The organism is Marinomonas balearica (genome assembly GCF_004362145.1).
GTDB lineage: Bacteria > Pseudomonadota > Gammaproteobacteria > Pseudomonadales > Marinomonadaceae > Marinomonas > Marinomonas balearica.
In genome coordinates, this window is record NZ_SNXC01000014.1 from 288,358 (window position 1) to 330,930 (window position 42,573).

Below are 42,573 nucleotides of genomic sequence, written 5' to 3' on the forward strand. Positions count from 1 at the left end.
GAATTTTGCGGAAAGTGTGTTTATCGATACTGCGAAATTAGATTGGAAGTGTAGTCCAATGGCTGGGGTCGAGCGCAAGCCTCTTGCTAGAGAGTCGGCAGAGCGTGGACATGCGACCAGCATTGTTCGTTATGCCCCGAAATCTTTTTTCAGACCCCACCCTCACCCTCTTGGTGAGGAGATCCTCGTTTTATCTGGCGTGTTTAGTGATGAAATGGGGGAGTTTCCTGCGGGAACTTATTTCCGTAATCCTCCAGGAACCAGTCACGCACCGCACAGTGACCCTGGGTGTGTTTTATTAGTTAAGTTGCATCAGTTTAAAGAAAGTGATCTCAATCAAATGCAGGTGTCGGTTAAGGCAATAAAAGATCCCAAGTGGAAAGGCGTACAGTGCCTTTACGAATTTGAATCAGAAAGCGTGTGCGTGTGTTCACTTGAGGCTGGCGATCGTTATTCTCCGTTCGCGGATGACTTTGATGTTGCTGAGATCTTTATTATTGACGGACATTGCGAATATGATAATGTGCCGCTAACAAAGCACAGTTGGCTTCGTACCCCCTGTTTTGATCACCGTACTTTTCGAACGACGACGTCCGTTATTTTTTGGATAAAACAGGGACACTTTTCTTCAAATACAGCGAGTAAATAATGACCCAAAAGTACATTATTGAGACACAGTCTCATAATTGTTTACCCATAGTGGGCAGTGAAGAACTATTTCCCATCAATCGCGTTTATTGTGTTGGGCGAAATTATGCGGAACATGCTCGGGAAATGGGGGACGATCCAGATCGGGATCCACCATTCTTTTTTTGCAAAGACAGAACTTGTGTATTTCCTGTACCTTTCTTAGAGGTTGGAAAGCTGCCTTATCCGTCTTCAACAGAACAGTTAGAGTATGAGGTGGAGTTAGTAGTTGCACTTAAATCTGGAGGTGTGAATTTAACTTTTGAACAAGCTGCGCAGTCGATATTAGGGTATGCGGTGGGGCTTGATATGACTCGTCGAGATTTACAAACAAATGCTAAGAAGAAAGGGCGTCCTTGGGAAGAAGGAAAATCATTTGATTTCAGTGCGCCAATCTCTCCGATTCAATTAAAAGACAATTTTTTGCTCAAAGAAAATGAGCGAATAAGTTTAAAAGTGAATGGGGAACTTAAACAGTTAAGTTCGCTGAACCACCTTACTTGGTCGATTGTTGAAGTGATCGTTAAGTTATCAGAGAGCTTCGCTTTAAAACCAGGTGATTTGATTATGACGGGCACGCCAGAAAACGTGGGATCCGTCAGTATTGGTGATCAAATGACCGCTAGTGTGGACGGTTTAGGAGAAATTTCTTTAATCGTGAGTTAGCTCACTTGATAAGATTGTTGAAGCGCTCAAATTCTGATTCCAGCCTTTGGGCGTTATTTAAGTCTAAATTTTGTTTTAGTAGATGCACGATAACTTCTGCTGTACATAATCCTCCATCAAGCTGGTTGCGCCGGCGTTTAAATTGGCTTTTCTCTCCTTCAATCGCATGGTGCCTGAAGTTCTGTAGGTATGGAGAATGGTTATACATTTTTTTTGCTTGCTGCCATGTCCCATCTAAAATCACAATATCAGTGTACTCAGCCAGTAAAACTGTTTTTTCTTCGTCGCAAATTACGGATTGGTTAGGATAAATTAATAAGGTTGTCTCCACTAATAAGTCAGTGATTTTTGAAGACGGTGACTTTCGCTCCCATAAAATTTGCTCGCAACAATGATCAAGAATTAAAGCAGACAGATTTCCTGTGCTGTTTTCTTTTTTAAACTCTTCAGAGTGGGTAAGCAGCCAAAATTTCATAATAATTAGAGTGTCTTTAATCGTTTATTTAAGTAAGTTAATTTCCTTTGAGGAATATCTTATATGTCATTGTGTCCTCAATTTTGACAATATTAACATATTATTCAGTTACGTTTTTTTACAAACTAGCTTGATATATGCTTTTAATTTTATTTTTAAGGGCATATTATCGAGTCGTTGCTGTTCAAAATTGGATCATTTTCAATTTGCAATAATCAAAAAAAAGGATAAGCGAACTAGGATATATGCTTGGTTCGCTCAGAATAAAACGCTGCTTAATATGAGTAGTTAAAAGATATAAGAGGTTGGTATGTCAGGTCAGTTAGTTTCCGGTATCGTTAAATGGTTTAACGATGAGAAAGGATTTGGTTTCATCGAGCGCGAAGGCGGTCCAGACGTTTTTGTTCATTTCCGAGCAATTAACGGTACCGGTCGACGTTCTCTGCAAGAAGGTCAGAAAGTGACTTTCGAAGTGACTCAAGGTCAGAAAGGTCCACAAGCAGAAAACGTGACAATCGTTTAATAGTTCTCTATTGTGAAAAAACCACGCCTAGCGTGGTTTTTTTATGTCTAATATATTGAAATTTTCTTATGACCTTACCTATTTTGTATTCCTTCCGCCGCTGCCCCTATGCAATACGAGCGCGATATACCCTATTGATGTTAGATGTTTCGGTTCAATTAAGGGAAGTGGTTCTAAAAGATAAACCGCAAGCGTTGCTTGAGCTGGGCGGCCGTACAACAGTGCCACAAATGATGTGTCACGATGGAGAACGCCTAGAAGAAAGTATGGATATTATTCAGTATGCTCTTCGGCAAACAAATAGAAGTGATTTGGAGTTGCTCTGGCCGACGTCGCCACTCAAACGCACGAAAATAAAGACGTGGGTGCGCTATAACGATGGTTGGTTTAAGTATTGGTTAGACCGCTACAAATATGCTGACCGTTATGACGAATCGGAAGAGTTCTATCGTAAGAAAGCGGAAGCTTTCATTAAGCGACTTGAAATGCGTCTTTGTCACCAAGCTTTTATATTGTCGAGCGATGCGCCAACGATTGCCGATATTTGTGTTTTTCCTTTTGTGAGGCAGTTTGTAGGCGTTAATCTGAAATGGTTTCAGGACAGTGACTATGTAAATGTGAGGCGCTGGCTGAATGGATTCTTAGAGTGTCGAGAGTTCGAGCAGACGATGACGAAATTTGAAAAATGGACGCCTGAGCAAGAGGTGGTTGTTTTTCCTGCACAGGCGTAGTTATTGCCTTACTTTTTACTTGAAAGGTAAATTACCTGACATGTAATGTTCGATCAATCGATGATTCCAAGGCTTACCCAGTACAAGAAATCTGGATCTGCGTCTTTGGGTAGTTCAAAGGGGATGAACTTCCCATCGCTATCGACATATTGAGAATCTGGATAATTTTTCTTCAATACCGCTAAATTTGTCTGTCCTAACTCATATTGTTCCATATTTAAATAGGCTTGAATGGTAACGGCAATGGCTTCTTCGACGGACATTGAGCTAGGGTAATATTGAATAACCTCTTGAGCACGACGCAGCGCCGAAATCGATGCGTGACGTTTGAAGTAATAATGCGCAACTTGGAGCTCGTGATCTGCGACCGTATTGCGCAGGTAAATCATTCTCGCTTTTGCGTCTACTGCATAAGGGCTGGCTGGAAAACGAGCTAACAGCTCAGCAAATTCGCCAAATGCTTTTTCAAACTCATGGGCATCTCGCTCAGCTGGGTTTAAGTCTAAATAGCGGCCGAAAAATGTTTCTGCACCTTTGTAGGTTGATAGCCCTCGCATGTAGTAGGCGTAATCAAGTGCATCCGAATCTAGGTGATTATGAATAAAGCGCTTCGCTGTGGCGTGAGAGGCGATATAGTCGCCACTTTCATATTGAGCGTAAATCAAGTCCAACTCCGCTCGGGTACTGTAATCTCCGAACGGGTAGCGAGAAGTCAGATCTTTAAGGTGCTTTACTGCTGTTGCAGGGAGGCCACTATCGAGCGCTTCTTGCGCTTTGTCATAATATTCTCGCTCAGGTAAATCTGGTTCTCTCACTGTTTGATTAGAACAAGCACTTAAAACTGAGTAAAAAGTGACGATTACCAACATTCGTGGCAACGTACGAAGAAATCCCATGTATAATCACTACCTTAGTTAATAACTCTGCCATCTTACGAGATATCTCGTAGGGCAAGTTGTTTAGAATCCACGATTTTCGTATCACGACAATCGAAACATTGAATGAAAGTAATATTGTATGGCAGAGCGCATAGTAAAAGAAGCCCAAGTGACGTTTGAATCTTCCGGTCAACGCTTTGACCAGATTGCGACGGAATTGTTCCAAGATTTTTCCCGGTCCAGAATCCAAGCATGGATAAAAGAGGGAACACTGCTGGTAGACGGAAAAAAATGTAAAGCGAAAGAGAAGTTGTTTGGTGGTGAAACGATTTCGTTGGATGTCGCATTAGAAGAACAGGAAGATCACGAAGCTCAGGAGATGGCTCTTGATATTGTATATGAAGACGAACATATCTTAGTGGTGAACAAGCCTGCCGGTTTGGTAGTGCACCCTGCTGTTGGTCACCGTGATGGCACATTATTGAATGCAATTCTTCATCATGCTCCTGAAACAGCTCATGTTCCTCGTGCTGGTATTGTGCACCGGTTAGATAAAGAAACGACAGGCTTGATGGTTGTTGCCAAAACATTGCAAGCGCAAACTGATTTAGTTGCTCAGCTGCAGGAACGCAGTATGGGGCGCGAATATGAGGCCATTACTATTGGTGTAATGACGGGTGGCGGTATGGTTGATGAGCCTATAGGGCGTCACCCGACTAATCGTCAAAAAATGGCGGTTGAGCCCATCCATGGTAAAGAAGCGGTTACTCACTATCGGTTATTGAAACGCTTTAAGAACCATACGCACATTAGATTGAAATTAGAAACGGGCAGAACACACCAGATTCGTGTGCATATGGCGCATGTTCAGTACCCTCTTTTAGGGGATCCTCAATATTCAGGGCGATTGAAAATGCCTAAAGCGTGTGGCGAAGAGCTACAAACGGTGCTGCGTAATTTTCGCCGTCAGTCTTTACATGCAAAACGCCTTGAATTGAATCATCCATTTACCGGTGACTGGATGCAGTGGGAGGTTGATTTGCCAGATGATATGGCCGAACTTCTTGAGGCATTGGATCGCGATATGTTGGCATCCGGCAGTAAAGATTCAGAGTATTTCTAAACAATAGAATCTTTTAATAAGGGCGGCGAAAGCGGCCCTTATTTGTATCTAACAACCTCAAAAGCGTAATTAAATTAATAAGAGTTGATGATATGAATACTCAAATTGAAGTAGTCGAAGTCAATTGGTCGGGGCCTAAAAATGTTCGTGCGTTTACAACGACTAGGCGGGGCGGCGTCAGTTGTCCACCCTATAAAGGTCTGAATTTAGGTGCTCATGTAGGTGATGATCTTGGTTTGGTTAATCAAAATCGTAGTGAGCTGTTATCACAGTTGCAGATGCCGGATACTCTTATTTGGTTAAACCAAACACACAGCACTCAAGTCGCTTATTTGCCAGCGAAAGTTTACAGTGAGTCCGATGCGGCCTTTACTTCTTCACCAAATCAAATATGTGCTGTTTTGACGGCGGATTGTTTGCCCGTTGTTTTTACTAATCGCTCGGGAACACAGGTCGCTGTTGCTCATGCTGGGTGGCGTGGATTATGTAACGGGGTATTAGAAGAAACGGTTTCACAGTTTAAAAAAGACGATCCTGTCATCGCTTGGCTTGGGCCTGCAATTGGTCCAGAAGCTTTTGAAGTGGGCGAAGAGGTTAGAGCAGCATTTATCGAAAAAATGACTTCGGCTGAAGGTGCATTTAAGGCCTCCAAAAATACCGGTAAATGGCTGGGAAATTTATATGAGTTAGCTAGGCAAAGGCTTCAAGCTTGCGGTGTTTTTGAAATATATGGAGGAGATCATTGCACCTTCACAGAAGAAGATCAGTTTTATTCCTATAGGCGTGATGGGGTAACGGGTCGAATGGCTACGCTGGTTTGGTTCGAGCCTTCCTCAGACTTATCTTAAATTTTCCATAAATTCGTAGGTGTTGAATATACTGTGTGGAGAAAATAAGCCTGTCAAAAAAATGACACTCCGATATTGAAAAACATTTTGTCACACCTATTAAGTAATTAAACACACAGCTTACTACAGAATATTAGCTATTTAGCTTGGAGGTCACGCATGCGAATTGATCGACTTACTAGCAAGTTGCAACTTGCATTATCAGATGCGCAGTCCGTCGCGCTCGGTCAAGATCACGGTTATATTGAATCCGTCCATTTACTGGTTGCAATGCTGGATCAGCAGGGCGGAAGTACCAGACCCATTTTGCAGCAGTCTGGTGTGCAGGTGAATAAGTTTCGAGAGACGCTTGATGGTATCTTGTCTCGTCAGCCTGTTGTTAATGATCACGATGGCAATGTTCAAATGTCACCCGAGCTTGGGCGGCTACTGAATCTTGCCGATAAAGAAGCGCAAAAACGAAAAGACCAGTTTATTTCGTCAGAGTTGATCTTGCTGGCAATGTTTAGTGGTAAAGATGACTTGGCTAAGGCGCTTAAGGCGACAGGCGTTACCAAAGAGGACATTGCCGCTACGATAGATCAAGTCCGTGGTGGGGATTCCGTTAATGACCCAAATGCCGAAGAAAGTCGTCAAGCGCTGGATAAATTTACGGTTGATTTAACGGAGCGAGCGTCTGAAGGCCGCTTGGATCCGGTCATCGGTCGTGACGATGAAATTCGCCGCACCATTCAGGTGTTGCAAAGACGGCGCAAAAATAATCCAGTATTAATTGGTGAGCCCGGAGTAGGTAAGACGGCTATTGTAGAGGGGCTGGCTCAGCGGATCATAAATGGCGAAGTTCCGGAAGGTTTGAAGAACAAGCGGGTTTTGTCATTGGATATGGGGGCTCTGATTGCAGGTGCAAAGTATCGAGGTGAATTTGAAGAGCGTCTTAAAGCGGTATTGAATGAATTGGCTAAACAAGAAGGTCAAATAATCTTGTTTATCGATGAAATTCACACCATGGTGGGGGCGGGCAAAAGCGAAGGCTCAATGGATGCAGGAAACATGCTTAAACCTGCTCTGGCTCGAGGTGAGTTGCATTGTGTTGGCGCGACGACGCTTGATGAATATCGTCAATTCATTGAAAAAGACGCTGCACTTGAGCGTCGCTTTCAAAAGGTATTGGTGGAGGAACCAACGGTTCTTGATTCAATTGCGATATTGCGAGGTCTTAAGGAGCGTTACGAAGTTCATCATGGTGTGGACATTACTGACGCAGCCATAATTTCAGCCGCTAAACTATCTCATCGCTATATTACGGATCGTCAGTTGCCAGATAAAGCGATTGACTTAATTGATGAAGCGGCAAGTCGCATACGTATGGAGATGGATTCGAAGCCTGAGAATATGGATCGCTTAGAGCGGCGTCTTATTCAATTAAAAATTGAAAAAGAAGCTCTGAAAAAAGAAACAGATAGAGCGTCCAAGCAACGCTTAAAAGAGCTGGAAAGTGAAATAGAGCGTCTGCAAAAGGAATATTCAGATCTGGAAGAAATCTGGAATGCAGAGAAGGCTCAAGTTCAAGGTGCGCAGAAACTAAAAGAAGAGCTAGAGCAGGTCCGCCAAGAAATGGAGGAAGCTCGTCGTCAGGGAAATTTGGCTAAAATGTCTGAACTTCAGTATGGGGTTATTCCCATGCTCGAAGCGGAAATAGACAAAGCAACCTTGGCAGAAGAAAGTGAGCAAGAGGCTCAGTTGCTAAAAAGCCGAGTGACTGAAGAAGAGATAGCAACTGTTGTATCTCGCTGGACGGGAATTCCGGTCGATAAAATGTTAGAAGGTGAGCGAGAAAAACTGCTGCGAATGGAAGAGGCGTTGCATGAATCCGTTATTGGTCAAGAGGAAGCAGTAAATGCAGTTTCAAATGCTGTGAGGCGCTCTCGTTCAGGCCTGGCTGACCCAAATCGTCCGAATGGATCATTTTTGTTCTTGGGGCCAACTGGGGTTGGTAAAACGGAGCTTTGTAAGTCTCTTGCGAAATTTCTATTTGATACTGAACATGCAATGGTGCGTGTGGACATGTCTGAGTTTATGGAGAAACATTCTGTTGCTCGTCTTATAGGTGCTCCTCCAGGTTATGTTGGATATGAAGAAGGTGGTTATCTAACGGAAGCTGTTAGAAGAAGGCCTTATTCAGTGTTGTTGCTGGATGAAATTGAAAAAGCGCACCCCGATGTATTTAATATTCTTTTGCAAGTCTTGGATGATGGTCGTCTAACGGATGGTCAAGGTCGCACGGTTGATTTTAGAAACACGGTGATTGTAATGACGTCAAATTTAGGCTCTGATTTAATTCAAGAGTATCAATCTGATGATCAATACGAAGAAATAAAGTCAAAAGTTCTAGATGTTGTCGGAATGCACTTTAGACCAGAGTTTATTAACCGAATTGATGAAACCGTGGTCTTCCACCCACTTAGAAAGGCCCAAATTGCAGGCATTGCTAAGATCCAGCTTTCTCATTTAAATGATCGTCTAACGGAAATGGGGATGACATTGAGTTTAACTGATGAGGCAATGTCTCAATTAGCAGAAGTCGGATACGACCCAATCTATGGTGCTCGACCTTTGAAAAGAGCAATCCAGCAGTGGATAGAAAATCCTCTTGCAAATAAATTGTTGTCCGGAGCATTTGTGAGCGGGGATTGTATTCAGGTGGGTACAAAAGGCGGTGACATGTCGTTTAATAAAGTTGAATAGTGCGGAATAAGACGATCGGTATACAGCTTTAACAATAGTAGGCCTTATGCATTTCGGTGTGTAAGGTCGTTTTTTTGCCTTAATTTTACGCACATAAAAGTGATTTGAGGTGTTAAGTAGAGACGGTGTTTTGTTTAGGTGAGTGGTTAGAGGATAGAACGGGTTGCAGATATTTGAACAAAATCTACACCCCGTTTTTATTTTAATCTAAGTAATAACGATTTTTAGAAATCTACAAATGCACCGATAAATGCACCGTCAAACTCTGTTTTAACGTCAATGCTGCCTTCGTCAATGGTGAAGTGTGCTTGACGATAGCCTGCTTCGATACCAACAAAGAACGGTGATTCATATTTCACCTTGTAAGTCATGTCCGTAATGCTCGAATCGCCGATTGAAAGTGTTTTAAGCTCACCGCCAAACTTTACAGGAAGGCCAGGGATGGCAACATAAGCAGAAACGTATCCCGAAGGCAGTACTATGCTCTCTTCAGCCGTAGAAGAGCCTGTAGAAGCGTTTACATCCATGTTGCGGAAAGAGATGCCTGCATCTAGGTCTAACCATAGAAGGCCGTCTAGAAATTCATAATACAAAGTGTAGTCTGTTGCATCCACTTTGATTTGAGTGCCTGAAGATTTCGTTTCTAGACTGCTGCCTTGAAGTCGTACATTTGGAATAAGTGGAATAGGGTGTTCGAATGCGATACCAAAGTAGCCAGTGTCTTCTCCGGATAGATCTTTGTTTGCAGAAGAGCCGCTGATGCTTCCGTCAAACGTAGCATCTGGCATGAAGTAGCCAGCTTCCGCTGTTAGTCCGATGACATCTGCTTGAGCAGCGGTGCCAGCAAGAAGAAGTGATGATGCGATTAGAGCTCGTCTCATAGTATTGTTTCCATCATTGTGTTTGTTTGCCTATGGCTATTATAGAAGTTTCATTGTGAACTTCTAGAGACAAGTTGAAATATGATGGTAGAAATAGATGGCTGGGGTGGCAGGATTCGAACCTACGCATGACGGGATCAAAACCCGTTGCCTTACCGCTTGGCTACACCCCAATAGTGTGATCTTATATTTAAGTGGTGGCTATGACTAGATTCGAACTAGTGACCCCATCATTATGAGTGATGTGCTCTAACCAACTGAGCTACATAGCCTAAATAAGATATTGATGGCTGGGGTGGCAGGATTCGAACCTACGCATGACGGGATCAAAACCCGTTGCCTTACCGCTTGGCTACACCCCAACTTATCAAAAAGTTGGTGGCTATGACTAGATTCGAACTAGTGACCCCATCATTATGAGTGATGTGCTCTAACCAACTGAGCTACATAGCCTTTGTCTGTGGCTGGGGTGGCAGGATTCGAACCTACGCATGACGGGATCAAAACCCGTTGCCTTACCGCTTGGCTACACCCCAACAGACATACAGAAACGTTTTTCGTAATTGCTTACTGCGTCTCTGTGGCGCGATATTATTCATATAACCCGTTGTAGGGTCAAGTCTTTTTCCAAACTATTTTTCAATTAATATTAATTATTTTAAAAATGATTAATTAGTGATCGAAAAGTGTTTAAAAAAGCCCTATTGAGAGTATCGCTTCACCTCAATAGGGCTTAGTGCATAAATAGAACGATTAACTGTTAGGTTAAACGTTGAAGCGGAAATGCATTACATCGCCGTCTTTTACTATGTAATCTTTACCTTCTAGACGCCATTTGCCTGCGTCTTTGGCGCCATTTTCACCTTTGTATTGGATGAAATCGTCATATCCAACTACTTCTGCGCGAATGAAGCCTTTTTCAAAGTCGGTGTGAATCACTCCAGCTGATTGTGGAGCTGTTGCGCCTTGTTTGACTGTCCATGCGCGTACTTCTTTAACGCCTGCCGTAAAATACGTTTGCAGGCCTAGCAGTTCGTAGCCAGCACGGATTACACGGTCAAGGCCGGGTTCTGTCATTCCCATCTCATCCAAGAAGTCCTGCATCTCTTCAGTATCGAGCTCAGAGATCTCTGCTTCAAGTTGATTGCAGATAGGAACAACCATAGCGCCTTCTGAAGCTGCAATTTCTTTAACGACATCCAAGTGCGGATTGTCTTCAAAACCGTCTTCTGAGACGTTTGCAATGTACATGGTCGGTTTTGTAGTCAGTAGATGCAGTTGTTTTACTTCTTTAGCTTGATCGTCTGTCAATGCCATTGTGCGAACTGGCTTGCCGTCTTCAAGGTGCAGCTTAATCGATTCTAAGAATGCCTTTTGTGCAATAGCGTCTTTGTTTCCGCTTTTGGCTGTTTTGGCTGTTCTTTGAATTTGTTTGTCAATCGATTCTAGATCGGCAAAAATCAACTCAAGGTTGATTACCTCGATGTCTGCTTTTGGGTTTACATGATTGGAAACATGAATCACGTTATCGTCTTCAAAGCATCGCACAACGTGTGCAATTGCGTCGGTTTCGCGAATATTAGCGAGAAATTTATTACCTAAACCTTCGCCTTTTGAGGCACCTTCAACCAAGCCAGCAATATCAACAAATTCCATTGTTGTTGCGAGCACTCGCTCTGGTTTAACGATGTCTGCTAATGCATCTAGCCTTGGGTCTGGCATTGCAACAACACCAGCGTTCGGTTCAATGGTGCAAAAAGGGAAGTTCTCTGCACCGATGCCTGCTTTGGTGAGAGCGTTAAAAAGAGTTGATTTGCCGACATTTGGTAAGCCGACGATACCGCAGTTAAAGCCCATAATCGTTCCTGAAACTGTGTTGCTGTAAGTTTATGCTTTTAAATTAAGCTTTGAAGCTGTGTAGATGATTCATTGCGTTGTTAAGATCGCCACGAACTATGTCGTTACAATAGCGCAATGACTCGTCGATCGTTTTTTCAATTTTATCGTATTCTTCGGAAGGTGCTTTTTTAAGCACATATCCAGCGACTTGGCTTGCATGTCCTGGATGGCCAATACCCAAGCGCAAACGGCCAAAGTCTCTATTATTTCCTAATTTAGAAATAATGTCTTTTAAACCGTTGTGACCACCGTGACCACCGCCTTTTTTTAATTTTACTGTGCCAGGGGGGATGTCAAGTTCATCGTGGATTACAAGTACTTGTTCGGGAGGGATCTTATAGAATTGGCAAACGGCTTGAACCGATTTGCCGCTTAAATTCATATAGGTCGTGGGAATGAGGAGGTAACATTCTTCACCACCTATATAAGCTTTAGCAAATTCGCCATAGAATTTTTTTTCTGAGCGAAGAGAGCACTGACTCTGACGAGCCAGTGCTTCTATCCATTGTGCGCCAGCATTGTGACGAGTGTTTTCGTATTCGGAGCCTGGGTTTCCAAGGCCAACCAGTAATTTAAAACCTGCCACAATACCGCCTACAATGGTTATTAACGCTTAGCTTTGCCGATACGAGCGATTGGCTGGTTGTGATCTCCACCTTTAAGAAGAGCAACCAATTCTACGCCTTCAGGTAGTTGAGCGTCAGACAAATGGAAGATTTGACCTAGCTGACCATCGATAGCATCAATGATTAGTGCAGCAGGCAGATCTTTTGGAAGACAACGTACTTCTGCAAGTTTCGCTTCAACAGAAAGGCGACCACCTTGAGATTTAACACCTTCACTTTTCTCAGCATTTACAAACTGAAGTGGGATGCGAGTAGTGATAGTCTTGTTTTCTGCAATGCGAAGTAGGTCAACGTGCATTACATCGCCAGTAGATGGGTGACGTTGTAGAGACTTAACCAAAACTTTTTGAGCAGCTCCGTCAACAGAAACTTCAATAACGCTTGTTAGAAAAGCAACGTCAGAAACGGCTTTAACTAGTTCGTTGTTCTTGAAAGTAACAGATTGAGCGTCAGCTTCGCCACCGTAGATTACAGCAGGAACTAGACCTTGTTTACGAAGGCGGCGGCTCGCACCTTTACCTTCTTCTGTACGTGCAGCTGCTTCAATAATGAAAGACATAATGTTTATCCTAATAAAATATTTATGAGTGCCCAGAACTGCGACCGGTTCCGAGCGTTGTTGTTTGATTTAGGCCCCAAACATGGCACTGATTGACTCTTCGTTGCATACGCGACGAACAGCTTCAGCCAAAATGTCAGACATCGACAGTTGGCGAATTTGTTTGCAATTTTGTGCTGCTGGCGTCAGAGGGATGGTATCTGCTACCACTAACTCATCAAGCACAGAATTGCTAATATTCTCTATGGCTTTGCCTGAAAGTACTGGGTGAGTACAGTATGCAAGCACTTTTTCAGCGCCGTGTTCTTTCAGGGCTTTTGCAGCAGCGCAAAGCGTACCGCCAGTGTCACACATGTCGTCAATAAGAACGCATGTTTTTCCCTCGACATCGCCAATCAAATGCATAATTTGAGCTTCGTTTGCACGAGGTCGGCGTTTATCAATAATGGCAAGGTCGGCATCATCAAGCATTTTTGCAAATGCACGCGCTCGAACAACACCGCCGACATCCGGTGAAACAACCGTAATGTTTTCGTGCCCTTGACGTTGTAGGTCATCAAGCAATAATGGTGTTGCGTATACGTTATCAACAGGGATATCAAAGAACCCCTGAATTTGATCTGCATGTAAATCGACCGTTAACACTCGGTTAATGCCGACTGCTGAGATCATATCAGCCACGACTTTTGCGGTAATAGGCACGCGGGCCGATCTTACTCGTCGATCTTGACGAGCGTAGCCAAAGTAGGGAATTACAGCGGTAACACGCGTTGCCGAAGCTCGACGTAATGCATCCGCCATTACGATGAGTTCCATTAAATTATCGTTACTTGGAGCGCAGGTAGACTGTATAATGAAAACGTCTTTACCACGAACATTTTCATTGATCTCGACCGTAATTTCTCCATCACTGAATTTACCAACGGTAGCGTTACCGATAGGCAGCCCAAGGCGGCGAACCACCCTACGAGCGAGTTCAGGGTTTGCATTACCGGTAAAAACCATCAACTTGGACACTGTATATAACCTTTGTACTTTGGCGATAAAATAGACTGGCTAAGCGGCTTGAAATATAGCGAGATATGATTAGGTAATGAACCGATAGTATGTATCTGGTTTACTTAATCTGCTATCGAGCCGCGGGCTCTTTTGCTTTTAATCCACTGGTTGAGTGCTAAGTGAGTAGGTGAAACGTTACAACCTTGGCAAATCCAGAATTGCCACTTCTTAGGTATAGACGCACTCACTCGCTTAGCGTCTTCTATATTGTCGTAGGCAATAAATAAACAAGCACCTGTTCCAGTGAGTTTTACATCACCGTAGTTTTGGAGCCAACGAAATGCTTCGTCAACCTCAGGATTGTGCTTTTTTACCACTTCTAAACAGTCGTTTTTCCCGCCCAGCTTTAAAGCGTGCGCTATTCTGATGGGAGGGGTGTCTCTTGTCAAATATTTATCGGTAAAAATTTGACCAGTTGAGACATGACAATTGGGTTTCACCAGTAGGTAAAATGGTGCTTTGGGCTCAACAGGTGTAAGTAATTCACCTATCCCTTGCGCGAATGCTGCATGGCCTCTTACGAATACAGGAACATCGGCTCCTAAGTCGCGGCCAAGGTCGGCAAGTTGGTCGATGGACAGATTGCAATTCCATAATTGATTTAGGGCCAGTAAGGTGGTGGCTGCGTTGGAGCTGCCTCCGCCAATTCCACCGCCCATAGGTAAACGCTTAGTGAGCGCTATATGCACGCCTATTTGTTCACTGGTAAACGGCCAAAGCGACTGAGCTGCTTTGTAAATTAAGTTTTCTTCGAGAGAAACGCCTTCGATGGCAGGTTCAATAGTTATACTGCGCTCCTGCTTCGTGTTGAAACTTAATTCATCACAAATGTCGATAAATTGAAACAGCGTTTGCAGTTCGTGGTAACCGTCTTCTCGCTGTCCTGTAATATGTAAGAACAGATTGAGTTTTGCGGGCGAAGGAAGGCTAATTGAATGGTCTGTCATTGTGTTTAATCTGCTTACTGAATGGTCCAGCTTGTAATAATTAAATTCACGCGGTAAGGCGGCTTTGTTACTTGTATTTTGCGAGGAAGCTCTAAGTTGTTTACATCAACGTAGCTGGAGTAGGTTACTTCCCAGCCGTCTTGTCTTATTACTTTAGGTTTTGCTAGGTTATCTGGCTGGTTTTCAATACGGGCTTCACTATACGGGTAGGGAAGACCTCTTATCCAATACTTTACCTGCGCAACAGGAAAGCGCCAGCCTAATTGTTCGAATAAAAGTCGTTCAGCATTAGTGCCTGTTACCGTTTCTTCGCTGTTTTTTAACGTGACAACGCCATCTGTGCTTTTGCTTAACTCGGTCGACCCTTGGCCAAATGGACCTACGATATTTAGCTGAAACTCTTCGTTGGTGTGATGCCAACTAAAGTTGCCAGATATCGCATCGTCTTTGGTTCTTATGCCGACTCGCCCTTGTGTGTCCCATGCTGAAATGTCTGACGCATCTGCAAATTGTTTTTCCACCTTATGAGAAGGGGTGGAACAGGCAGACAAAAGAGCGCTGATGGCAATTACTGCTAGTCTGTTTTTCATGAGTTAGTTTGAAAACTCCATTATCAATTCTGGATTAAGTCTTTCTATGGTTTCCATTAAAACCGGATATTGAGGGGTGACTTGGTAAGCTTCTCGCCAAACGTCGTTCGCGAGTGATTGGTGGCCTTGATGCCAAAGTGTTTCACCGTAATGCGCGCCAATTTCCGCATCTTTTAATATCCCCCATGCTTTTTGAAGATAGAAGGTCGCTTGATCAATATCGTGCCTTAAAAATAGAACCCACCCGAGGCTGTCTATAATTGCTGGGTCTGTATCATCAAGGTTGTAGGCTTGTTCTATGTAGCTTTGAGCGCGTTCTAGTTCGTCAGAATTTACCAAGATTGTATAGCCGAGCGCATTAAGGTATTGAGGTTTATTAGGGTGATTTAATACAAGGGTTTCGAGCTCTGCTACAGCACCTTTCCATTGATTTAAGGATTCAAGCAATATTGCTTTTTTATATCGTACGGCATCAGCGTTTGGGTGATTTTTAAGAACGCTGTTGATCAACTCCAGTGAAAGATCAGGTCTTTTATAGTGTTCGTGTAAGTTGGCAATTGATATTGTTTCTTCTTGCCATTTTTCGTCACTTAGGCGTTCGATAGCAAGAGGGTTAATTTCTTGCTCACGATTTAAGAAATACAATAGTTGTATTATTTGTTGTGTTGCATTCCATGCAAGTGGCCCATCCACTGTCTTGAGGATTTCAAAAGCGGCTTGTGGGTCGCCAGTTTTATTCAATGCTTCCGCTGTTAAAAGCTTGGATTGGTCGCGAAAGCTGTATTGTTGTTCGGGCAAGTGGGTTAATACTGTCAATGCAGTTTGATAGTGCTGATATTCTATTAACTTTCCGGCAAAAGTTAGTCCCAGTTGCGTTCGATCAAAGCTTGAAAGATCTGCATTGTTGTAAAGCTCTGATGCGTTGCTGAGCTGGTTGTCTGCTACTAATAATTCAATAACAGGGATCAATAAGTGCTTGCTGTTAGGGAAATCATTCAACCCTGTTAAAAGTGTCGTGATCGCGTCATTGGTTTTACCCAGCTGATTTTGCGAATATCCTAATATGACAAAGAGGGACTTACACTCTTCTTTAGGCGCTTCATCAAATAAGCTATTAATGATCGTCTCTTCTACTGTTTTATAGTCTCCAGCGAAGAAATCTAGCCTGTTGTTACCCAGTTTTAGATATATATTGGACAGTAATTCCTTGGGAAGTTCGTTGAATGTTTGTCGAACTGTTTCTAGAGTGTCTACTTCGCGAGAATGTTGGTCCAAGTAACTGGGGAAAAAACGCAACGACACATTATGTTTAATTGCATGCATAATAAGTTGTGCTGCTTGTTTGTATCGACCGCTAGCGAAGTACAGTTGAAGTTGCAGAGGGTAAGGCTCTTCAGCTGAAGGAGCGATTGATATCCACAAGTTCGTGCTTTCTTCAATATATGCTGGGTTTTGACTGACGATAGCGATGTTTGTGACCCGTTTTGCCATCTTCTCGCTTTTTTCGTGCTTCAGTATTTTTACAAATTTTCCATACGCCGCACCAGGACCGTCTCTCTGAAGTAAAAATTCCGCTTCAAGGAGTTCTGTTAGATTCTCTTGGGAAATATGCGTGTGGCTCTCGCTTGTAAATTCTATTGCTTGATGATCTTTAAGGTTCTGCTCTGTATCAGAGGTCGTTTCAGGGTTGATTGCACAAGCACCCAGCCACAGCGGAATAGACAAGGCCCATCCTATTTTTAATTTGTGTGAGCTAAGACGTGAAAATGCCTTCCTTAAAAGACTGCTTTGGTCAGCATTTATCATAGTTATTCCAGTAAATCGTTCCATAACCGCATATGTTAGCTTCGTCATTGTGTCATGTCAGTGACAAAATTGTCTAAAGAGTAAAAAGGCGTCATTAATATTTATTGACTCCATGGGGTGCGAAATTCGTGTATTTATACGTATAATACGTGCTCTTTGTGAAAGGTGTTAGAGGTGTCCATTAATATAAATGGAAACCATTTGCGATAAGGTATAGAAACCCGCAAAAATTCAACATCTTCTGGTTATGATCTCGTTTGAAGAGAAGAGTTCCTGAATGCCTCTAATTACTGTGGGAGTAAACCACAAGACAGCACCAGTTGCTATTCGTGAGAAGGTTGCATTTGCTCCCGAAAAAATGATGGAGGCATTGTTCTCTCTTACTTCCGAGCAAATCGCTAATGAGGCAGTGATCGTTTCAACATGCAATCGTACCGAGTTGTATTGTACTGTCAGTGATGCCGCTAAGCTGGAAAAAATCGTTGAATGGTTAAGTCTGTACCATGATATCGACTACGACCATCTACGCAAATATTGCTACAGCTATATTGAAGACGAAAGCATCCGCCACATTATGCGTGTAGCATCAGGCTTAGATTCTTTGATTTTAGGTGAACCTCAAATTTTGGGGCAAGTGAAGTCTGCCTTTGCGGTCTCTGAAGAAGGTCAGTATGTAAGTAGTGATTTACGCTCTCTGTTCCAAAAAACATTTTCTGTTGCCAAGCAAGTTAGAACGGATACTGCAATCGGTGAAAACCCAGTATCGATAGCCTTTGCTGCTGTTAGCCTTGCTCAGCGAATATTTGCGGATATTCGTCAAAGCACGGCATTGCTTGTGGGGGCTGGTCAGACTATCGAGTTGGTTGCTCGGCATTTAAAAGAAGCTGGAATCAAGCGAATCATTGTGGCCAATCGTACTTTAGCCAGAGCTGAAACTTTAGCGAATGAATTGGATGCAGAAGCCATTCTTTTGGGGGATTTACACGACTTTTTACCTCATGCAGATATTGTGATTTCATCTACCGCGAGCCAGCTGCCCATTATTGGTAAGGGCATGGTCGAAAAGGCTACACAAAAACGTCGTCACAACCCAATGTTGTTGGTAGATATTGCTGTGCCGCGTGATATCGAACCAGAAGTTGAAGAAGTAAAAGATGCCTATTTGTATACCGTTGATGATCTGCATTCAGTCATTGATGAAAATATAAAAGCACGAGAAGACGCCGCTAAAACCGCAGAAAATATTGTTGAATCTGGTGTTCAATCGTATCGAAGAGCGTTGGAATCACGTAAGGTTTCCGACTTGATTGTTGAATACCGGGCAAATTCGGAGCAAATTAAAAAAGCAGAGCTTGAAAAAGCACTGAAGAATTTGCAGTCCGGTCAAACTGCTGAGCAAGTTGTTACTAAGCTTGCTCACAGCCTAATGAATAAACTAATTCATGCTCCCACTCTGTATCTTAGAGAAGCGGGAGCTCAAGCTGACGATAATGGGCTGGATGTTGCTTCGTCGGTACTTGGTTTGCTAGATGCAAAAGAAAATGATTCTGGCAGCAATGACAAAAAAATATAACGAAGAAAAAGACAGCAAAGAATGAAAGAATCGATAAAGTTAAAGCTAGAAAGTTTGGCAGAACGGTACGAAGAGCTGGCTGCGCTTTTGAGCGAAGCAGATGTGATCATGGATCAAAACTTATTCCGCAATTATTCAAAGGAATACGCTGAATTAGAGCCTGTTGTAAAGTGCTTTGAAGAGTACCAGCTGGTGCTGGAAAACATTGAAGAAGCACAACTTATGCTTACAGACTCAGATCCTGATATTAAAGATATGGGGCAAGAAGAACTGAAATCTGGCAACGAACAAAAGGACGTGTTGCTATTAGACTTACAGAAGCTGCTGTTACCCAAAGATCCGAATGATTCTAAAAACGTCTTTCTTGAAATACGAGCAGGAACCGGTGGCGATGAAGCCTCTATTTTCTCAGGCGACCTCTTTAGAATGTACTCTCGTTATGCAGAGACACAACGATGGAAGGTTGAAGTTGTTAGTGCAAATGAGGGCGAACACGGAGGTTACAAAGAGGTTATTGCACGGATTGTCGGTGAAGGCGCTTACTCAAAATTGAAGTTTGAATCCGGTGCACATCGAGTTCAACGAGTTCCCGCAACAGAGTCTCAAGGCCGAATTCATACATCCGCATGTACTGTTGCAGTGATGCCAGAAATGGATGAAGTTTCAGATATTGATATAAACAAGGCGGATTTACGCGTCGATACATTCCGAGCATCGGGCGCGGGTGGTCAGCACGTAAACAAAACTGATTCTGCAATTCGTATCGTGCATTTACCGACAGGGGTTGTTGTAGAGTGTCAGGATGAGCGCTCACAACATAAAAACCGTGCGAAAGCGATGGCTTTACTTGCTTCTCGATTAAAAGCGGCTGAAGAAGATAAGGCTGCGGCGGAGCAATCTGAAACACGTCGCTCATTGGTCGGAAGTGGCGACCGTTCTGACCGCATCCGTACCTATAATTACCCTCAAGGGCGTGTTACTGATCACCGCATTAATTTGACCTTGTACAAATTGGATGAAATCGTAGGTGGAGATTTAGATGTGCTAGTTGGGCCGCTTGTGAACGAACATCAGGCTGATCAGTTGGCAACTCTTGGTGGAGAAGGTTAATCTTTCATGAGGATTGATCAATGTTTAAGAGAGGCGCAGCAGCGCCTCTCTTCCGTTAGTGATACTGAAAAACTGGATACTGAGCTTTTGTTGGCTCATTGTCTGACCGTAACTCGAACCTATTTGTTTACCTGGTCTGATAAAGAAGTAGATGAATCGAACTTGTCTCGATTTGATGCGATGCTTGAGCGAAGAATAAGCGGCGAACCGATAGCTTATATTCTCGGAAAACAAGACTTTTGGAGTTTAGAGCTTGAAGTTGCGCCTTCAACTTTGATCCCTCGGCCGGATACCGAGCGCTTAGTCGAAGTCGCACTCGACTTGATGGCTGTCGTGCAAGTGCCTCGGATATTGGATTTAGGAACAGGTACGGGAGCAATAGCACTTGCGCTGGCTAAAGAGCGACAAGATGCAGTTGTTACGGGAGCCGATTATGTCGAAGATGCGGTTAATCTTGCGAAGTGCAATGCTGCTAACAACGAATTGGATGTGCATTTTCTTCAAAGTGATTGGTTTTCTGATATACCGTTGAGCGAGCAATACCATCTAATTGTATCTAACCCACCTTATATAGACCCTAATGATAAGCACCTGTCAGAAGGTGATGTTCGCTTTGAGCCAGAATCCGCTTTAATTGCTGATGACGAAGGGATGGGTGACATTCATCGTATACTGGACGAAGCGCCTAAGTTTTTGTGTGGACAAGGTTGGCTAGTCTTCGAACATGGTTACGATCAAGGAGAAAAAGTACGAGATGCTTTTGCCTTACGTGGATTCGAATCGATCAAAACCTTCATAGATTACGGTGGAAATGATCGTGTCACGATAGGACAGAAGGGGAGTTAATCGCCTTCTGTCTATATTCGCTCAACTTACTTTTTTGCAGGCTGATCTTTTTCTAGACGGATAAATACCGGAGTGGTCTCGGTGGAGCGCGCTTCGTCATATTGATAGCCTTGATAATCAAATGCTTTTAATTCGCCCAATGTGGTTGCTTTGCTGTCCAGCAAATAGCGAACCATCATGCCTCTTGCTTTCTTTGCATAAAAACTGATGACTTTAAACTGACCATTTTTTTCATCAAGAAAATTTGGGGTGATGATCTGCTTAGAAATTTTCTTGGTATTTACGGCCTTGAAATATTCATTTGAGGCGAGGTTTACCAGCAGTTCTCCCTCTTCTAACTCCTGTTCCAGAGTATTAGCGATTTTGTCTCCCCAAAATTGATATAAATTATCGCCATTTGGGTTGCCTAGTCGTGTCCCCATCTCTAGGCGATACGCTTGCATTTTATCCAAAGGTTTTAATAATCCATACAGGCCGCTGAGTATGCGTAAACTCTTTTGTGCTGTTTCAATATTGTCTTCAGTGAAGCTATATGCATCTAAGCCAGTGTAGACATCGCCCATAAATGTGAAAACTGCGGGACGGCTGTTCGTGTCTGTGTGGTTGATATCCCAGTCGTGATAGCGCTCGACGTTCAATGTCGCCAATTTGTCGCTTAGTTTCATCAATCCTGCAATGTCAGAGGGCGAATATGGCTTTATGGTGGTGATCAGGGTTTGAGCATCGTCCAAAAAAAGAGGAGTTGTTACTTTGCTTGTGGGTAGCGTGCTCTCTAAATCCAATGTTTTTGCGGGAGATATCAAATATTTCATGTTACAGCCTAATTTCAATGATTGCGTTTTATTGTGATTATCCATAGAGTGTTGATAGATATCTAGCGAATAGAGCGATAGAGATTTTTTATGGAAAATAACTTGATTCAATTTCCTCTAAACACTAAGTCCACTGAACAGCTTAAGATGGATTCTGACACCAGCTCGACAGCACAAACTGAACTGGAAGAGTTAAGAGGAGCATTTGATGATGCTCGCAAGGAGTGGCCCTTGGAATTTAGAGAGTTTCCAGAGACAAACCGCATCATTCCGGCTAAGCTGGCATCGTCAAAAGTCGCTCGCTCTTAAATTGCAAATTTGAATTCTTATTTGCACCCCATTTGTTAATTCTTTCATTTTGATAGTAGTAGATCTGTTTGATGATCGCTTTATTGGTTAAACATTCTCTCCCTTTTATGTTTGTCGCCGCATTAGCAGGCTTTTTGTTACCGGCAGTGTCTGCATTTATTTTTCCATATTTGCCGTATGTGCTTTTTACATTGATGTTGCTTACTTTACTCAGTATGCCGCCTAACGATGTTTTACGTTGCTTGGCGACTCCTCGAGTGTGGAATTACAGCCTTGTTCATGGCGCAGGGTTTATGATGCTGTTGCTTGTACTGAACGCTTGTATTTCGATAGATCAAAATCTTATGTTAGCGATGGTCGCCGTGGCTGCGACAGGGTCTTTATTTGCGACACCTGCGATTGTCAGGGCACTAGGTTTTGATGCCATTGAAGCAATGGCGATGACAATTGCAACGACCTTGTTACTGCCTGTGTTCATCATACTGACGATTTATCTATTTCCTACTCCGGATTCTGCGTTGGATATGAAAGCATACGGCGAGAGACTTTTTGTGTTTATATTAAGTCCATTAATGTTGTCTTATTTGTTGCGAAGGCTAGTTGCCGCTGAGCTTTTAAGTTTCCTGTTAAACAAAGTCTCAAAATACACAATTTTATTGGTGTTTGCTTTTCCCTTTGGTCTGATAGGGTATTTCCGCACGTTATGGGACAGTACTCCTATGTTAGCCTATCAATATCTTTTGATTGCATTTGCATTAAGTGCGCTTTTCTTTGTGGTTGCATTACTCATGTACTGGAAATATGGAAAAGAAGTCGCTTTAACTGCGGCGATTACCTCTGGAAATAGAAATGTACTCTTAACTTTTACGATTGCCAGTGGCCTATTGGGACCAGCATTCCTTCCTTTGGCGGGTGCCATGCAGCTACCAATGTATTTGTTACCTGCGATCACTAAGTTATTAAATCGTAAGCTATAAATTATTTTTATCTTTAAATGTCTTCGATTTACAAGCCTTCCTAACCTGTAATGTCATATCTGTGAGTAATATTCAATTCTTCTATCGGATTGTTTTTTCTTATATATAAAAATTGCTAATATAATTACTTGCTTTTATGTATTGGCCAGTCCAATTTTAAAGTTGCATCTAAGGATAAATTAGGAATTTCTAAAATAATGAGAATAAATAAACCTGTGACTGATAACGAGCAAACATTTTCCAAGGATGTGAAGCTTGTATCGACAACTGATCAAAAGGGTCGAATAACCCACTGTAATGACGCATTTGTAAAAATCAGTGGCTACACCAAAGAGGAGCTCATTGGCAGTCCTCACAATATTGTTCGGCACCCGGATATGCCACCGGCCGCTTTTGACGTTATGTGGCAGCACTTAAAGCGCGGTGAGCCATGGATGGGATTGGTTAAAAACCGTTGCAAGAATGGCGATTTCTATTGGGTTGATGCTTATGTTACCCCTATAAGTGAAAAAGGAACCGTTATTGGCTATGAATCGGTTCGAAGTGTGCCTGATAAAAAAGACGTCCATCGTGCCGATAAATTGTATAAATCGATTAACGCCGGAAAAGTACATCGTAGTTTGCCTGACTGGTCGATCCCCGTTGCTATTTCTATATTGGGAGTTATATGCTCAGTTGCGGGGGGCGTTGCATATGGATCTGAGTTTGGTGTGTTTGCTTTGCTGGTCAGCTCTATCCTAATTTCAGTTTTGCTTGCACTGAAGCTCGGCAAATATAAGCAGGTATTAAACGAGTCATTGTCTGGAGCATTTCGTCATTCATTAGCGGTTCAGTCTTATACGGATCACGACCCTTTTTTAGGATCCGTTGAAGTTGGAATTAAAAGTAAAAATTCGCACTTAGAAACCGTTTTGACTCGAATTGAAGATGAGTCAGGCAAGGTTTCGGATCAATCGTCGATTGGTTTGAACCAAACCTTGGAAGCGACATCAAATATAACAGAACAGCAAAGTGAAACTGAAAACGTAGCAACTGCAATGCATCAAATGACAACCACAATTGCGGATGTATCGAGCCATGTCCAAAATACCGCAGTGAGTGCAAAAGAGTCGACCCGTATCGCGGGCGACGGCCGTTCCGTTATTATCCAAACAAAAAGCTCGATAGAAGATTTAAGTGGTCAAGTTGAGCAGATCAATAACACGGTTCAAGATTTATCAAATCAATCTGAAAAAATCGCACAAGTAGCGCAAATGATAGATCAAATTGCGGAGCAAACGAATTTACTTGCGCTTAATGCGGCCATTGAGGCAGCGCGTGCCGGTGAACATGGGCGCGGTTTTGCTGTTGTCGCCGACGAGGTTCGTCAACTGGCTATGAGAACTCAAGGCTCAACGAAAGAGATTCATGAGATTATTGAGTCGTTGCGTTTAGGGGCGCAAAAATCGGTAGCGATTGCTGAATCTGGAATGGCAAGTGCGTCAGAAGGAGTTGAAAAGATGGAGTCAGCCGTACATGCGTTAGACACTATTGTTGATACCGTCAATAATATTTCAGATATGTCGAATCAGATGGCTGCTGCTGTGGAAGAGCAAGCCAGTGTTGCAGAAGACATTAATCAACAAGTTGTCACCATCTCAAATTTGGCGAATCAAAGCTTGGTTAAATCTAATGAATCCAGTGACAGTATTAGGGTACTTCAAAAAGTATCATTAGACATGCATGAGCTAGTAATTCGATTTAAACAATAACGTAGAGGGCTAGAGGGCTAGAGGGCTCGGATCAATAAAACCGACTCATACAGATTAAATGTTAAGTCGGTTTTGTAAACTGCCAAGGTTGTATTTTCGAATGTGGATTAAGGCAGTGGTAGAGCTTTTAGCGTCTCGTCAGGTTCTTTTATTTGAGAAAGCAGCAAATTTTGGCTGGCTGTATCATCACCCATTGCCTTTAAAAGTCTAGCTAATTCTTGTAGTGCTGCACTTTCATTGTCCAGAGACAGTGCACTCTGATAGTAATCCTTAGCCTTACCCCATAGTTTCAATTGTTGGCTTAATCGACCACAGGTTAAGTGCAGGTTTGCGCTTTCGCCTTGCTGCTTTAACCACTTTTCTGCCTGGCTTAGAGGTTTCTTCGCACTGCTGTTTGCTCCTTTTTCCGAGCTCAGAATGCCGTAAAGTTTTACCAGCTCATTGGACCATTCTTTATTGAGGCTTTGTCGAATAAAGCTTTCGGCTTTTTTGTCATCGCCTAGCTGTATTAAAGTGTTGGCATACAGTTGACGAATTTCGTTGTCGGTATCTAGGTTATCCAGTTTTTGCCAAAGGCTTTCAAGGTCTTTGATGAGTTCGGTTTTGTCTTTTCCTATTTTTGCTTGGAATGTAATGCGTTCTAACAGCGCTAAAAATGCATTGCGCTCCAGTTCCAGCATATTATTCGCATCGTAAATACCGTTTTTAGTCAGTGTAGGTTTAAGTGCAATCAGAGCATCCCAATCCTTTAGCTTGGTATAAACGGTAACAAGCATTTTGAGGATTTGACGATGCTTAGGCTTGAGTTTGTTGAGGCGAAGTAAAGTGGCTAGAGCGCTCTCATAATGACCTTGCTTAACCTGAATCTGGCTTTGTGCGAAACCAATTGCAAATTCCGCTTCAGGAGCGGATTGATGAGCAATCCTTAATAGCTCTTTGGAGCGTTTGTGATCGTCTTGTTCACTGGCTGCATAAGCAGCGCCAATGTAGTTGATAAGAGGATATGGGACTTTTTCCGCACTGGTCGTAAGAAGCTTTTCAGCGCGCTTCCAGTTCCCACCGACTAATTCGAGCATTCCGCGAATAGTATTTTTAGATGCACGTTTTTGAACCAGTTTAGCTGTCACCTTATTGAAAGAAGAGCTTGGGCGGATCAAAGTAAATAATACGCTCTTTAAGCTGTTTAGTACGACAAGAGCCAGAATCAAGAACGCAATCATCATCCATAGGCTAGTTTCAATCGTGACACCTTGAAATGCGATCAGAACGTAGCCTGAATCTTGCTTCATTAAGAGTCCAAGAAGCCCTCCAGCGACAAGCATTAAGGCGATTGCTGCAATGAATTTTCTCATGCGCTTACTCCTTCAGGAGCGGTTTTATCATCTGTCTTAGGTGCTGCCTCCGAAGGCGTGACTGTTCCCGTTGGAGAAAGTGCATCAGGGAGGGATTTGTTGGGTGTTGTACCTGTTTCGGGCTGCGTGGCTTTCCCTGAGTTTTGTTTAGCTGAAGAGGGAGGCGCTGTCTCGTCTTGAGTTGATAATGAGCGATGCTGAGTGGCTTCGTTCCATTGAGTCATTAGCGCTTTTATGGCGCTTAGAGACGCTCTGGGAAGAGGCAGTTTTTGATCAGGGTTTATTTGTTGCAACGCAGTGAGTGATGTTAAAAATGCGTTCGTGGCTTTTGCTTCAATATCGAAGTAGTTTGCCACTGCTTCTGCAATTTTGGCTAAGGCGCTCTGATAAACTGTTTTTTCACCTTTTACCAAAGCAACCTGAGCGACTTCAATTTGTAGTTGTATTCCTGTTACAAGCTCTTGATATTCTGCGGGTGGCAAGAGGGCTTTTATGGGTTTTCTGTCATAATTAATGACGATGAGAGATTTTAGGCTTAACCAAAAGCTGTTTGCTATTTCGTCAACACTGCTCGGTATTGATGAGGATTCTGCTTGCTCTTCGTTTTCAGTGTTTTGCCATTCTTTTGAAGGCTCAAACTGAGGTAACGTAGCGACACTGTCATAAAGGGCGTTTAATTGTAGGTAATACCCTTCAAGATCAAATGTACCAACTGACTTTAGAGCCTGAATGTCTTTTGCTATGGCTTTTCGCGTATCGAATAATATTGGATCTTCCATATCTGCAAGAATGGCATCGGCATTTTGAAGAAGAGCCAGTGCGTTTGAATGGTCTTTTTCTAATAATAGCCTTTGATTTGCTAGGCGAATTAAATATTGAGCTTCTGCAAGCTGCCAGTCCTCTTTAGAGACGCTGTTTAATGTATCAATCTTACTTTGTATTACAGAAAGCTGTTTTGTGTTTTCAGCTATTTTTGTCGAATTTTGCGTGTGCGATTGCTGTGTTGATGTGCTGAGCGAAAGCGCTTTTTGAGCCGAATCTGATACTTTATTTAACTGTGATGTAAGCTGATCAATTTGCTGGTGTAAAGTACTGTTCTGACTGACAAGTTGAGTTATCTTGGTGTCTACCTTAGATTCTAGGCTTTGGAAATACAGCCACCCCGAGGTGCCTAATGAAGCCGCAGCGATTGCGATTGCTAAGCCGCTTACAACTAAAGCCCCCGATTTTGAGGATGAATGATTGATTTTCATTGAACTTTTGTCTGAAGGGGTGGAGCTGCTTGGTTTTGCTTCTGAATGAGCTGTGGCGCTATCTTGTTGATCTATGCTGTTCGATGGCTGAATGTCGCTGTTTACGTCTTTGTTATCGGTCATCTTTGCGTCCTAAATACTGCATTGTTGCTTCGGTTAAGCGATCATCATCGGCACCGCTTGCATTGCAAATGTTTTTCCAGCCGAGTGAAAGCGCCGTTTCTGCGACACGTTGGCTGGGAACAAAAATTGGCTTATCTAACCAATGTGTTTGATACTGCATAATATCGTGAGTCAGGTTTAAAAGGCTATCTACACTTGTAGACCAAATTAAATCCGGTTCATCCATGAATAAAAAATCTTGTGCGGTATAGCTTGGTTTTATGCGCTTATAAAGTTCAAGTAAGTCTACTTTAGCCCCTTTTTTTTCAAGGCCGTCGGCAAGTGTTGGTCTTCCTCCTTCACCTCTAACAATCAGTATTCTGTCGCCAGTTAACTTTATTGGTTTAAATGAGTTCAAAAGAGCCTCAGACGTGAGGCCTGGATTCGCCAGCGCCGGAAACCCTAAATCAATTAATGTTTGAGTTGTTCCTTTGCCTATTCCTATCCAGTGTAGCTTGGCAGGTAACATAGGCCAGCACTCGTCAATCCGTTCAGCGCCTAAGCGAGCAGCATTTTTACTTACGAATATTACGTATTTGTATAAATCTAAATCAAAAAGTCGAGACTGTATAGAGCGTATACTCGTTTCGTTTTTGATCTCCTCTATATAAAGTGTGGGCAATGAAATTGGGCGCGCCCCGATGGACTTCAAATATTCACACGTTAGAGCATTCTCTGGCTCAGGGCGGGTGACGAGAATACCAACACCCGGTAAAGACTTACTGATCGTCATAGCGCATTATTTACCATAGACTTCGTTCAGAATTCGTTGGGCTCCGCGCTCTAATAAAATATCAGCAAGTTCGATACCTAGCTGTTCAGCATTTTCCTGATGTCCTTTAATTTCAGCTGTTATCATTTCTTTTCCATCGATGCTTCCCACAAGCCCGCGCAGCCAAATAGCGCCGTCATTTAATGTAGCAAAACAAGCGATTGGTGCCTGACATCCACCATTTAAACGTTTGTTGACTGCGCGTTCAGCTGTTACACGATAATAGGTGTCTTGGTGTAGAAGTGGTTTCAATAAAGATAAAACAGCGTCATCTCCTAATCGGCATTCAATTCCCATTGCTCCTTGTCCGCCTGCGGGTAAGCATAGAGTGTCAGGTAATCGACTTTTGATCCTGTCTTCCAATTCGAGGCGTATGAGCCCTGCGGACGCTAGTATAATGGCGTCGTATTCACCGCCATCTAGTTTTCCTAGTCGAGTTCCAACGTTACCTCGGAGGCTTTTAATTGTCAGATCAGGACGGTGTTGCTGGATTTGGCAAGCTCGACGAAGGCTAGAGGTACCTAAAATACTTCCGTTGGGAAGTTCATCTAAACTGTTATAAAGATTTGACACAAATGCATCGGATGGGTCTTCTCGCTCACATATTATCGCGAGCCCTAGTCCTTCTGGAAATTCCATTGGAACGTCTTTCATTGAATGCACGGCGATATCGGCGCGGCCATCCAATAGCGCACTTTCTAGTTCTTTGACAAAAAGGCCTTTGCCGCCAATTTTTGAAAGCGGAACATTGAGGATTTGATCGCCTTTGGTTGTCATACCTAAAAGCTCGACAGTTAAATCTGGGTAGAGGGCTTCAAGCTGGCTTTTTACGGTATTTGCTTGCCACAGTGCCAGTTTACTTTCCCGAGTCGCGATCACAATCTTATCTTTCACACTTTCTCCTGTTATATGCGATATAAATATTTGTTGATAATAACGCCTTACAAGGGAAACTGCGAATAGGTTCCCTTGTAAGGCGTATCGTTAAGGTCTCTAAATGCAACTTTATCAGGCTATTAGCCTTTATATGTAGACTCTCATAAGGTAATCTTGCGCAACATTGATATAAGTTTGGGAAACGGATAAATGACTGACTCGAATAATGCCACTAACCAGCAATGGGGTGGACGCTTTTCAGAACCTGTTGATGCTTTCGTAGCGCGATTCACGGCATCGGTAGAGTTCGATCAACGTATGGCGAAACAAGACATCCAAGGGTCTGTTGCTCATGCCACTATGCTTGCAAAAGTAGGCGTACTGACGGATGAAGAGCGTGATCAAATTATTCAAGGCTTGACTGAAATTCGCGAAGAGATTGAAAACGGCGAGTTTAATTGGTCTGTTGAGCTTGAAGATGTTCATATGAATATCGAAGCGCGTTTGACTCAAAAAATTGGCATTACAGGCAAAAAACTTCACACTGGACGTTCGCGTAATGACCAAGTTGCAACAGATATTCGCCTTTACATGCGTGACGAAATTGATTTCTTGTTAGAAGAAGTCACTCGCCTTCAGCAGGGAATATTGTCACTTGCAGCGAAAAATACCGATACAATCATGCCGGGCTTTACGCATCTGCAAACAGCTCAGCCTGTTACGTTTGGGCATCACTTGATGGCATGGTATGAAATGGCTCAGAGAGATTATGAGCGCCTAGTAGATTGCCGCAAACGAATTAATATTCTTCCGCTTGGCGCAGCTGCACTTGCAGGCACTACCTACCCAATTGACCGTCATATGACAGCAGAGTTATTGGGCTTCGAACGTCCGACTTACAACTCGCTTGATTCGGTAAGTGACCGCGACTTCGCTATTGAGTTTACCGCTGTTTCGGCAACAACGATGATGCATTTGTCTCGTTGGGCAGAAGAAATGGTTATGTGGGCATCCGCACAATTTAACTTTATTTTCTTGCCTGATCGTTTCTGTACCGGTTCGTCTATCATGCCGCAAAAGAAAAACCCAGATGTTCCTGAGTTAGTACGTGGTAAAACGGGTCGAGTTTACGGTCACCTTATGAGCTTGCTTACGCTTATGAAATCTCAGTGCTTGGCGTACAACAAAGATAATCAGGAAGATAAAGAGCCGCTGTTTGATACGGTTGATACTATGAAAGGTTCGTTGCGTGCGTTCGCAGATATGATTCCTGCAATTGAAGCTCGTAAAGAATATATGTATGAAGCTGCTCGCCGCGGCTTTAGTACAGCGACGGATTTGGCTGATTACCTTGTTCGAAAAGGTGTTGCATTCCGTGACGCGCATGAAATAGTCGGTAAGGCCGTGGGTTACGGCGTAGAGCAAAACAAAGACTTGTCTGAAATGTCACTTGAAGAGTTGAAAGGCTTTGGTGATATTATTGAAGGCGACGTGTTCGATGTTTTGACGCTTGAAGGGTCTGTTGCCGCGCGCGATCATATTGGTGGTACTGCGCCAGCTCAGGTGAAACTTGCTATTGAGCGCGCAGAAAAAGAGCTAGCCTTGCGTTAAGCCTTAATTTGCCAATTACAGTAATGATCTAAATATAAAGCCGCAGACTCATGTTAAATGAAAGTCTGCGGCTTTTTTATGCAGTTTTATCGTGATTTAGAGATCGTTATTCCTGAGAGAACAGTCCATTTAAAGGTGACTCAGGCGACAAAATGTCTGTGGTAATGTTTAATTCAAAATGAAAGGCCTTTTTTTGTTTATTGCATCCCTCTAGCGCAATAACCCACTCTTCGTCGCTTCCTAGCTCTGGGATTTTCCAGCATACACCGTGAATGTCGACATACCGTGTTCCATCACCATCCTCCGTAATTACATACTCTGTGCCGGAATGTTGTCCTTTTAAATACTCACTTTGATCTTTTTCAGCTTGGCTTATTGCAGCGCGCAGATTCGGTGAAAAAATGTCCAGACCTTCTGTCTGATCTTCTGCTAGGGAAATGTGTTTTTCATCGATATCGAGTAAGGTCCCATGCTTTGAAAGAGGGGGGACGTTGCTTTTGTGGATTCTCGTCGTTTCTTTTTCTGTCTTATTTTCAGATTCTGATAGCTGTGTGATTGCGTTTTCGTCAGACGATGAAGTTAATGTTTTGGGTTGGACTTCTTTTTTTAAGGATTGAGAGGCTTGATCAGTCAATGTGCGACTTTGAGGTTCAATTAAAGGCGAGCGAGTTGTTTGTTTTACCTCTGCGGCGATGCTTTTTGCGCTCGCTTCAATGTCTTTGTTTCCACTTGGATTTAAGCGAGGGTCTGAGCGAATGATGGAGACTTCAATCAAATCCGAATGCTCCGGGTTTGAATGGCTCCAATCTAAATTTTTTATCGATGAAAGAGCGATGACATGCACGCAGATCGCCAAAATAATAACAAGTGCAGCTTTGAAGTACTTAGTTAGGTATTTTGGTTTGTTGTTCTGTGTCAGAAACTGCGTATTGCTACTCGCAGTGAAGTCCTTATGTGGTATTGGTTCTAACGCCATCTGCTTAATATCACTGTATTTAACGCTAATGCTCCATGCTTCTTTAGAAAATGCTTCTCAATCTGAACACACTACATGAAAAGGGAGAATATCCCAAACCATACCATTGTAAGAATATGGTTTAAATGGTTTTACAGGGTTGGGAAACACAAAGGCTACAAGTATACTGTTCAGGATAAAGTTAACTGAGTGCAAAGATGATGTATAGATGGTTGTTTGCTTTCGTTTTTATAACGATGTTGAGTGCTTGTGGAAACAAGGGGGCTTTGTATTTGCCTGCTGAAAAAAACTCTGAGCAAAATCAAGATACGAGTTCATCGCAAAACGCACAAAATTGAGGACACCCCATTGGATTTTTTTAATTACACTGACCAAGCTTTGTTTGCTGAAAATGTCTCCTTAGAATCTGTTGCTGAGCAGTTTGGTACGCCGACATACGTTTATTCACGTGCTACGTTTGAACGACATTATAATGCCTACGCTAATGCGTTTTCTTCTCATCCGACGCTTGTGTGTTACGCGGTGAAGGCTTGTTCCAATATTGCAATATTGAACGTGTTGGCAAAACTCGGTTCAGGATTTGATATTGTATCGATTGGCGAACTAGAACGTGTTATTCGTGCTGGTGGAGATACATCTAAAGTGATGTTTTCAGGGCTTGGTAAACAAGAGCATGAAATGCGTCGCGCTTTGGAAGTAGGCATTCACTGTTTTAATGTTGAGTCAGAATCCGAGTTATACCGTTTGAATAAAGTGGCGGGTGAAATGGGTCTCAAAGCTCCTGTTTCATTACGAGTTAACCCGGATGTAGATGCCAAAACGCATCCCTATATCTCGACTGGTTTGAAAGAAAATAAATTCGGTATTGATATTAAAGACGCTCCTAGAATTTATCAGCTTGCAAACGCAATGGAGCATCTAAATGTAATGGGTGTAGATTGCCATATCGGATCTCAGTTGACAGAGCTACAGCCGTTTTTGGATACGTTCGATCGACTTATTACATTAATTGATGAACTGGCTGAAAGTGGAATCAAGATCAAGCATATGGATTTAGGCGGCGGTTTAGGCGTTCGTTACCGTGATGAAGTGCCACCAGAACCCGCTGACTATGCGCAACTTATACTGGATAAAATCAAAGGACGTGATATATCTCTGGCCTTTGAACCGGGGCGTTCTATTGCTGCAAATGCCGGAATATTGCTGACGAAAGTCGAGTTTCTTAAATGCACAGAACACAAGAACTTTGCCATCATTGATGGCGCGATGAATGATTTGATTCGACCGTCTTTGTACAGTGCTTGGATGAACATTGTTCCTGTGAATCTTGCGGCAACGTCAGAAGGCAAACGAATTTACGATCTCGTTGGGCCTGTGTGTGAAACGGGCGATTTCTTAGGGAAGGATAGAGAGCTGGACATTGAAGCAGGTGCTTTGCTAGCAGTGCGGTCAGCAGGTGCTTACGGTTTTACAATGGCTTCAAATTATAACAGTCGTAATCGCGCTGCAGAAGTTATGGTTGATGGTGAAATTGCATATCTAATCAGAAAACGCGAAGACATCGATCATCAATTGGCTGGCGAACAGCTATTGCCAGAGTAGAGTTGAGGGGAATAACGTGTTATTAAAATTCTCTAAAATGCACGGTCTCGGGAATGATTTCGTTGTGGTCGACGCAGTCTCTCGAAAAGTGTATTTCAACAAAGAGCAGATTGAATTCTTAGGTGATCGAAATCGTGGAATCGGTTTTGATCAACTGTTAATTGTTGAGCCGCCGATCAGTCCTGAGATGGATTTTCGTTACCGCATATATAACTCAAATGGTTCTGAAGTTGAGCATTGTGGCAATGGCGCTCGTTGTTTTGCCAAGTTTGTGATTGAAAAAGACCTTACTAATAAATCCGTTATAAATGTCGAAACGAAGCGTGGGCAAATTCAGCTTATTGTTCAGGATGATGGCGAAGTAACCGTAGATATGGGGGAGCCTTCATTTAATCCAGTTGATTTGCCGTTTGACGCTACTGAAAATGATACGGCTTTGTATTCGCTTGAGCTGGATGGCTATGGCCCTGTTGAGTTGACACCTGTATCTGTAGGAAACCCACATGCCGTGATACGGGTTGACCGGTTGACCGACGAACTGGTGTCTGGTGTCGGGCCACTTGTTGAATCTCACTCTTCGTTCCCTGCAAATGTTAATGTGGGTTTTATGGAAGTTTTGAACCGTGATGAAGTTAATTTGCGTGTTTACGAACGAGACGTAGGTGAAACTCAAGCGTGTGGCACCGGAACATGCGCTGCGATCGTCGCAGGCATTAGGCAAGGTTGGCTCAACTCAAAAGTAACTGCTCATTTACTGGGTGGTGATTTACGAATTGAGTGGCACGGAGAGGGCTCTCCTATATTAATGACAGGGCCTGCGACTAAGGTATTTGAAGGTCAAATTTACCTTTAAGCCTTAAAATTACGTTTACTATTAAATTTATCGTTAATCATAGGTGCAGTATCGAATGAAAGATGAGGACGTCGTAGATTACCTAAAGAGCACGCCGGACTTTTTTGTCCGTAATGCAAGTTTGTTGGAGGCTCTTACGGTTCCTCACCCTGTTCATGGTGGTGCCATCTCGTTGTTAGAGCGTCAAGTTCAGCTTTTACGTAAGACATCGGAAGACCATCGTAGTCAGTTTGATATTCTTGTAAATGTGGCTCGTGAGAACGAAGCCACGATGAAGAAAAGTCGTCGCGTTGTTGTTAACGGTCTTGGCTGTGAAACGCTCGACGACTTTGCTGCTATGATTGACGATGTAATTCGAGAAGAGTTTGATATACCTCTTCGCTCGCTAATTCTTTTTTCTGACACGAACATCAACTCTTCCGTTAGGACGTCAACTTGGGAAGATGCTGGTGAGCTGCTAAAAGAGATGCTGTCCAAAGGCGGATGTTACTGCGGTGTGCTGTCAGTAAAAGAGTCGAATTTTCTGTTTCCTGCGAACAGTGATGAAGTTATGTCGTCGGCAGTGTTGCCACTAATATCAAGAGAAAATGGCCAGATTCACTATCACGGAGTTTTGGCGCTCGGTTCCAGAAGGCTCAACGACTTTGATAAAGAAAAAGGTGCGTTGTTTTTGGATTATTTGTCTGATTTGCTTAGCGCAATCTTAATGAGGCTCTTGTAATGACGTTAATCACCTTTGATTTGGATAACACTTTGTGGGATGTCGATCCTGTTATTGTTAGAGCAAACCACGCTATGGAGGCTTGGTTTGATGAGCGTTTTCCGGGCTTTCAAGAAACGTTTGATGCCAGCGCGTATGAAAAAATAAAATCAGAGGTGATTGCCAGTTCACCCAATATTGCCCACGATGTGAGCGAAATACGAAAGCGTATTTACGTTAAAGCTTTTCGCGAATATGGTTTACCCTCGGAAGAGGCGCGCCATATTTCACAATCGGCTTTTGAGTATTTCTATGCGTGGCGACAGAAGGTGGATCTGTACCCTGAGGCAAAGAGTACAATTGCTGTCTTAGCGGAGCACTACCGTATGGGGGTTATTACAAATGGTAATGCTGATGTGTATCACCCATCTGTTGGATTGAGTGAGTACTTTGAGTTTGCCTTGAGAGCCGATGAGGTAGGTAGAGCTAAACCAAATCGAGAAATTTTTGAGGCGGCGGCTGTACAAGCTAATGTAGATCCAAAAGACATCATTCATATCGGGGATCACCCGATTGATGATATTCAGGGTGCCGCTCAAGCGGGTTGCCGCACGATTTGGTTTAATCGTCATGGCGCGAGAAATTGGAAGTCGGAATGGGAAATAAAACCTGATTCTGAAGTGTATTCACTGCGAGAGTTGCCCACAGCAATCGCAGAGCTTGGTGCGAGCTAAAGCTTCTATAATTTTTATTTTAGATATTGAGGTGCAGTGGTATTGGACAAATAGTATGCATCTATTAAGTTGTTAGTCGTAAATGATTTTTCATTATTAGGATTAATGCTACACTATGCCCATTATCTAAAAGTATTAACTGTTTAAGGAAACTCTAATGAGCGAAAATATTCTTAACATTACTGATGCTCAGTTTCAAAGTGAAGTTCTTGAATCTGATCTTCCTGTTGTTGTTGATTTTTGGGCACCATGGTGTGGTCCATGTAAAATGATTGCACCTATTTTGTCTGATGTTGCAGACGATCTAGAAGGAAAAGTTAAAGTCGTTAAACTTAATGTTGACGAAAATACTGAAACGGCTCCTAAGTACAATGTTCGTGGTATCCCAACCCTTATTGTTATTAAAGGTGGAGAATTGGCTGCAACTAAAGTGGGCGCAGTTACAAAATCTCAGCTTGTTGACTTTATAGAAAGCGCTCTATAATTTATCAGATTGTTAATCGAAGTTTTAAAAAAAGCAGCTATTTTAGCTGCTTTTTTTTGTTTTTTTGCGCGTATGTATGAATGATATTAAGTGAGACCTTTGTACTAAGTTATGAGCGGCTGCGTTGTCGTTTTAAAACGGCAGTGTATTGTTGTGAAAAGTTTTTAGAATAATGCGAGCTAAGCTCTGTCATCGTCGTTCTAGCATAGGGTAAATAACGTTTTAGAACGTTCTTACTCATAGGAGCGTCATGCGGGATACTTACGGTTATGGGATCTTTGTGAATTCCGTTGATCCGAAACTCAAAGTGCAGATGTGGCCCAGTTGCCCAGCCTGTCTGACCAACATAGGCGATGGTGTCGCCCTGTTCAACAAAGTTGTTTGCCTTTAACCCTTTTTTAAAGCCTTGTAAGTGGGCGTAAAGTGTTGAGTAGCCTTGACCATGTTCTAAAATAACGGTATTTCCGTAGCCTTTCAGTTCACCCGCATAAATGACTGTACCCGCACCTGCTGCTTTAACCGGAGTGCCGCTTTTTGCTGCATAATCTACGCCTTGGTGTGGTTGAGTAGTTTTGAAAATAGGGTGCAATCGATTTGGATTAAACTTAGATGAAATTCGCGTGAAATCGACTGGGCTACGAATAAACGCTTTTCGCATGGACAGGCCATCAGGCGTATAGTAATTAAAGTTGTTAGCGTCATCATAGCGAATGGTTTGGAAACTGCGTCCAGCATTAATGAAGTTGGCTGCCAGAATGTTTCCAGCCCCAATAACCTCACCTTCTAGCTCGTTTTCTTCATACAAAAGGCTAAAAGAATCTCCTTTTCGTAAGTCTGTCGCGAAATCTATGTCCCAAGCAAATATTTGAGTCAGTTGAATAAGCACAGACTGTGGAATACCAGCATCGATTCCATCTCTAAAAATGGAATTGGTGATTGTGACTTCTTTATATATACGTTTGGTTTCGGGTTGTGTTAAAAGCACGACGAAAGAAAATTGACCATCCTTTTGGCGTTTGTATAACGAGCGTTTGAGTTTGCTTTGTACGTAGAGCAACTCTGTAAGCTTACCCGAAGGCAGCTCCATTTTTATGCTTAGATCTTGCCCAGGCCTAATACGTAAGAGCTCAGAGTTCGCATCGCGTGCGTTCGCTACTCGGTAAACATCTTGTTGAGATATTCCCATATCTGAAAGAACAGTAGACAGCGAGTCTCCGGAAGAAACCGAAATTGTTTGTTCAATGATTGTTTGTTGGTTGTTTTTCAAATGCTCGGGTGTGGGTGTTGAGTAGGTTTTTACTCCTTGTGGTGACGTTGCTAAAGAGATCTGACTGGATTCGTGGGGTTGGTCAGTGTGGACTTTTGCATTTTTTTCGGATGATTGGCTGCTGTCGTATGAAAAAAATACGGCAAATAGCACGAATACAATCGCGGAGCCGAGACAAGCTAAAGCGAGAGTTAAGATAGTTTTTTGAGAAAATTTGTTGATCAAGCGTAATTACCGCAATTTCTTTGAATTAATCCTTATCATCCTAACAACATTGCTTTTATAATTGAACGCTTTGTAATCTTGGGCGGAGTAAAAGTCGCCTAATTAAACCATTCTTAATTATTTGAATAACGGATCGAAAACATGACGGTAGGCATTAACGACCTTTTGGCGGATTTACAGGCTCGCGGGCTGATTGCGCAAATGACAGCGGAAGAAGAGCTGCGTGCTCATTTGGAAACTGGTAGTCGTACTCTTTATTGTGGCTTCGATCCGACTGCGGACAGTCTTCATTTGGGTCACCTTGTTCCTTTGCTTGTACTGAAGCGTTTCCAAGACGCAGGACATAACCCAATTGCTCTAGTTGGCGGTGCGACTGGACTTATCGGGGATCCAAGTTTTAAGGCTGCAGAGCGCCAATTAAATACCTCTGATGTGGTTGCTGGGTGGGTTGATAAAATTCGTGGGCAAGTGAGTCAATTTGTTCAGTTTGATGAAGTAACCAACCCTGCACGTGTTGTTAATAACCTTGATTGGGCAGGCGAAATGAATGTGTTGGATTTCCTACGTGAAATCGGTAAGCACTTTTCAGTTAACGCCATGATTAACAAAGAATCGGTACAACAACGCTTGAATCGTGAAGGTGCTGGCATTTCGTTCACAGAGTTTTCATATGCTCTACTGCAAGGTATGGACTTTGCAGAATTAAATCGTGCTTATGGTTGTACGCTTCAGATTGGTGGTAGCGACCAATGGGGTAATATTGTTGGGGGTATTGATCTTTCGCGCCGTCAAAACCAATCTCAAGTATTTGGTTTGACTGTACCTCTTGTTACAAAATCGGACGGTACTAAATTCGGAAAAACAGAATCTGGCGCAGTATGGCTCGATCCTAAGAAAACGTCTCAATATGCTTTCTACCAATTCTGGATGAATACGGCGGATGCGGATGTTTACAAGTTCCTTAAGTACTTTACTTTCCTGACGATGGAAGAGATTGATGCAATTGAACAAGCAGATAAAGAAAGTACAGGTAAACCGCAAGGTCAGTCTATTCTTGCACGTGAAGCAACTAAGTTAGTTCATGGTGAAGAAGGGCTTGCAGCGGCTGAGCGTATTACTCAAGCGTTGTTCAGTGGGGAAGCGGACCAGTTGAGTGAACAGGATCTAGAGCAAATCAAGTTAGATGGATTGCCAAGCAGCTCACTTGTTGAGGCAAACCTAGCAGAAACGCCTCTAACGTCTTTACTAGCGGAAGCCGGACTTGCTGCATCAGGCAAGCAAGTTAAGGATGCGCTTCAACGTAATTCAGTCTTTGTTAATGGCGTTGCTAAGGGAATAGCAGATAACATGTCTGCATCTGATATCTTTGCGGCGGATAATGGATACTACGGCAAGTACTTCCTTGTGAAGCTAGGTAAGAAGAAGCATCATTTATTTACGCTTTAATTATTAAGGTGTGAAGTATCGAAAAAATATAAAAGGCGCTTAGGCGCCTTTTTACGTTTATGGCTTCAATTCGTGGGATATAGTTAAGAACTATAATAGTCTGATTGCCATAAGTGGATACCAAAATATTTGTCGCTATGCCGTTGATCGTAATGTTAATAGTGCTATTTTACTTACCTACTTAATTTGATCGCTAGGGAAGGTCATGTCCCAAACCAGAGAAACCCTTACAACATCAAACCACTATATTGGTAGGTTATATCGTCTTGCCGTCGAGAAAGGTTTAGATGCTGACGCTCTTTTTAGAAAGGCTGATTTGGCTCCTAGTGTTGTTGATGATCCTAATTTACAGATAGAAATTGAAAAGTTAGCGAGCGTTGTCGAGGGAATATGGGCGCTTCTTCAGGATGAATCAATGGGGTTGTCTCGGTCGCCACTTCCCGCAGGTTCGTTTTTTATGATGGGGCGGGTGACCGTGCATGAAGAAACATTGGGAAAAGCGCTGCATCTTGCTGCACGTTTTTATAACATGATCTCAAATGCCTATGAAATGGAATTGATCGAAAGAGAAGACCATGCAGTCCTAGAGTTTAGGATGGCGGACTTAGACCTTGATTCTTCCCATTTGTTTTCTGATATGACGCTTTTAGCTTGGCACAGTTATGCTTCATGGCTGATACAAGAACGTATTCCATTGCTTGAGGTCTGCTTTCCTTATGCGGAGCCGTTTGAGCAACATGATTATGTCGAACTTTATCCGTGTAAGCGTCAATTTGATCGATCGGTGCTTTCAATTTCTTTTGGTAAATCGTTTTTAGACCGTGAAAACATGCAAAGCTTAGATTCGTTAAAAGCCTATATGAAGCGCTGCCCGATTGAGTTGTTTTTAAAGCAGCCGGGCGATATTAGTGTTTCAAGCGATTTACGTTCTTTGCTAAGCAAATCCTTTGAAGCAGGTTTTCCTACCATTGATGATGCGGCTAAAAGCCTACATATGTCACGTCGAACTCTTATACGAAAGTTAGACAAAGAGGCGACTTCCTATCAGGAAGTTAAAGATCGGATGCGTATGGATAGGGCTTGTTTTTGGCTTGCTCAAAAGGGCGTTTCTATCCATATAGTCGCTGAAAAAGTGGGGTTCTCGGATGCCGCTGTCTTCTCTAGGGCTTTTCGTAAGTGGCTGGGATGCACGCCAAGCGAGTACCGAGACCGATTTTTTAGTTGAGGGTTTGGTATTTGGCATAATTGGCCTTAATGGCACTTTATGCAAAGTAAATCGGCATTTCATGCTATTCCTACTCCCCGTACTATCACGTAAATTTCTATAAAGACACAGCGAAAAAGTCCTTCACTCAAAGGTCGTCGTTCCAAGTCATAATAATTAGAGGAATTTACGCATGAGTAACTATTCACAAGATTCTGTATCGGCAGAAGCTCTCAAAGCTGCTGGTGATTCTGCACAAGCTGAAGATGTTTCTGTATTGGAAGCGGCTGCGAATGCTGCGGATCGACGCCTTGCTGCGACCAAATCCAGTTTGGTTGAAAGAATGATTTATGGGCCACAACCTGACATAGAGGAACTTTGTTCGGGTGGGAAAAATATGAAGTCCTCTGTAACGGAAGAGGCGCAAGAGATTTTGCATGAGGCGATGGAATGTCTTAACAAAGGTGAGGCATTTGGAACGGATGGGAAAATAACGACAGAACTCCGCAACTCAGTAGCCAAAAAAGGAGCGTATGGATTTACTGTTCCTACTGAATATGGTGGTAAAGGAAAGCGATATAGCGAATTCGCGTGTTTGACTGAAGAATTTGCCTCTCAGGGGTTAGGTGCTTTGTCTGTCGAAATATCTGGGCAATTGACTATCGGTTCGAGTGCGTTACTGGGATACGGAACGTCTTTTCAAAAGTCTCAATATCTTCCTTCTATCAGTAGCGGCCAATTAATTGCCTTTGCACTTACTGAGGTCGGTGTGGGGGTTAATGCTAAACGTGTTCAAGCTTACGTCGAGGCCGATGAAGAGAATAAGTGCTGGCGGCTTTATGCTGAAGGCGAGCGTAATAAGCTTTATATTACCAGCGCGACTCACGGTGGGCTTATGGCTATCGTTGCTAGGAAAGGGAAAAGCAGTAAAGAGTTGGCTTTGTTTATCGTCGAGTTACCAGAAGAGGATATTGATGCAGAGTTTAGCTTTAGTTGTAAAAGCTCGAATGTCAGTGCCTTTCAACAGAATATTAATTCAAGAATTAGTTTTAGACATTTTCCCATCCCATATGAGCAAGAGATTCAAGGGAATGGTGTTGAGGTATTATTTTACTGTTTAAGAATGGGCCGTTGTATGCTGGCCGCTCAAGCAGCAGGCTTTCAGAGGATGATGGCGTCTGATGCTGCTCACTATGCTCAAAAACGAGAAGGGGTAGGCGGCAAGGTAATCAAGCATGAGCTTCCACGCCTTGGTTTAGTTAAAATATTAGGTGGTGCGCTAACGGCGCAAGCTTTGTCTCATCTTTCTCTTGCACAGGATCAGGATAGAGTTGATCTAGCGGGGTTAAGAGACGTCACTAAGTCTGCCAGCGCTCATTATTTACTTGAGTCCCTAATTGCTTGCGAGCGAGTGATGGGAGGCCGAAGCTTAGATAAAGGTTCACGCATTTCAGATATTAGGGCGACGGCTCATGCATTTGGTATTGTAGAGGGCGAAGATGACTTGATTCGTTTAGGTATGGTTCGAGATCTAACTAAACGATTCACGACGGATTATATGTCTGGGCTGCTTAATGTATTGCAGAAAACTAATCTGGACAAAGACGGTAATTCCCTTCCCGCGGATAAACGAATATTACGTTTGAATGTCGCTGCATTTATGGCGTATCCGCTCCGATCTATAAATATTGTTTTATCATTGGTTATGAAACCGGATTTTTGGAAACTCGCAGGTTGGGTTGTCGAAAATGGTTTAGAACGGGTAAAGGCGGGTGTTACGAAAATGATTCCGACTTACTTTTGTTCGCGGTACCGCAAGATCCCGAAAATGTTTAGAAATCATATACGCTATGCGGAACGAGAATTAAAACGTTGTCGTTGGGATTATTTCAAGATAAGTCTGGTCTATCAGTTAGAGTTAACGCGGGCTCAAATCCCTTTACAAAGGTTGGGTCAAAAAATCGAAACCCTCATGTGTATAGCGACATTGTGTGGTCACGCTAGTCAACTCGATAAAAGTAACCAGCGTGTCGCGCTCGCTCAAATTGAGATCTTGAGGTCAAAGTTAGATGGTGGTAATGCCTCTGCTCGTCGCATTGACGCTCTGCGTAAAGCGGTCTCTTTAGTAGTAGAGGATGTAATGAGAGGGGAAAGCTCCCTTATCAAAAAAGTGGAGCCGCAACATTATGCTCACCCTTGGAGCGATGAGTAGGCCGTTATCGTAAATAAGTAATAGGAAATTGATTATTCAAAAGATGCTTCGGCGCCTTTTTTTGTGCCTTCATGGTCTATATGCGCTTCTAATTAAAAATAGGTGAATAAGTTATTTTGGGTGATTCTGCGCTGTAATCCTTTGTTGGTGTGGGTTGTAGGTATTTTGGAACTCCAATTTTTGACCGACTGGATGAATTTTTTAATAAAAACATGAAAAAGGGCTTGCACTAAATCTGTAGATCCTTAATATACGCCCTCGCTGACACGGACAACCACTCAGAACAACGAGTGAGACACTAAGAAGAACACTTCTAAGTAACCGAGTTAGTACGCTCTTTAAAATAGATAATCAGATAATTTGTGTGGGCGCTCGCTGGAGACTTCTAAAAAATTAAAGTCTTTGATGAGTGAACACGTCAAT

At 42.9% G+C, this 42,573-nt stretch carries 40 protein-coding genes and 5 tRNA genes (1 of these 45 only partly in view); 23 read left to right on the forward strand and 22 right to left on the reverse strand.

Annotation, left to right across the window (positions count from 1 at the left end; all coding sequences use genetic code 11):
- Nucleotides 1-649: the 3' portion of a cupin domain-containing protein gene (locus DFP79_RS14950; RefSeq protein ID WP_133504747.1), read on the forward strand. Its footprint begins 11 nt before the window's first position; 649 of the gene's 660 nt are visible here — the last part of the coding sequence; the start codon falls outside the window, past its left edge; its stop codon occupies nt 647-649.
- Complete coding sequence (locus DFP79_RS14955; protein ID WP_133504748.1) at nt 649-1,353, forward strand: fumarylacetoacetate hydrolase family protein; 705 nt, start codon at nt 649-651, stop codon at nt 1,351-1,353. Before DFP79_RS14950 ends, DFP79_RS14955 begins: the two co-directional genes overlap by 1 nt.
- Before the next feature lies 1 nt (nt 1,354).
- Here the strand turns inward: DFP79_RS14955 and DFP79_RS14960 are convergent, their stop codons facing one another.
- Complete coding sequence (locus tag DFP79_RS14960; RefSeq protein ID WP_133504749.1) at nt 1,355-1,828, reverse strand: DTW domain-containing protein; 474 nt, start codon at nt 1,826-1,828, stop codon at nt 1,355-1,357.
- A 310-nt stretch (nt 1,829-2,138) separates the two neighbouring features.
- On the opposite strand from DFP79_RS14960, the gene DFP79_RS14965 reads away from it, so the two are divergent.
- Complete coding sequence (locus DFP79_RS14965; protein WP_133504750.1) at nt 2,139-2,351, forward strand: cold-shock protein; 213 nt, start codon at nt 2,139-2,141, stop codon at nt 2,349-2,351.
- A gap of 68 nt (nt 2,352-2,419) precedes the next feature.
- Complete coding sequence (locus DFP79_RS14970; protein ID WP_133504751.1) at nt 2,420-3,082, forward strand: glutathione S-transferase; 663 nt, start codon at nt 2,420-2,422, stop codon at nt 3,080-3,082.
- Between the two features lie 53 nt (nt 3,083-3,135).
- On the opposite strand, the gene DFP79_RS14975 is transcribed toward DFP79_RS14970, so the two are convergent.
- Complete coding sequence (locus tag DFP79_RS14975; RefSeq protein ID WP_133504752.1) at nt 3,136-3,978, reverse strand: outer membrane protein assembly factor BamD; 843 nt, start codon at nt 3,976-3,978, stop codon at nt 3,136-3,138.
- A 121-nt stretch (nt 3,979-4,099) separates the two neighbouring features.
- Between DFP79_RS14975 and rluD the strand changes: the two genes are divergently transcribed.
- The 3 genes from rluD to clpB all read left to right on the forward strand — a co-directional run bounded on the left by rluD (nt 4,100) and on the right by clpB (nt 8,676).
- Nucleotides 4,100-5,083, forward strand: coding sequence for a 23S rRNA pseudouridine(1911/1915/1917) synthase RluD (gene rluD / locus DFP79_RS14980; protein WP_133504753.1), 984 nt, complete (start codon nt 4,100-4,102; stop codon nt 5,081-5,083).
- 92 nt (nt 5,084-5,175) lie between these two features.
- Nucleotides 5,176-5,931 carry a peptidoglycan editing factor PgeF gene (pgeF, locus tag DFP79_RS14985; RefSeq protein ID WP_133504754.1) on the forward strand — a complete coding sequence of 252 codons (756 nt, stop codon included), beginning with the start codon at nt 5,176-5,178 and terminating at the stop codon, nt 5,929-5,931.
- A gap of 159 nt (nt 5,932-6,090) precedes the next feature.
- Nucleotides 6,091-8,676 (forward strand): ATP-dependent chaperone ClpB, encoded by a 2,586-nt coding sequence (clpB, locus tag DFP79_RS14990; protein WP_133504755.1) that lies wholly within the window; start codon nt 6,091-6,093, stop codon nt 8,674-8,676.
- 224 nt (nt 8,677-8,900) lie between these two features.
- Here the strand turns inward: clpB and DFP79_RS14995 are convergent, their stop codons facing one another.
- The 13 genes from DFP79_RS14995 to DFP79_RS15055 form a co-directional block, all read right to left on the reverse strand.
- Nucleotides 8,901-9,557 (reverse strand): TIGR04219 family outer membrane beta-barrel protein, encoded by a 657-nt coding sequence (locus tag DFP79_RS14995; protein ID WP_133504756.1) that lies wholly within the window; start codon nt 9,555-9,557, stop codon nt 8,901-8,903.
- A gap of 98 nt (nt 9,558-9,655) precedes the next feature.
- Nucleotides 9,656-9,730: transfer RNA gene (locus DFP79_RS15000), tRNA-Gln, on the reverse strand.
- 22 nt (nt 9,731-9,752) lie between these two features.
- Nucleotides 9,753-9,829 (reverse strand) — tRNA-Met (locus tag DFP79_RS15005).
- A gap of 15 nt (nt 9,830-9,844) precedes the next feature.
- Nucleotides 9,845-9,919, reverse strand: a tRNA-Gln gene (locus tag DFP79_RS15010).
- A 14-nt stretch (nt 9,920-9,933) separates the two neighbouring features.
- A tRNA-Met gene (locus DFP79_RS15015) sits at nt 9,934-10,010 on the reverse strand.
- A gap of 8 nt (nt 10,011-10,018) precedes the next feature.
- Nucleotides 10,019-10,093 (reverse strand) — tRNA-Gln (locus DFP79_RS15020).
- Nucleotides 10,094-10,322: 229 nt separating this feature from the next.
- Nucleotides 10,323-11,414: a redox-regulated ATPase YchF gene (gene ychF / locus DFP79_RS15025; RefSeq protein ID WP_133504757.1), complete on the reverse strand. Its 1,092-nt coding sequence runs from the start codon at nt 11,412-11,414 to the stop codon at nt 10,323-10,325.
- Nucleotides 11,415-11,457: 43 nt separating this feature from the next.
- Nucleotides 11,458-12,042 carry an aminoacyl-tRNA hydrolase gene (gene pth / locus DFP79_RS15030; protein WP_133504758.1) on the reverse strand — a complete coding sequence of 195 codons (585 nt, stop codon included), beginning with the start codon at nt 12,040-12,042 and terminating at the stop codon, nt 11,458-11,460.
- 20 nt (nt 12,043-12,062) lie between these two features.
- A complete protein-coding gene (locus DFP79_RS15035) occupies nt 12,063-12,641 on the reverse strand; it encodes a 50S ribosomal protein L25/general stress protein Ctc (protein ID WP_133504759.1) in 579 nt (192 codons plus the stop codon).
- Nucleotides 12,642-12,710: 69 nt separating this feature from the next.
- The gene (locus DFP79_RS15040) at nt 12,711-13,658 is read right to left on the reverse strand and encodes a ribose-phosphate diphosphokinase (protein ID WP_133504760.1); all 948 of its coding nucleotides are present in this window, start codon (nt 13,656-13,658) and stop codon (nt 12,711-12,713) included.
- 104 nt (nt 13,659-13,762) lie between these two features.
- The gene (gene ispE / locus DFP79_RS15045) at nt 13,763-14,647 is read right to left on the reverse strand and encodes a 4-(cytidine 5'-diphospho)-2-C-methyl-D-erythritol kinase (protein WP_133504761.1); all 885 of its coding nucleotides are present in this window, start codon (nt 14,645-14,647) and stop codon (nt 13,763-13,765) included.
- 14 nt (nt 14,648-14,661) lie between these two features.
- The gene (gene lolB / locus DFP79_RS15050) at nt 14,662-15,237 is read right to left on the reverse strand and encodes a lipoprotein insertase outer membrane protein LolB (protein ID WP_133504762.1); all 576 of its coding nucleotides are present in this window, start codon (nt 15,235-15,237) and stop codon (nt 14,662-14,664) included.
- 3 nt (nt 15,238-15,240) lie between these two features.
- Entirely contained in the window at nt 15,241-16,962 is a 1,722-nt protein-coding gene (locus tag DFP79_RS15055) for a tetratricopeptide repeat protein (protein WP_133504763.1), read from the reverse strand.
- 358 nt (nt 16,963-17,320) lie between these two features.
- On the opposite strand from DFP79_RS15055, the gene hemA reads away from it, so the two are divergent.
- Genes hemA through prmC form a run of 3 tightly spaced genes read left to right on the forward strand, consistent with a single transcriptional unit; the run spans nt 17,321 to nt 20,572 of the window.
- A complete protein-coding gene (gene hemA / locus DFP79_RS15060; RefSeq protein ID WP_133504764.1) occupies nt 17,321-18,616 on the forward strand; it encodes a glutamyl-tRNA reductase in 1,296 nt (431 codons plus the stop codon).
- A 21-nt stretch (nt 18,617-18,637) separates the two neighbouring features.
- The gene (gene prfA / locus DFP79_RS15065; protein ID WP_133504765.1) at nt 18,638-19,726 is read left to right on the forward strand and encodes a peptide chain release factor 1; all 1,089 of its coding nucleotides are present in this window, start codon (nt 18,638-18,640) and stop codon (nt 19,724-19,726) included.
- 6 nt (nt 19,727-19,732) lie between these two features.
- A complete protein-coding gene (prmC, locus tag DFP79_RS15070) occupies nt 19,733-20,572 on the forward strand; it encodes a peptide chain release factor N(5)-glutamine methyltransferase (RefSeq protein ID WP_133504766.1) in 840 nt (279 codons plus the stop codon).
- Nucleotides 20,573-20,598: 26 nt separating this feature from the next.
- Here prmC and yaaA read toward each other — a convergent pair whose 3' ends face one another.
- On the reverse strand, nt 20,599-21,384 hold the full coding sequence (yaaA, locus tag DFP79_RS15075) for a peroxide stress protein YaaA (RefSeq protein WP_133504767.1): 786 nt from the start codon (nt 21,382-21,384) through the stop codon (nt 20,599-20,601).
- A 90-nt stretch (nt 21,385-21,474) separates the two neighbouring features.
- Between yaaA and DFP79_RS15080 the strand changes: the two genes are divergently transcribed.
- The 3 genes from DFP79_RS15080 (at nt 21,475) to DFP79_RS15090 (ending at nt 24,421) form a co-directional block, all read left to right on the forward strand.
- Nucleotides 21,475-21,693, forward strand: coding sequence for a hypothetical protein (locus DFP79_RS15080; protein ID WP_133504768.1), 219 nt, complete (start codon nt 21,475-21,477; stop codon nt 21,691-21,693).
- Between the two features lie 71 nt (nt 21,694-21,764).
- Complete coding sequence (locus DFP79_RS15085; RefSeq protein ID WP_133504769.1) at nt 21,765-22,670, forward strand: hypothetical protein; 906 nt, start codon at nt 21,765-21,767, stop codon at nt 22,668-22,670.
- Between the two features lie 197 nt (nt 22,671-22,867).
- The gene (locus DFP79_RS15090; protein WP_133504770.1) at nt 22,868-24,421 is read left to right on the forward strand and encodes a methyl-accepting chemotaxis protein; all 1,554 of its coding nucleotides are present in this window, start codon (nt 22,868-22,870) and stop codon (nt 24,419-24,421) included.
- A gap of 107 nt (nt 24,422-24,528) precedes the next feature.
- Here the strand turns inward: DFP79_RS15090 and DFP79_RS15095 are convergent, their stop codons facing one another.
- Genes DFP79_RS15095 through hemC form a run of 4 tightly spaced genes read right to left on the reverse strand, consistent with a single transcriptional unit; the run spans nt 24,529 to nt 28,854 of the window.
- Entirely contained in the window at nt 24,529-25,773 is a 1,245-nt protein-coding gene (locus DFP79_RS15095; protein ID WP_133504771.1) for a heme biosynthesis HemY N-terminal domain-containing protein, read from the reverse strand.
- Nucleotides 25,770-27,149, reverse strand: a complete 1,380-nt coding sequence (locus tag DFP79_RS15100) for a uroporphyrinogen-III C-methyltransferase (protein ID WP_133504772.1) — start codon at nt 27,147-27,149, stop codon at nt 25,770-25,772. The genes DFP79_RS15095 and DFP79_RS15100 overlap by 4 nt, the downstream gene beginning before the upstream one ends.
- Complete coding sequence (locus tag DFP79_RS15105) at nt 27,139-27,921, reverse strand: uroporphyrinogen-III synthase (protein ID WP_133504773.1); 783 nt, start codon at nt 27,919-27,921, stop codon at nt 27,139-27,141. Before DFP79_RS15105 ends, DFP79_RS15100 begins: the two co-directional genes overlap by 11 nt.
- 6 nt (nt 27,922-27,927) lie before the next feature.
- Entirely contained in the window at nt 27,928-28,854 is a 927-nt protein-coding gene (hemC, locus tag DFP79_RS15110) for a hydroxymethylbilane synthase (protein WP_133504774.1), read from the reverse strand.
- Between the two features lie 192 nt (nt 28,855-29,046).
- Between hemC and argH the strand changes: the two genes are divergently transcribed.
- On the forward strand, nt 29,047-30,447 hold the full coding sequence (gene argH, locus DFP79_RS15115; RefSeq protein WP_133504775.1) for an argininosuccinate lyase: 1,401 nt from the start codon (nt 29,047-29,049) through the stop codon (nt 30,445-30,447).
- A 106-nt stretch (nt 30,448-30,553) separates the two neighbouring features.
- Here the strand turns inward: argH and DFP79_RS15120 are convergent, their stop codons facing one another.
- Entirely contained in the window at nt 30,554-31,423 is an 870-nt protein-coding gene (locus DFP79_RS15120) for a hypothetical protein (RefSeq protein WP_133504776.1), read from the reverse strand.
- Nucleotides 31,424-31,623: 200 nt separating this feature from the next.
- On the opposite strand from DFP79_RS15120, the gene lptM reads away from it, so the two are divergent.
- The 6 genes from lptM to trxA all read left to right on the forward strand — a co-directional run bounded on the left by lptM (nt 31,624) and on the right by trxA (nt 35,796).
- Nucleotides 31,624-31,761, forward strand: coding sequence for an LPS translocon maturation chaperone LptM (gene lptM / locus DFP79_RS18260; protein ID WP_424960649.1), 138 nt, complete (start codon nt 31,624-31,626; stop codon nt 31,759-31,761).
- 10 nt (nt 31,762-31,771) lie between these two features.
- Nucleotides 31,772-33,025 carry a diaminopimelate decarboxylase gene (gene lysA, locus DFP79_RS15130; RefSeq protein WP_133504778.1) on the forward strand — a complete coding sequence of 418 codons (1,254 nt, stop codon included), beginning with the start codon at nt 31,772-31,774 and terminating at the stop codon, nt 33,023-33,025.
- A 16-nt stretch (nt 33,026-33,041) separates the two neighbouring features.
- Nucleotides 33,042-33,878, forward strand: a complete 837-nt coding sequence (dapF, locus tag DFP79_RS15135) for a diaminopimelate epimerase (protein WP_133504779.1) — start codon at nt 33,042-33,044, stop codon at nt 33,876-33,878.
- 55 nt (nt 33,879-33,933) lie between these two features.
- Nucleotides 33,934-34,599 (forward strand): DUF484 family protein, encoded by a 666-nt coding sequence (locus DFP79_RS15140; RefSeq protein ID WP_133504780.1) that lies wholly within the window; start codon nt 33,934-33,936, stop codon nt 34,597-34,599.
- Entirely contained in the window at nt 34,599-35,312 is a 714-nt protein-coding gene (locus DFP79_RS15145; protein WP_133504781.1) for an HAD family hydrolase, read from the forward strand. Before DFP79_RS15140 ends, DFP79_RS15145 begins: the two co-directional genes overlap by 1 nt.
- Nucleotides 35,313-35,469: 157 nt before the next feature.
- Nucleotides 35,470-35,796, forward strand: a complete 327-nt coding sequence (gene trxA, locus DFP79_RS15150) for a thioredoxin TrxA (protein ID WP_133504782.1) — start codon at nt 35,470-35,472, stop codon at nt 35,794-35,796.
- Between the two features lie 109 nt (nt 35,797-35,905).
- Here the strand turns inward: trxA and DFP79_RS15155 are convergent, their stop codons facing one another.
- Nucleotides 35,906-37,288, reverse strand: coding sequence for a M23 family metallopeptidase (locus DFP79_RS15155; protein WP_243730290.1), 1,383 nt, complete (start codon nt 37,286-37,288; stop codon nt 35,906-35,908).
- A gap of 141 nt (nt 37,289-37,429) precedes the next feature.
- On the opposite strand from DFP79_RS15155, the gene tyrS reads away from it, so the two are divergent.
- From tyrS to DFP79_RS15170, 3 genes are all read left to right on the forward strand, one after another.
- Nucleotides 37,430-38,734, forward strand: coding sequence for a tyrosine--tRNA ligase (tyrS, locus tag DFP79_RS15160; protein ID WP_133504783.1), 1,305 nt, complete (start codon nt 37,430-37,432; stop codon nt 38,732-38,734).
- A 205-nt stretch (nt 38,735-38,939) separates the two neighbouring features.
- Nucleotides 38,940-39,959, forward strand: a complete 1,020-nt coding sequence (locus DFP79_RS15165; protein WP_133504784.1) for an AraC family transcriptional regulator — start codon at nt 38,940-38,942, stop codon at nt 39,957-39,959.
- A 172-nt stretch (nt 39,960-40,131) separates the two neighbouring features.
- Complete coding sequence (locus DFP79_RS15170; RefSeq protein ID WP_133504785.1) at nt 40,132-42,150, forward strand: acyl-CoA dehydrogenase family protein; 2,019 nt, start codon at nt 40,132-40,134, stop codon at nt 42,148-42,150.
- The last annotated feature ends 423 nt before the right edge of the window (nt 42,151-42,573 follow it).

Bases quoted from the DNA above. Each gene is read 5' to 3' on its own strand.
- ychF (WP_133504757.1), bottom strand. From the start codon at position 11,414: ATGGGCTTTAACTGCGGTATCGTCGGCTTACCAAATGTCGGCAAATCA.
- DFP79_RS14955 (WP_133504748.1), top strand. From the start codon at position 649: ATGACCCAAAAGTACATTATTGAGACACAGTCTCATAATTGTTTACCC.
- DFP79_RS14960 (WP_133504749.1), bottom strand. From the start codon at position 1,828: ATGAAATTTTGGCTGCTTACCCACTCTGAAGAGTTTAAAAAAGAAAAC.
- prmC (WP_133504766.1), top strand. From the start codon at position 19,733: ATGAGGATTGATCAATGTTTAAGAGAGGCGCAGCAGCGCCTCTCTTCC.
- DFP79_RS15090 (WP_133504770.1), top strand. From the start codon at position 22,868: ATGAGAATAAATAAACCTGTGACTGATAACGAGCAAACATTTTCCAAG.
- DFP79_RS15100 (WP_133504772.1), bottom strand. From the start codon at position 27,149: ATGACCGATAACAAAGACGTAAACAGCGACATTCAGCCATCGAACAGC.
- DFP79_RS15170 (WP_133504785.1), top strand. From the start codon at position 40,132: ATGAGTAACTATTCACAAGATTCTGTATCGGCAGAAGCTCTCAAAGCT.
- DFP79_RS14970 (WP_133504751.1), top strand. From the start codon at position 2,420: ATGACCTTACCTATTTTGTATTCCTTCCGCCGCTGCCCCTATGCAATA.
- ispE (WP_133504761.1), bottom strand. From the start codon at position 14,647: ATGACAGACCATTCAATTAGCCTTCCTTCGCCCGCAAAACTCAATCTG.
- argH (WP_133504775.1), top strand. From the start codon at position 29,047: ATGACTGACTCGAATAATGCCACTAACCAGCAATGGGGTGGACGCTTT.
- DFP79_RS15120 (WP_133504776.1), bottom strand. From the start codon at position 31,423: ATGGCGTTAGAACCAATACCACATAAGGACTTCACTGCGAGTAGCAAT.
- hemA (WP_133504764.1), top strand. From the start codon at position 17,321: ATGCCTCTAATTACTGTGGGAGTAAACCACAAGACAGCACCAGTTGCT.
- DFP79_RS15085 (WP_133504769.1), top strand. From the start codon at position 21,765: ATGATCGCTTTATTGGTTAAACATTCTCTCCCTTTTATGTTTGTCGCC.
- DFP79_RS15035 (WP_133504759.1), bottom strand. From the start codon at position 12,641: ATGTCTTTCATTATTGAAGCAGCTGCACGTACAGAAGAAGGTAAAGGT.
- rluD (WP_133504753.1), top strand. From the start codon at position 4,100: ATGGCAGAGCGCATAGTAAAAGAAGCCCAAGTGACGTTTGAATCTTCC.
- DFP79_RS14975 (WP_133504752.1), bottom strand. From the start codon at position 3,978: ATGGGATTTCTTCGTACGTTGCCACGAATGTTGGTAATCGTCACTTTT.
- tyrS (WP_133504783.1), top strand. From the start codon at position 37,430: ATGACGGTAGGCATTAACGACCTTTTGGCGGATTTACAGGCTCGCGGG.
- clpB (WP_133504755.1), top strand. From the start codon at position 6,091: ATGCGAATTGATCGACTTACTAGCAAGTTGCAACTTGCATTATCAGAT.
- DFP79_RS14965 (WP_133504750.1), top strand. From the start codon at position 2,139: ATGTCAGGTCAGTTAGTTTCCGGTATCGTTAAATGGTTTAACGATGAG.
- trxA (WP_133504782.1), top strand. From the start codon at position 35,470: ATGAGCGAAAATATTCTTAACATTACTGATGCTCAGTTTCAAAGTGAA.
- yaaA (WP_133504767.1), bottom strand. From the start codon at position 21,384: ATGAAATATTTGATATCTCCCGCAAAAACATTGGATTTAGAGAGCACG.
- lolB (WP_133504762.1), bottom strand. From the start codon at position 15,237: ATGAAAAACAGACTAGCAGTAATTGCCATCAGCGCTCTTTTGTCTGCC.
- DFP79_RS15105 (WP_133504773.1), bottom strand. From the start codon at position 27,921: ATGACGATCAGTAAGTCTTTACCGGGTGTTGGTATTCTCGTCACCCGC.
- prfA (WP_133504765.1), top strand. From the start codon at position 18,638: ATGAAAGAATCGATAAAGTTAAAGCTAGAAAGTTTGGCAGAACGGTAC.
- lptM (WP_424960649.1), top strand. From the start codon at position 31,624: ATGTATAGATGGTTGTTTGCTTTCGTTTTTATAACGATGTTGAGTGCT.
- pgeF (WP_133504754.1), top strand. From the start codon at position 5,176: ATGAATACTCAAATTGAAGTAGTCGAAGTCAATTGGTCGGGGCCTAAA.
- DFP79_RS15140 (WP_133504780.1), top strand. From the start codon at position 33,934: ATGAAAGATGAGGACGTCGTAGATTACCTAAAGAGCACGCCGGACTTT.
- DFP79_RS14995 (WP_133504756.1), bottom strand. From the start codon at position 9,557: ATGAGACGAGCTCTAATCGCATCATCACTTCTTCTTGCTGGCACCGCT.
- DFP79_RS15165 (WP_133504784.1), top strand. From the start codon at position 38,940: ATGTCCCAAACCAGAGAAACCCTTACAACATCAAACCACTATATTGGT.
- DFP79_RS15080 (WP_133504768.1), top strand. From the start codon at position 21,475: ATGGAAAATAACTTGATTCAATTTCCTCTAAACACTAAGTCCACTGAA.
- DFP79_RS15145 (WP_133504781.1), top strand. From the start codon at position 34,599: ATGACGTTAATCACCTTTGATTTGGATAACACTTTGTGGGATGTCGAT.
- DFP79_RS15095 (WP_133504771.1), bottom strand. From the start codon at position 25,773: ATGAGAAAATTCATTGCAGCAATCGCCTTAATGCTTGTCGCTGGAGGG.